Source organism: Thiothrix sp. (genome assembly GCF_028714775.1).
Classification (GTDB): Bacteria; Pseudomonadota; Gammaproteobacteria; order Thiotrichales; family Thiotrichaceae; genus Thiothrix.
The window spans coordinates 114691-172080 of sequence record NZ_JAQTLS010000005.1 but is presented as its reverse complement, the minus strand read 5'-3'; the positions used below and the strand labels follow the sequence as shown (position 1 = coordinate 172080).

Sequence of the window (57390 nt, the reverse complement as noted above, 5' to 3'; positions counted from 1 at the left end):
TGCCACTGGTGGAAAATGCCTTGCGGGTGTTGTGGGAACAACGGCAGGGCAATCGCCTCAGCGGTGAGTTGTACATCAGCAAGGGCGGTATTGCTGGTTTGCTGGAAGAACAGGCTGATGCGTTGTTGGCACGCTTGGAAAGTGATCTGCCCAAAGGCAAAGCCGATGCGCTGGAATTGCTGTTGGCGCTGACCCGCATCAATGACGAAGGCCGTCATACCCGCCGTCGTTTGCCCTTGGGTGAAGCGCGGCTGGCAGCGGGGGGCAAAAAGGTTGACCCTAAACGTGGGCAACAGGTGATTGATTACCTGACGGGCAGGCCAACGCCGGACGGTGGCAACCGCAAAGCTAATGGTAGCCTGCGCCTGCTGGTGACGGTTGGCGATAATGAGCACGACCAATCCATTGACCTCATCCACGAAACCCTGATCCGCGCCAAAGGTAAGGATGAAACCAGCGGCAAGCTGGTCGGCTACTGGAAAACCCTCTACGACTACATCGACAAAAACCGCGAGCGTGGGTTCTACCGTGACCAACTCACCCGACAAGCGAAGGAATGGCAGGGTAAAAAGGGCTTGGGGCGTTGGTTCAATCTGGCAAGCTGGAGTGAATTACGTGCTTACCGCAAGCTGCGCCCGGAGCAGGGCAGTGTGGATGAATGTTTCCTGCGCCGTAGCCGTCGGGTTGGATGGGGGCAAGGCGTCATGCTGTTGCTGTTGCTGGCCTTCGTCGGGCAATCTTACTTGTGGACGCTGGATAACAGCTTGCCGCCATCCTACATGCTGACCTTGCAAAAATTCCGTCTAATGAGTTGGGGTTGGTTGCCGGAGCCTTTGCCTGAACTGGTGGAAAAAGAAATTCAGCCACCGACTGGTGAATTCCGGGTAGGGGAATACGACAAGGATTTCGGGGAGATGGCGAATAAATCATTGAACGATCAGGGAGTATATGGTCAGCAAAATTTTGGTTATCCTGCTACCAATGCCACAATTTCGCAGCCCTTTTTCATCGGTAAATACGAAGTGACGTATGAGCAGTACGATTACTACGTTTGGCAACAGCAAGGAACACAAAAAGACCTGAAATACCCGAATGGTGAACCCAGCAAAAACGAGCGTGGGCGGCGTGCTGTGACCTATGTGTCGTGGAATGATGCCAATGCTTATCTGCAATGGTTGAGTATCAAAACGGAAGGCAACTACCAATACCGTCTGCCGACTGAAGCTGAGTGGGAATATGTGGCACGTGCCGGAACTGATACGCCTTACTGGTGGGGTGATCAAGATGCTGCAAAAGGTAAAGCGAATTGTGATGGTTGTGATGACCAATGGGGTGGAAAGTATGTAGCGCCAATAGGCAGTTTTTCTCCTAATGCTTTCGGGTTGTATGATACGGCGGGCAATGTTTGGGAATGGACATGCTCTGAGTGGAAAGCAGACTTTGATGGCAGTGAAGGTCGTTGTATGGAGCCTAAAAATGAGTCAGGTGTGCGGGTGTTGCGTGGTGGTTCGTGGAACGACAAACCTGAGTGGTTGCGTTCCTCCGCGCGTCTCTGGACCAACACTGTCAACCGAAGCTACGGTGTGGGATTTCGAGTCTTGCGAGCCGCCAGGACTAATTAGCCCTTTATCCTTTATCGTCGGGGAGATGGCCTATACTTTTCTGAGGTCGCTGCCGGGAATGGTGGTGGTTGGGTTGGTGTTACCGCGCATCGCGCGGTCGATTTTTTTTGAGGCAACCTAATGAATAAAAAAGAGTCTGCCCCGTCCGTTCCACGAGCCGTTCAGGATTGCCGGGAATTGTTGCTATGGATGATCCCGCACCTCGATAAGCTGCCCCGTAACCGACGTTTCACTTTGGGCGAAAAGCTCGAAAATCGGCTGCTGATTATCCTCGAATCGCTGGTGACGGCGGCTTATGCGCCCAACAAGCGTACCTTCCTATTTCTCGCCAACCGTGACCTTGAAGTTTGCCGCCACCTGTGGCGCTTGTGTTACGACTTCCGTGCCATCCCGCTCAACAGCTACCAGCATGGCGGTAAGCTAACGTCCCGCCTGTTTTTCCTGTAGGAGCCAGCCATGCTGGCGATCGCTTGCAGGGCAAGCTCCTACAACAGTCCGTTTTATCACCGGATTTTCAGACGCAAGGAGGGCTTGCTTAATGGCTAAGAAATTTTCCGAGTTAACAGCTAAAATGTCGCTTGACGCACAGGCTCAAGCTAAAGCGAAACTGCACATCATGCTGGCAGAAATGCCGCTGTATGAGTTGCGTTGCGCCCATGGTTTGTCACAAAAAGCCTTACTGGAACGGCGCACGGATATGGATATGCAGGAGGAGGCTATTGCCGAGCCGCAGGTCGGGTATTACCAAACAACTTCTTAATCCCCACCACCAAATCATCCACCAACGTAAACACCACCGGCACAACCAGCAAGCTGAGGAAGGTGGACGCCACCAGCCCACCGATCAGCACCACCGCCATCGGTGCACGGAAGCTAGGGTCAGCACCCAACCCCAGCGCAGTCGGTAACATCCCCGCGCCCATCGCAATTGAGGTCATGACAATTGGTCGTGCCCGTTTGTGGCAAGCGTCAATCAGCGCATCGAAGCGTTGCAGTCCATGTTCATGTAGCCCGAGCATGGCGTAATCGACCAGCAAGATCGAGTTTTTGGTCACGATCCCCATCAGCATCAGCAAGCCGATGACCGAGGGCATGGAAATGCTGTTGTGGGTGACAAGCAAGGCCATCAACGCGCCGCCCAGCGACAGCGGCAACGCCGCCAGAATCGTGATGGGTTGCAGGAAATCGTGCAGCAGCAACACCAGCACGATGTAAATGCACAGGACGCCGATCAGCATCGCCGTGCCGAAACTGCCAAACAGTTCCGCCATCGTTTCCGCGTCGCCAATATTCTGGCGCTTGACCCCGGCAGGCAGGGTTTGCAGGGCGGGCAGTTTATCCGCTTCCGCAATCACTTCGCCCAAGCTGCGCCCGTTGAGTTCCACGTCCAGCGTGACGTTTTGCTTGCGGTCGAAACGGTCAACTTGTGCCGGGCCGCTGCCCATGCGCACTTCGGCGACATTGGTGAGGTTGACCATGCCGTGGCTGCCGGGAATTTTCATTTGGCGGATTTGCGCTAAATCCTTACGGAAGGCTTTGTCCAAACGCACCCGGATCGGCACTTGGCGTTGCGGCAGGTTTAGTTTGGGTAATTGCGCGGCAAAGTCGCCGTTGGTTGCCATCTGGATGGTGCTGGATAAGGATTGCGCTGTTACCCCCGCATTCGCCGCCCGCCCGTAGTCGGGGATGATCTGGATTTCCGGGCGTTGCAGGCTGGCGCTGGAAGAAATATTGCCAAGTCCTTTGAGGGTGCGCAAGTCGCGGGTGACGGCGGTGGCAGCGATTTGCAGGGCTTTATTGTCGTCGCTTGCCAGTACGATTTGCATTTTTTCGCCACCCAAACCGACCGTAACCCGCGCTCCTGGCAAGGCTTGCAGGCGCTGGCGTATCTCGATTTCGACTTCGCTTTGGGTGCGGTTACGTTCGTGGCGTTTTTTCAGCAAGATATTGAGTGTCGCCTTGCGCACGTCAGCACTTGCCCCCATCGCAAACGGCCCGCCATCACCGCTGAATGCGCCGACCATCGTGAATACGCGGGTAATTTCGGGGATGTCCGCGAGCAACTGGCGTGCCTGTTCGGCGGAGGCGCGGGTTTCATCAAGGGTACTGCCCGGTTGCAATTCCAGCTTGGCGGCGGTTTGCATGGTGTCGCCCGCCGGGATAAAGCCCGTGGGTAACAACGGAATAATCGCCAGCGACGCCACGAACAGCGTAATGGCAGCGGCAACCGTGATGAGGCGGTGACGCAAACACCAGCGGGCCAACCGCAGGTAATGGCTCATAACCCGCCCGTCTCGGCTATCCGTCTGCGGGTGCGCTTTCATGATGTAAGCCGCCATCATCGGCGTGAGTAACCGCGCTACCACCAGCGAGAAGAAAATTGCCACCGCCGCCGTAATCCCAAACGGCTCGAAGAACTTCCCCGGAATGCCGCCCATAAACGCCGTGGGCAAGAATACCGCTATCAGGGTAAAGGTGGTGGCAATGACCGCAAGGCCGATTTCGTCCGCCGCTTCCATCGCCGCTTGGTAGGGTGTTTTGCCCATGCGTAAATGGCGCTCGATGTTTTCCACTTCCACAATCGCGTCATCGACTAGCACCCCGACTACCAGCGCCATTGCCAGTAAGGTCAACAGGTTGAGCGAATAGCCAAAGTAGTGCATGACCGCAAAGGTGGGGATGATTGCCAGTGGCAAAGCCGCCGCTGATACCAGCGTTGCCCGCCAGTCACGCAGGAAAATCAGCACCACCAGAATTGCCAGTGCCGCACCTTCGTACAGCAACATCATGGAGCCGTCGTAGTTTTCTTGGATCGGCTCTACGGTGTCGAAGGCTTCCTCGAAATGTACTTGCGGGTAAGTGGCTTGCAGTTTTTCAATGGTGGCGCGGGCTGCTGCTGCGACGCTGACTTCGCTGGCTCCCTTGGTGCGGGTGATTTGGAAGCCGATCACGGGTTTGCCATCCAGCAAGGCGTAGCTGGCGCGTTCCGCTGCGGTGTCGCTGATGTGGGCAATCTGGTCGAGGCGCACTTGCCTGCCGTCGGGCAGGGGAATATCCAATGCAGCAATATCCGCCGCAGTTTGCACAGCAGCGAGGGTGCGGATGGATTGCACACCACCGCCGACATCACCGCGCCCGCCGGAAGCATCTTGCTGCACACGCCCCAACTGGGTGGAAATGTCACTGCTGGTCACACCAAGCCCGCCCATTAGTGCCGGGTCAAGGTTGACCTGCACTTCGCGGTTGACCCCGCCGACCCGCGAGACTAGCCCTACGCCTTTGGTGGCAAGCAGTTCTTTGGAAACCTCGTTGTCGACAAACCACGACAAGCCTTGCTCATCCAATTTGTCGGACGTCACGGTGACGGTCAGGATCGGGCTACCCGCCGTGCTGAGTTTGGATACCACAGGGTCGGTCATGGCAGCGGGGAGGCTGGCGCGGATGCTGTCGACGGCATTACGCACTTCGTTTTGCGCGACTTCGCTGTCCTTGTCGATGGTGAATTCCACGCTGATCAACGCAGCGCCATCGGTCAGGTTGGCGTAAATGTGTTTGACGCCGCTCAAGCTGGCAACGGCGTTTTCGACCTTGCGGGCAATTTCGGTTTCCAGTTGTGCGGGCGATGCGCCTTCCAAACCGATGCTCACGGTGACGATGGGCAGTTCCACTTCGGGGAATTGTTGGATGCCGAGCGCTTTAAAGCCGCCAATGCCGATAAAAGTCAGCAATGCGAACAGCAGGATAGCCGGAACCGGGTTGCGGATTGACCACGCGGATACGTTCATGAGGGTAATGACTGCCAGTCAGTTGTTTTGCAGGGAGCTTAGATGACCAAGGGTCAGTTGTCCAGTTTGACCCAGAAAAGCAGGGTTGGTTTAGTCGGGGTGCTTATTTTGTTGCGGTTTATTTGTGGGCAATCCGGCAAGGGGGGAATCCATCCGCATTGATGATCTGTTAAACTTTCAAGCGTTTGTGTTATTTCCTATTGGAGGCTTGCGATGGAAAACCCTACCCCGTGGATTGAACATCTGAAACACCCGCTGGTGTTGTTCGGTTTTGTGCTGCTGGTGCTGGCGACTTTGCTGAAAACATTCAATACCGATAAGCTCACCGCCAAGGATACCGGGCGGGTGATGGATAAGGGCTTGCTGTATACCTTTGCAGTGGCGGTGCTGATTATTGTGCTGGGTTTTGTGTCGAGTGTGGTGCAGCATTTGCCGCAAACAACGGTGCAACAGGAAAGTGCGGGCTTGCAGAGCGGCAATAAGGCGGGTAATGTCCCGGCTGGTGCTGATGTCGGGCAGAAAAGTAGCGGGACGCAAAGCCCGAATACGGTGGACTTCGCCAAGTAACCCCTTTTTCGAAAGAAACCCCTCCCGGCCTCCCCTTATCAGGGGAGGTGAAGGATGCGTGCCTGAGGTTCGTTATGCGCCGTTTGTTATTTGCCAGTGTGTTGTTGCTCGCAGCCTGTGGCGACAAGCAGGAAGTCAGCCAAAGCAGCAAGGGTGATTATTCGCCGAATGTGGTGGCGGGGGGAAATGTTAGCGTCCAGCAAACCAACATCCAGAATGCCACGATCAATATGCCACCTGAGTTGGTGGAAAAACTGGCGCAGGCATTAAAAGCGCAAGGCACTCCGGCAGACCAACTCAACGCCCAGTTGGAAGAACTCAAACGCAAATACGCCGACTTGCAGCAAAAACTGGGTGAATATGCCAAAACCGACGAACTCGCCCAACAAGCCCGCAAAGAACTCGACACTGGTAACCTCGAACAAGCTGAAACCCTGCTGCAACAGGCTTACGACAAAGACCTGCAATTCTCCAAACAGCACCTCGCCCAACGCGCCCTTGATCTCGCCGAAGTCGCCGAACTACGCCTTGACCACGACAAGGCTCTCGCCCGCTACCGCGAAGTCACCCAACTCCAGCCAGATAACCTGATAGCATGGAAAAATGTTTACGACATTGCCCAAAAGGTTGGGAATAACAATTTGGCATTGGAAGCCGCTCAGGGTCTACAAAAAAATCTTAGACCAGAAGATGAAGATTGGTTGTATATGGCCTTGGCTGATGAAGGAACTGCTCTTGAAAAATTGGGTGATACTGCGAAAGCAATGGAAAAATACCTTGTAGTCTTAGAATTTGATAAAAAACGCACAGTGAAATTTCCAGAGGATGCCGCGCGACAGCACAATCTGTCGGTGAGCTACAACAAGGTAGGCAGCCTGTACAAAGCAAACGGCGCCGCGCTTGCCGCGATGAAGTCGTATCAGAACTCGCTGTCGATAGCCCAAAAGCTCGTAGACCTAGACCCGAAGCAGGCAGATTGGCAACACGATCTATCGGTGAGTTACCAAGCTATTGGTGATCTGCAAGTAGTTAACGGTGATAAAGCCGCTGCTTTAAAGTCTTACCAATACTCGCTGTCGATCAGAAAAAAGCTGGTAATTCTCGACCCTAAGCGGGCGGATTGGCAACACGACCTGTCGGTGAGTTATGAGAGACTCGGAGATATGTATCAAGCGAACGGCGACACACCCGCCGCGCTGAAGTCGTATCAGGACTCGCTGTCGGTCAGGAAAAAGCTGGTAATTCTCGACCCTAAGCGGGCGGATTGGCAATACGCCCTGTCGGTGAGTTATGAGAGACTCGGAGATATGTATCAAGCGAACGGCGACACGCCCGCCGCGCTGAAGTCGTATCAGGACTCGCTGTCGGTCATAAAAAGGCTGGTAGACCTCAACCCTAAGCGGGCGGATTGGCAATACGCCCTGTCGGTGAGTTATGAGAGACTCGGAGATATGTATCAAGCGAACGGCGACACGCCCGCCGCGCTGAAGTCGTATCAGGACTCGCTGTCGATCATAAAAAGGCTGGTAGACCTCAACCCTAAGCAGACGGATTGGCAACGCGCCCTATCGGTGAAATACCACAATCTAGGTGGCATTTACAGAGCGAATGGCGATGCGCCCGCCGTGCTGAAGTCGTATCAGGATTCATTGGCAATCAGTAAAAAGCTGGCAGAACTTGATCCTGAGGTGGTGCAATGGCAGGTTGATTTGGCATGGTCATACTATAGACTTGCTCAAGTTCAAGAAGGTAACCGTAAGAATTTATTGAAAAGCGCTCTCAACATTCTGAAAAAACTTGATAACGAAAGTCGCTTAGTAGCAACGCAGCAAATCTATGATGAAATACTTTTTTCTGGCATTACTCAACTTGATAATTCTGCATCCATAAATGAAACACAGCCAAACGTTCGTATTCCAGTGTTGCGTCCAACTAAAAAGTGATCAGGTTTCTTCTCAGTCTTTTTTCTGTACATTAGGATGGAGCGCTTTTTAAGCATGATGTAACTTCCCGCGCACTTTCCTGAAAATCACCAAAATATCATCAATAAACGTAAACACCGCCGGAACCACCAGCAAGCTCAAGAACGTCGAAGCAATCAACCCGCCGATCACCACAATCGCCATCGGTTGGCGGAAACTGGGGTCAGCCGCCAGCCCTAACGCGGTCGGCATCATCCCCGCGCCCATCGCAATTGTGGTCATGACAATCGGTCGCGCCCGTTTGTGGCAAGCGTCAATCAGCGCCGGGATGCGACCGGACTGGTCACGTTCCCGCGCCATCACCGCGTAATCGACCAGCAGGATCGAGTTTTTGGTCACAATCCCCATCAGCATCAGCAAGCCAATGACCGCAGGCATCGAAAAACTCATCCCCGTCACCAGCAGCGCGAGGAATGCCCCGCCCACCGACAGCGGCAACGCGGTCAAAATCGTGATCGGCTGCAAGAAGTCGTGGAACAACAGCACCAGCACAATGTAAATCAGCAACACACCGATCAGCATGGCTCCGCCGAAGCCGCCAAACAGTTCAGCCATGCGTTCGGCATCGCCGGATGATTGCCGGTAAACACCGGGTGGCAGTGTTTGCAGCGACGGCAATTTATCCGCCTGTGCGATGACTTGCCCGACAGGCAGGCCGTTCAGCTCCACATCAATGCTGACATTACGCATCCGGTCGAAACGGGCAATTTGCGCTGGGCCACTGCCCAATTGCACATCGGCTACAGCGGAAAGCGGCACGGAACCATTACGCCCCGGAATGCGCAGTTGGCGGATGGTATCCAGATTTTCGCGTACCGACAGGTCAAGTTGCACCCGGATTGGGATTTGCCGTTGCGGTAAGTTGAGCTTGGGCAAACGGGTGGAAAAGTCGCCGCTGGTGGCTACCCGTACTACCGCACCCAAGGCTTCGGTGCTGACGCCGAGTTCCGCCGCCCGCGCAAAATCCGGGGTGATGTGGATTTCAGGGCGTTGCAAGCTTGCGCCGGAAACCACGTTGCCGATGCCTTGCAGGGTACGCAGGTCGCGTTCTACCCCTTGCGCGGCGGCGATCAATACCTCGCCGTCATCGCTTGCCAGCACTACTTGCATTTTGTCGCCAGCACCGCCGGAACCAACCGTGAAGCGCACTCCCGGCAACGGTTTGAGGCGCGTGCGGATTTCGTTTTCCACTTCCGTTTGCTTGCGCGAACGTTCTTCGCGGGTGGTGAGTTGCAGGGTCAGGGTGGCTTTGCGTACATCCGCCGCGCTACTTTCCTGCATCGGGCCGGAGCTGACGCCGCTACTGCCGCCCGCCAGTGTGAAGACCCTTTTTACATCACCCATTGGCGCGAGCAATTGGCGGGCTTTTTCAGCGGTGGCAAGGGATTCTTCCAGCGTGCTGCCCGGTTGCAATTCCAAAGCGACCGAAGTCAACGCGGTGTCAGCGGGCGGGACGAAACCTTTCGGCAGCAATTTCGCCAGCATTACCGAGCCAATGAACAGGGCAATGGCGATTGCTAGCGTGATGGCGCGGTATTTCAAGCACCAATTGACGGCTTTGAGGTAGGTCAGCATGATCCAGCCGTCTTGCGTTGCCTTTTCTGGGTGTGGCTTGAGCATGTACGCAGCCATCATCGGGGTGAGCAACCGCGCTACCATCAGTGAGAACACCACAGATACTGCCGCCGTGATGCCGAAGGATTCAAAGAATTTACCCGGTACGCCGCCCATGAATGCGGTGGGCAGGAATACCGCGACCAGTGTGAAAGTGGTGGCAATGACCGCGAGGCCGATTTCATCCGCCGCTTCCATCGCTGCTTGATAGGGCGTTTTACCCATGCGCAGGTGGCGTTCGATATTTTCCACTTCGACGATGGCATCGTCCACCAGCACCCCGACGACCAAGGCGAGTGCCAGTAAGGTGAGGATATTGAGTGAAAAGCCGAAATATTGCATCGCCATGAAAGTGGGGATGATCGCCAGTGGCAACGCGGCGGCAGAAACAAAGGTTGCCCGCCAGTCGCGCAAGAACAGGAAGACCACCAGAATTGCCAGTGCTGCGCCTTCGTACAGCAGGTGCATGGAACCAGTGTAGTTGGCTTGAATACGTTCGACCGCGTTGTAGGCTTCTTCGATTTTGACTTGCGGGTGGGCAAGGGCAAAGGTTTTGAGGGTCGCCCGCACGCCATCCACTACCGCAATTTCGCTTGCGCCACGGGTACGGGTGATCTGGAAACCGACCACTTCCTTGCCGTCCAACAGCGCGTGGGTGGAACGTTCAGCAATGCTGTCTTGGATGCTGGCAATTTGGTCGAGCCGTACATGCCGCCCGTTGGCGAGGGGGATTTCAATCGCAGCCAGTTCCGCTGCGGTTTTAACCCGCCCTAAGGTGCGTACCGATTGTGTGCTGCCGCCTACGTCACCGCGTCCGCCGGGGGCGTCTTGCTGCATTTGCCCTAAGCGGCTGGAAACGTCAGCGGAAGTTACACCCATGCCCGCCATCAGCGCGGGGTTAAGTTCAATGCGCACTTCGCGGTTGACGCCGCCGACCCGTGAGACTTTGCCCACGCCTTTGACGGACATGAGGGCGCGGGTAATGTCATTGTCCACGAACCACGACAGCGCTTCCTCGTCCATATTGGCGGATGCTACGGTAAACGTGACCAATGCACCGCCTGCGGTGGTGACTTTGGACACAACTGGATCATTCATCTGTGCGGGCAAGTTGGCACGGATGGTATCCACCGCATTGCGCACGTCGTTGAGTGCTGATTCGGTGTCTTTGTCGATGTCGAATTCGGTGGCAATGCTTGCTGAACTGTCGGTCAAGGTCGTGCGGATGTGCTTAACGCCGGGCAGGGTGGCAAGCTGGTTTTCGATCTTACGGGCAACTTCGCTTTCAAGCTGCTCCGGGTCTGCGCCTTCCAGTGAGGCATTGACCGTGATGGTAGGTAGGTCAATGTCGGGGAAATTCTGGATGCCTAGGGCGCGGAAACCTTTAACCCCAAGGAAGGTCAGCAGCGCGAACAGCAGGATAGCGGGAACCGGGTTACGGATCGACCAAGCAGATACATTCATTATTTTTCAACCACCTGAACGGTATCGCCGTCATTGAGGAAGGCTCCGCCAGTAGCCACGACGCGGGCAGTGGCTGCCAGCCCATCGGTGATTTCTACGCGCCCTTCTGAGCGCCGCCCAACCTTGACTTGCCGTTGGATGACACGGTTTTCCGCACCCAGTTCAAACGCATAGTTATTGCCGTCGCGCAGGATCACGGCAGTCTGCGGCAAACTCAAAGCATTGGCAGAGCCGGTGAGGATTTCACCTTCCGCGAACATACCTGCCTTGGCGGGGCTGTCGGTAGGCAGGCTGATATACACGGTGGCATTGCGGGTATTGGGATCGAGCGTGGGGGAAACCACCCGCACTTCGCCGGTGACGCTTTCCCCAGTAGGCAGGGTCAGGTGGGCTTTTTGCCCCGCGTTGATCTGGGCAACATCGCGCCCCGCGACTTCGGCACGCCATTCGATTTTGTTTTGGCGCACCATGCGGAACAGTTCCGTGCCGGGTTGCACTACCGCGCCGAGGGTGGCGCTGCGGGCAGAAATTACGCCGTTGTCTGCTGCCACGATGCGTGTTTGGCTGAGGCGGATTTGCTGGGCCTCCAAGGCGGCTTGGGCAACCGTTTCGCTGGTCAGGTATTGGTCGATCTGTTGGGCAGGCAATGCACCGCTGGCTTTCAGGCTGCGGGCGCGGTTGGCATTGGTGCGGGCTTCGTCGAGCTTGGCTTGGGCTTGCGCCACATCCGCTTTGACCGCCGCTTGCGACAATTTCACCAATTCTTGGCCTTTTTTGACTTGATCGCCTACGTCCACCAATACATCGGTAATGCGCAGGCCGCTGATTTCAGAAGCAATGATGGCTTCTTGCCAAGCGTTGAGTGCGCCGCTGGCAGTGATGCCGCTGTTCCAGTTGGCTTGAGTTGGGGTGGTAACGGTGACGGCGAGCGCGGCTTTGACCGGAGCTGCGGGTGCATCTGCCGCCCAAGCGGGCAGGCTAGGCAACGCCACAAGCGAGGTACTCAGGCACAGGGTAAGCAGCAAACGGGATGCAAGCGCGGAAGTATTTTTCATGTTGATGACAGCCAGTCAATAAGTTGCGGGAATCTTAAGTGACCACGAGTCAGTTGTCGAGTTTCATTATAGTTAGGGAAATTTTCCTTTGGCTTTGCAGATGAATAGGATGTGCTAAACTGCACCGCAACATTTTCACCCTTTCCCGGAGCCAAGCCATGAGCGCCACACCAGCCCCCCGCGTGACCGTCACCACCCTGCGCAAGATGAAGCGCGAAGGGGAAAAGATCGTCATGCTGACCGCCTATGACGCCAGTTTCGCCAAAGTGCTGGATGCGCAAGGTGTGGACGTGATCCTTGTCGGCGATTCGCTTGGTATGGTCATCCAAGGCCATGACACCACCGTACCCGTGACGATGGATGAAATGGTCTACCACACCCGCGCTGTGACCCGTACAGCCGCACACGCGCTGGTCATTGGCGATTTGCCATTCATGAGCTACACCTCGCTGGACATGGCTTTGCGTAACAGCGCCCGTTTGATGCAGGAAGGCCGTGCGCAAATGGTCAAACTCGAAGGTGGTGCACCGCAAGTGGCAACCGTTTCCCAACTCGCCCACCACGGCGTCCCGGTATGCGCCCACCTTGGCCTGCAACCGCAATCTGTGCATAAACTCGGTGGCTACCGCGTACAAGGCCGTGATGAAGCCGTTGCCAAACAAATGCTGGATGATGCGAAAGCCTTGCAGGATGCCGGAGCCGATTTATTGGTGCTGGAGTGCGTCCCGGTCAGTCTGGCGGAACAAATTACCCAAGCGCTGGAAATTCCGGTCATTGGCATTGGAGCAGGGCGTGGTTGCGATGGGCAAGTACTGGTATTGCACGACATGCTCGGCATTTCCCCGCGTGCCCCGAAATTTTCCCAGGATTTTATTGGCACGGGTGCAACCATTCCGCAAGCGGTCGCGTCCTATGTGCAAGCGGTTAAAGCGGGAACCTTTCCGCAAGACCAACACTGTTTCTTTTAAGGTAGCAGCATGATCATTACCGAACAGGTCGACGTACTCCGCGAGCAAATCAAAGCATGGCGTAACGCGGGTGAAACCATCGCATTTGTCCCGACGATGGGCAACCTACACGCAGGTCATCTGGCGCTGGTCAAACGGGCACAAGCCTTGGGCAGCAAAGTGGTGGTTTCCATTTTCGTCAACCCCACCCAGTTTGACCGTAAGGAAGACCTCGCCGCTTATCCGCGTACCCTAGCGGAAGATTGCGCCCACCTGCAAACTTGCGGCACGGATATGGTGTTCACCCCCACGCCTGCGCTGATGTATCCCACGGGCGGTTTGGCAACCAAAGTCGAAGTGCCGGGCATTAGCCAGCTATTGGAAGGTGCGTCCCGCCCCGGTCATTTCACGGGTGTTTCCACTGTGGTGTGCAAGCTGTTCAATCTGGTCGTGCCGGATGTGGCAGTGTTTGGCGAAAAGGATTTCCAGCAACTCATGCTGATCCGTCAGATGGTGCGTGATCTGGATATGGACATCCGTATCGAAGGTTTACCGACGGTGCGTGAAGCCGATGGTTTGGCCATGAGTTCGCGGAATGGCTACCTGTCAGCGGAAGAACGTAAAATTGCGCCCGCATTCAACAGGATTTTGCGTGAAGTGGTTGACGCGCTGCACAAAGGTGGGCAGGATTACGCCTCCTTGCAGGCAAATGCCATGAAGTCACTGGAATTACAGGGATTTCGCCCCGATTATGTGGAAATCCGGCGTGCCGTTGACTTGTTGCCCGCAGCAGCAGGGGACGCACCCTTGGTTGTGTTGGGGTCAGCGTGGCTGGGAAAAGCGCGGTTGATTGATAATATCCCGCTTTAAGATTGAAAAACTTAACAGAAACATCATAATAGTATTGCCCTGCAAAATACTTCACGAAAGAGATGGTTACGGAGGAATCGCGATGGAGCTGACGCTTCTCAAATCCAAACTGCACCGTGTTACAGTCACTCACGCTGAGTTGGACTATGAAGGCTCTTGTGCGATTGATGATGACTTTTTGCGTACTGGCAATATCCGCGAGTATGAGCAATTGCACATCTATAACATCACCAACGGCGAGCGCTTTTCGACCTATGCAATCCGCGCAGAAGCGGGTAGTGGGATTATTTCCATTAATGGGGCTGCGGCGCACAAGGCGCGTACTGGCGATTTACTGATTATTTGTACTTATGCGAATTTCAGTGAGGCGGAAGTGGATAGCCACAAGCCGCAGTTAGTGTATTTCGACAAGGCCAACCGCATCACGCATACCTCCAAACAGATTGCTGTACAGGCGGCGTGAGCGAATTTAGTGCATTTTGTCGGAAAAATCATGTAAATCCGAGCCGTTCTTGTTATAGTTGTCGCTCGGGTTACATGTTGAAAAGCCTGTTATTTTTATTATTAACATCTGTCTTAGGTCTGCTCACCTAGAGAATTGTCAACCCCTTAACAATTCACAGCAGATGGTTGTTCCGTAAAATCCGGCTCGGCGTTGTCACACGTTCGAGCCGGGTGCTTTCCGCTCTAGATCCATCCCTCAGGGCTTGTTGTTGTTATCGTTTGCCCTGTTTCCATGTGGTGTATCTTACGGGTTTGGCCTGAATCAATACTTAATTAATAGAATTTATTATTGGCGCTATTTGATTGATTTTGCAGTCTTTCGGGCTTCATCTCCAGTTCAGTTTAACCAAGGTCATCAAAGCCAGCCAGCTTGTACAAGCGTTTGGCCTCTTCCATATCTTGCGGGACACCATTGCCTTGTTGGTACATGAGCGCGAGGGTGGTCAGTGAACCTTGCAAGCCTTGCTCACCCGCGAGACGGAACCACTTGGCTGCTTCTTCGCCATTTTTCGGGGCGCATTCACCTTCCAGATACATGAAGCCAAGGCCGTGTTGGGCAAGGCCATAACCTTGCTCGGCGGAAGCCCGCATCAGTTTGTAGGCCATCAGGTCATTGCGTACAACGCCAAGGCCGTTTTGGTGCATAATGGCGCAAAGGTGTTGTGCCACTTTGTCGCCTTCCCCCGCGAAGGGTGAGAGCATTTGGATGGCGCGGGAAAAGTGCTTGGCTTCAAACGCAGCCATGCCGCTGGCAAAATCCATGGATTCATTATCGGATCGTGACATGGGAAACTCCTTAATCTTAAAATCAGCGCCAATCTTAGCGCACCCGGACAAGCTTGGCGAAATAGCCCGCCCGGTTGTCCGTGTTACCCCCATAGGGATATTCCTCAAACCGGGATGCCCTTCTTAAACTTCCGCGATATGGAAAATGCCACGATGACTGATTTGAATACCGATTTGAACCTCAAACTGCACATGCGCCAGTGCATCCAGAAAGTAGCGACAGGGCCTGAATACAGTAAGGACTTGAACTACACGGATGCCTATCATGCGATGCGCCACATTTTGTCGGGCGAAGCTGACCCTGTGCAAGTGGCGGTGTTCTTTATCGGCTTGCGCATGAAGCGTGAGACGGAGGAGGAAAACCGGGGCATTTTACAGGCGATCATTGATAGCGCTGTGATCCAGACCGCCAATGTGGATGAAGTGCTGGACATCTCCGACCCGTATGACGGTTACGCACGCGGAGTGCCTGCCTCAAGCTTCATGCCTGCGGTGTTGGCAACGATGGGCGTTCCTGCGGTATTGCACGGTTTGGAACAGGTGGGGCCGAAATTCGGTGCGACCCACCACAAAGTATTGAAAGCCGCCGGGCTGAATGTGAATTTGACTCCGGCTGAGGCGCTGGCGCAATTGGAAAAGATTGGTTGGACGTACATTGACCAGAGCCAATTTGCCCCGCGCTTGCATGACCTGATCCCGATCCGTCAGCGCATGATCAAGCGCCAAGTGCTGACCACGGTGGAAACCTTGGTAGGGCCGATCCGGGGCAAGCGTGCGACGCATTGCATCGGTGGTTACGTGCATAAGGCTTACCCAGCAATTTATGCAGCGTTGGCTAGGCAGTCTGGGTTTGACAGCGCGATGTTCGTGCGCGGTATGGAAGGTGGTATCATCCCTTCCCTGCAACAGAGCGGCAAGTTGTTCTATTACTACGAAAAAGGTGAAGAACAGCAACGTGATTTATCGCCAGAAGATATTGGGGTAACGGCTGAGGTGCGCTCAATCCCGTTACCGGAAGACCTGCCACCCGCACCGATGATTGGCGATGAAATTGCCACATTGGTGGATAGTGATGCTTTGGCGGCTGCGGCTGCGAAAATGGGCATTGCCGCTTTGGGTGGCGAAAAAGGTTTGATGTACAACAGTTTGGTATACTCCGCCTCCATCGCGCTGGCACATCTGGGGCGTTATGGTTCGGTTCAGGAAGCCGCTGATGCGGTACGTGCCACACTGGATAGTGGTAAGGCACTGGAAACACTGCGTGCTGCCGTCTAAAAAGCACCACGTTTATTTTTGTTTTGATTAGAGAGGACATGGCACATGAATATGCAGTACTACAACGCGGTAGTGGAAATGGAAAAAGCAGGCGTTGACCCTGAGTTCCTGCAAGGCTGGCAAGGTGGCTACCTGCTGAACCCTATGCGTGAAGAACAGCGCGTGAACGAAGCCTATGAAGCAGGCTACGCAGCTGGTCAAGAAAAAGACATGGAAGCTTACAAAGAATGGGTTAAAGGTTAATCTAACCATTTCCCTTGTAAGTGAAAAAGCGGGCTATCAGCCCGCTTTTTTTTGGTCACTTGTTGCCGCACACCCATTCAAGGTCGCCTAAGCCGTTGGCCTTGCCAAATGCCCAGTAATCCTTGCTGTTGTAGGCTTCGACCCGGCGCTGGCTGTTGCCTTGCTGGTTGCCATACCATTCGACGCCGCCGGAATAGTAGTCAAACGGGTTCATTGCGGTGGTAACGATTTCACCGTGGTTAGGCAATTGCAGTAATGCGCCCATAGCAGTTTGATGATGCCCGCGATTGCTGCCGCCCGCCCCCGTGCCGCCAGCACCTTGGTCGTTCCAATAGTATTCGCCACCTTGGGGGCCTTGGCGGTTGCCTTGCCCGACAGTGCGTTGCCCGCCGCAACTGCCATTGCTTTCCAACGTCCAACTTGAGCCGCTAGCACAAGCCCGTAGGATGTCGCCTGCGCCATTGCCTTGCTGGATACCCATTGTGCCTGCTTTGCAGGCTTGTGTTGGGTTGGGGACTTTGGGGTTTTCACTTTCGTCCGGTGAGCCTTTGCAATAGCCGGTACGGTCGCCGTTCAAATCACGCAGGCCGAGCAGCATGTCCGCGCCGTCGAATTCCACGTCACTCAGCCACGGTTGCGGGTATTCCAAGTTGAAGTTGGTTTGTTGGGCATTGCCGGGGGCTACACGCCCGTAAATGACTTGCCAGTCAGGTTGCCACGGACGCCAGTCAGCATTGAAACAGTCAGCACTGGCAGGAGCCATGATGTCGTCGGAATAGACGCAACCGCGCGGGTAATTGAGCGAAGTGGCGAAAGCAGGGGAGCCTTCAAACTGCTGGGATTGCGGGTTGAAACGGTAAACCGCTGCCTTCAACTGGTTAACATCACCGATTGAGCCACTTCTCACGGTGGATTGGGCGGTACAAGTCACACCGACGTAAACCATGCCTTCGTGCGTGCCAATACCCATCGGGCGGGCGTCAGCCGGGTTGCTACAGGCATTGAGCGGAATGGGAGTGGGCGCGGCCTTGAACTGGGAAACAGGCAAGCCGCCTTTGCCTCCCAGTACACTGGCATCCAGTTGGTATAGCTTGCGGTCGCCAAGGCTAACTACGTACAAGGTTTGCTGGTCTTCCGACAAGTCGATGTCTCCCAGCCCCACAAAGCCCGCGCTGTCAAAGGCGCTGGCATCATGGAACCAGTCAGTATTGCCCCCGCGTGGGTCATTTCCCGCGACAGCCGCGCCTGCAATGCGGTTGATGTCGGCAAACAAGGTGGTTTGGCCTGTACGGCGGTTGGTGGCGTAAATTGCACCCGTGCCGTGTGGCCCCAGTGCCGCGAAACGTTTCAGGAATGCGCCGGAAAGCAGTGTGTCGCTGGCAGCGTGGTAAGCCAAACCGTAAACCGAGCCAGTTTCCGGTAAGGTTGCTTCGCCCCGGAATGGATGCGCGTGGTGCGGGCTATTGTAGGGCGCACTGATAATGGATGCTTGGTTGGCGCTGGCTAAATCGGCTTGCACCAGTGAAGTGGTGACTACCCCAACTTGCGCGGCTGGGCAGTCAGCGGCAGCTTGTGTGTTGGCGTGTGTAACAGCGATGGGGAGGCTGGCGAGTAATGCGCTGCTGATAATGATTCGGCAACGCCGCAACGAGAATGGGTATTTTGACACGGATGGTTCCCTCCTGTGGAATAGTTGTCCATACGGCTTAAGTGTAGACAACTATTCCACGGGTGGAGGGTCATTCTTCGGCTAGATTGCCCGTTTATCGCTTAATGTTTTTGAGGAACTTAAACATATCGCTGTCAGTGGATAACACTACCGTCGAGTCTGCCGAGACGATGGATTTGTAAGCCTCCAAGGTGCGGGTGAACTCATAGAATTGCGCGGTATCGGGGCTTTGGTTGTAAGCGCTGGAGTAAATCTCCGCCGCTTTCGCATCGCCTTCCCCGCGTGTTTCTTCCACTTTACGGTAAGCCTCGGACTGTATCCGGTTCAAATCGCGGGTCATGTTACCCCGGATACGCGCCGCTTCACCGTTACCTTCGGAGCGGAAACGTTCGGCAATCTGGCGGCGTTCGCTGATCATGCGGTCATAGATTTTGGGTTCGACACTGGCATTGTAATTGATGCGTTTGAAACGGATGTCGAGCAATTCGATGCCGAAGACTTTCACCTTATCGGCAGCAGCTTTGAAAATGGCTTGTTCGATCTGTTCGCGCCCTTTGTGGATGGGGACAAGTGTACCAACGGCATTGTTGGTGTCAGTGCCACCGACATCACCTGCATTGGTCAAGGTTGGGTCTTTAAGCGGTACACGGTTCTTGGTGGTGCGGATGATTTCGATCAGCTCGTGTTTGGCAACGGCATTGCGGGTTTCGCTGCCGAGGATGTCGTCCAGCCGTGACAAGGCGCTGCGTTCGTCACGCAAGCGCAGGAAATACGGCAGAGGGTCAACGATACGCCAGCGGGCAAACAGGTCAACCGAGATGTAGAGCTTGTCTTTGGTGGGCATGTCGGAAGGGCTGCCATCCCATTCCAAAATGCGCTTGTCGATGCGGTTTACGTCTTGGATGAACGGTGTTTTCAGTTTCAAACCGGCTTCGGTAACGGGTTCGCCCACGGGTTTGCCGAATTGGGTGAGGATGACTTGCTGGGCTTCACCCACGGTATAGAAGGCGTTGTACAGCACAAAAGCGCCAAGGCCAGCGAGGATCATGAATAAACGTTTCATTGTTCGGCCTCCACTGGTGTTACTTGTTGTGTTGGGGCGGCTTGCTTGTTGAGGTTCAGTAACGGCAGGACATTTTTCATGCTGTCATCCACGATCACTTTGTTTTGGACGGCGGGCATGACTTCCTGCATGGTTTCCAGATACAAGCGGCGGCGGGTGACATCCGGGGCTTTTTGGTATTGGGCGAACACGGCGTTGAAACGCGACACGTCACCTTCAGCCTCGTTGATGCGTTTGAGGCGATAGCCTTCGGCTTCACGGATACGCTGATCCTTTTCACCTTCTGCCAGTGGCACGGTCTTGTTGTAATCACGGCGGGCTTCGTTGATCAGCTTTTCCTTTTCCTGTTGGGCTTGGTTGACCTCATTGAAGGATTCTTGCACCGGAGCGGGCGGGTTGATGTTTTTCAATTGCACTTGGTCGATGCTCACGCCCATTGAATAACGGGTGGCGAGTTGTTGCAGCTTGAGCAAGGCTTCGGTTTCGATTTCCTGCCGCCCGATGGTGAGGACTTCATCCACGGTGCGGTCGCCGACCACTTCGCGCATCACCGATTCGGAAGCATCGCGTAAGGTCGCACCCGGTTCACGCACGGCAAACAGGTATTTGGTGGGTTCGGCGATGCGGTATTGCACCACCCATTCGACCACCCCGACGTTCAGGTCGCCCGTGACCATTGGGGACTCTTCTTCGGGGGCATCGGAATATTGGTCAGGATTGCTCGCGCCTTCGGTGTAAAAACCGAACTCCTGCTTTAACTGGCGTTTGACTGGCAGGATAGTGGCGGTATCAACCCCCAGCGGGATTTTGAAATGCAACCCCGGCGGGACTTCCGCTTGGTATTTTCCGAAGCGTTGCAAGATGGCAACCGAGTCACTGGGTACTGTATACCACGATGACCAAACGGTGATGACCAGCAGCACCACGACGACAGGCACAAGGCCAAGCGATGGCAATTGCGGCAGTTTAAACGACGGCAATGAAGCAGGTAACGTTGGCGGTTTCACGAAGTCTCCCTCCGGTAATAATCATTATTATGCGGATAACTGTACGCTGGAACCGCCGCCGTATCAACCCACGCTGGCGGAACCTTTTTGCCCGAGCATTTCCGGCGTGACCAGCGTAATGCCATTGGGGGTAACGCGGAAACGTTTCGTGTCAGCCGTGCGGTCTTCGCCGATGATCGTGCCTTCCGGTAGTTTGCAGCCCCGGTCAATCACTGCGCGGGTGATGCGGCAATGCCGCCCAACTTGCACTTCCGGCAGCAACACGGATTCTTTCACGGTGCTGTAGGAATGCACTTTGACGTTGGAAAACAGCAGCGAGTTGATCACCGCCGCGCCAGAGATCACGCAGCCTGCCGATACCACCGAATCCAGCGCCTTGCCTTCGCGCCCTGCGTCTTGAAACACGAATTTGGCGGAGGGCAATTGGCGGTGATAGGTCAGGATCGGCCAGGTTTCGTCATACAAGTTCAACTCTGGTTCGACTGCCACCAATTCCATATTGGCTTCCCAGAAGGCGTCGATGGTTCCCACATCACGCCAGTAGGGTTGCTTGCCCGTGACGGGATCGCGGAAGGGGTAGGCATACACGGCGTGGTCAGCGATGATGGAAGGGATGATGTCCTTACCGAAATCGCGGCTGGATTCCGGGTTGGCAGCATCCTTGTGCAATTGTTCAAACAGGAAATCGGTGTTGAAAATGTAATTGCCCATTGACGCCAGCGCGGTATCGCTTGACCCCGGCATCGGTTGCGGGTTGGCGGGCTTTTCATCGAATGCCCTTACCCGATGGCTATCATCCACGGTCATGACGCCGAAACCTTTGGCATCTTCCAGTGGCACGCCGACGCAGGCTACGGTCATCTCTGCGCCTTTTTCGACGTGGTAAGCGAGCATTTCACCGTAGTCCATCTTATAAATGTGGTCGCCAGATAGCACCAACACGTATTTGGGGTGCAAGGCTTCCACAATGTCGAGATTTTGGTAAATCGCATCGGCTGTCCCCGCGTACCAGTTGCCCGTCGTGCGCTGTGAAGCGGGCAGCACTTCCACGAATTCGCCCAGTTCGGTGCGGAAATTCGACCAGCCATGCACCAGATGGCGGATCAGCGAATGTGCTTTGTATTGCGTCAGCACCCCAATGCGGCGGATGCCAGAATTGACGCAATTGGATAACGGAAAGTCGATAATGCGAAATTTACCGCCAAAGAATACGGCGGGTTTTGCCCTTGTGTCGGTCAGTTCGTACAGGCGTGAACCTCGCCCCCCGGCGAGTACCAAAGCTAGGGTTTCACGGGTCAGTAAGCTGATGAAACGTGGGTTATTGGTTGTCATAATTGTTGGACTCCATGTGCTAATTCCCAGCGCTGACTGTAAGCGGGTTAGGGGTATTTGGCGAGGAAAATTCCCGTTGGGCTTGTCTTATGTCAAAGGAGTGTGTAAGTATATACAATATTAAATATTCTATACATGAGGGGCAGCATGGCTTTAAGTATCCGTAGCGAACAGGCTGAGCACTTGGCTCGTGAACTTGCCCAATTGACGGGGCGTAATATGACGGCTGCTATCATTATGGCGTTGGAAGAAACATTGCAACGTATCAAGCGTTTTCGCCAGCCAGATAATTCATTGGATGAAATTATGGCGATTTCCCGTCGTTGCAGCACCTTACCTGACCTTGATGTACGGACGGCGGATGACATCCTTGGCTATGACGAACACGGGGTAAATGCACCGTGGTAATTGATACGTCGGCTATTATTGCCATTTTATTGGCTGAGCCTGAAGCAAAAGCCTTGGCACAAGCCATATTGGGTGATTCCAAACGGCTGATGAGCGCATTTTCATTGCTTGAATGCAGCATCGTGATTGAAAGCAAGAAAGGTGAAGCGGGTGGCATGGCATTGGATGCCTTGCTACAGCGTTTACAGGTGGAAATTGTAGCGATGGATGTCGATCAAAGCCAACTTGCCCGCGAAGCATGGCGGCGGTTTGGTAAGGGGCGACACCCCGCCGCGTTGAATATCGGTGATTGTTGTTCCTATGCGTTAGCGAAGTATTCGGAGGAATTGCTGCTGTTCAAGGGCGATGATTTTAACCATTCGGATATTCCTTGCGTGGCGTGGTAAGTGTGGAAGTGTTTTGGGTTAATGGTGGGGGAGGGCGTTCTTTAACGAAAAGTGTTCGTGGAAGGGTGTGAAATCACCATCAGATTGTAGCAGGGGCAGGTTTTTCTCGATGCAGAAGGTGGCGATCAGCACATCAATGGTTTTACGCACGGTGATGCCACGCTTGCGCAAAGCCCGAAAATTGTCGGCACTTTTCAAGGCAATGGATTGGTCGAGCATGGTGAAATAATCCAGTGTCAACAGCAGTTCTTTGGCTTGGGCGTATTCCTTGTCCTGTTTGAAACCTTGCAGCACTTCGGTTAAGACAAGTTCCCCGGTTGCAACGGGTTGTGTGCCGAGCAAGTAGTCGAGCCAGTCACTTTGCGGGGTTGATTTGCCGTTGAAATAATCAATCCAAACGCTGGAATCGACGAAGATCATGCTTTATCTACGCGCATTTCATCCAAATTGCCTTCCCAGTGCAGTTTTCCGCGAAATTCACGGATGCGGGCTTGCCGCGCAAGGCGCAACAGCAATTGCAGGCCACGTTCCACAGCTTCGCGTTTGGTTTGCAGCCCCGTTGCTTGGAGGACATCACGCATCAGCGTTTCATCAATGACGATATTGGTTCGCATGGTTCGGTGTGTATGGTTGTTTATGATGATACACATTCTATTGAAGTCGGAGGAGGAGGTAAACGGTTTTTTTAGGGTTTCAGTCCCGCTGAAATTCTGCTATTAATCCATCAGCTTATCGCTGGAGTTTGCTTGTGTCCCGAAAATCGCTGATTTTTTTGTTATTGCTGCTGGCGTTGGCTGTTGCGGTTGGCGTGTGGGCGTTTTGGCCTCAATTACTGTGGGTTTTTAACGGTTTCCAAACGCTGGATAAAGACCAGTTGGAATTGTGGGAAAAACGTCGTGATTTGGTTTGGCCTGTTTTCGCGGCGGTGGGTTTAGGTATTTGGGGGATAGTGCGTCTTATCTGGTCGAAAGCATCAACCGATGAGAAAACAGCCACCACGCAACGGGTTGCCGAGCTTGCCTACCTGAAAAATCTGCGGCGCGAATATGAGTTGCCAGAGGTTGAAGAAGCCTATACCCCGCAAGAAGGTGATATTCAACAACATGAACATCTTCCTGAACGCTGGTTCAAAGCGCAGTTGCGTTATGACCGACACAAGGCAGCAGATAACCCGCACGAAGCCAACACTCCGGCGGAACACCACGACGATTTGCTCAGGGCATTTGCTAAACACCAATGGTTGGTGCTGTTGGGTGAACCGGGCATGGGCAAAACGTTTTCACTGTGGCGGATCGCGGCAGAATACGCTGATCATGCAGTGAAGGATGCGCGTAAGCCGCTTCCGGTCATCATTCCCTTGAATGAATGGATTGACAAAGACCAGACGCTGGAAGCCTTTGTGTTGCAACAGATGCAGGGGCTTGCGCCGTTTTATACCCCATTGCGCGACAATATGCGTCTGTTGCCGCTGCTGGATGCTTTGAACGAAATCCCGTTTGATCAGCGCGACACAAAGTTGGAACAGGTCAAGGAATGGGTCAGGAAAAAGCATGACTACCCCGGTTTGCTGCTGACTTGCCGTCTGCGTGACTATACCCTTGAACTGGTGCAAGACCTTGACCGGCTGACCATTGAACCGTTGACCCCGCCGCGTATCCACGACTTTCTGCACAACTATTTCCGTCATGTGTTCAGGAAAGGCCAAGAGGCTGGCAAAACAGCAGACAGCCTATTTTGGCAACTGACGGGTGGGGAGGTAATGCAACAGATATGGCAACGCTGGCAATCTCATAAACCCGCTTGGAAAATCCGTTTGCGCCACTGGTTTGAGCGGGATTATACCCAACCGACTTGGGAAAATTTCTGGAAACCGGAACAGCCGCAGGGGTGGTATTGGGAACACGGTTATTATTGGGATGGAGGCAGGCTTGAACACCTCAACAACCCGCGCAGCTTGTTGAAACTGGCAGAGAACCCTTATCTGCTGACGATGATGGCAAAAATTTTCCATCAGGAAGGCCAATTGCCTGACAGCAAGCGCAGCCTGTTTGAGCATTTCGTTGGGGTACTGCTGGATCGTGAACAGCGAGATAAAAACCGTAAGCCGGAAGACATCCCGCCGCGTCCACAATTGGAAGATAAGCTGAAAGCGTTAGCATGGGAACTGCAATACCAAGGCAGCGGTATGGATGAAGCCCGCACCACCTTGTTGCGTAGCGAAGCGGAACAGGTTGTACCCGCCGCATGGCTCAAGTTTTCTCATGCCGCCAACTTATTGGAAATCACGGGTGACAAGGTGCGTTTCAGTCACCAGTTATTGCAGGAGTTTTTCACTGCACAAAGTTTCAAGGAACGCCGTGAACAGGGTTGGAAAGCCAGTCAGATTTGGCCTGAAAGCGGGTGGAAAGCCAACGGGTGGGAGGTGGCTACCGAACTGGCATTGGAATATGAGCCTGACCTGAAACCTTTTCTGATCTGGTTAGCGGAAGGCAATCCCAAACTGGCAGCAAAAATTGCCCGTGAACAAAAGGTGCTGGATGACATGCTGTTTGCCGAGTTCCGCACCCAATGGCAAAACGCTATCACCGATATTGAACATTATCCTAACCCACACGAACGTCATGCTATCAGCACCGTATTGGCGTGGCTGAATTGGGATAACCGCCCCGGTCTTGGCATTGATGACATCGACTGGGTAGAAATTCCCGCTGGTGAATTCACTTATCAGGATGGCGAATGTCTGTCTTTGCCAGCCTACAAAATGAGTCGCTACCCCGTCACGAATGCCCAATTTGAGGTGTTCATCACGGATGGTGGCTACGAAAATGATAAGTGGTGGGAAGGGCTGCAAAAACCTGAGGCTATTCATGAATCTCGGTGGAAAGAAAGTAACCGTCCGGTAGAGCAGGTGGATTGGTATGAATCCATCGCTTTCTGTCGTTGGCTATCTGCCAAAACAGGCCAAGAAATCCGTTTGCCCACAGAACAGGAATGGGAAAAAGCGGCACGGGGTACGGATGGTCGGGAATACCCGTGGGGTAAAGGCTACAAAACTGGCTATGCGAATATCAACGAAACTTGGGATCATGACAAAGTAGGTGAATATAACTTGCAGGAAACCTCTGCTGTCGGTATTTACCCTCAAGGCCAGTCGCCCTACGGTCTGATGGATATGTCCGGCAATGTCTGGGAATGGTGTCTTAATAAGTATGAAGAACCCCAGATAACTACTGCTGATGTTTCTGGCGGTGTTCGTGTGGTTCGGGGCGGCGCGTGGTTCTACTATTCGGAGCTTTGCCGCGCCTCTTTTCGCGTCAACCATCATCCGCTCCTTCGTGACCACTATCTGGGTTTTCGGTTGTTGTGTTGTTTCCCCCATTGACTTTATTGATCACTGATCTACTGGCCACTGAACCCCTGTCAGCCGCGTAGCGGCTGAAGATTTTTTTTCACCATCTGAATGGGCGTAAGATGTGCTTTCTCAAGCCCCATGAATCGGCATAACGGGACGTGATTTATCCAGCCCTGCACACTGGCATCGAATTCGGCAAAGCTGATTTTGCCTTGCCGCCAATCAGTAAACCGTTCTCCCAGCCGTCTTGTTGCTTCAACCACTTTACGGGATTTCAAATGCCGATGCGTTGGGTACACCACAAACCCCAGCCACGGAATACCCGCATCGCACGGCATCACCTGCGCCGATTCTTCATGTACCCGTGATTACCTAGAAGCGCGAGCAAAACAGGTGAGTAAAGCACGGTTTCTGGCGGCATTGGCAAAAGTGCCGGATGTTGAGTCGGAGGAAGTAGACCGTTTGCCGGGTGTCTGAACTGGGATTTTTAGGATTTAAGGATTAGCAGGATGGGGAGCGGCTTCGGACAACGGAGGGAGGTGGTTCTTCAATCCTGCTAATCCTTTCATCTTGTGAATCTTGGTTCAGACAATCACTGAAGTGCGAAAAAAACCCAACACTTTTACTTAAAATCACTAATAATTATGAACGATTAAGGTCATAAACATCATAAGAAGGTAGGCATGGACACCACAAACATCGGTTTGATCGGCTTAGGGGTCATGGGCGCAAATCTGGCGCTGAACCTGAGCGACAAGGGTTTCTCTTTAAGCGTTTACAACCGCACGTATTCCCTCACCCAACAATTCATGCAGGAACACGCGCAAGGCAGGGCAATCCGTTCTGCCGAAACCTTGCCCGAATTCGTCAGCCAGCTTGGCAATCCGCGCGTCATTTTGCTGATGATTACCGCAGGCAAAGCGGTGGATGCAGTCATTGCGCAACTGCTGCCGCTGCTGAACCCCGGTGACATCATTATTGATGGCGGCAATTCCCATTACCCCGATACCACGCGCCGTTGGCAGGAACTCAGTGCCAAGGGTATCTGTTTCGTCGGGATGGGTGTTTCCGGCGGGGAAGAAGGCGCACGTCATGGCCCGTCATTAATGCCCGGTGGCGATGCGACGGCGTGGCCTGTGATCCGCGAAATGTTCCAGAAAGTGGCGGCGCAAGTCGATGGCGCGGCCTGTTGCCAATGGCTCGGCGAAGGCGGGGCGGGGCATTACGTCAAGATGGTGCATAACGGCATCGAATACGGCGACATGCAATTGATCGCGGAAGCCTGCCACCTGATGCGCCACGCGCTGGGGATGGATTACGACGCAATGGCGGATACCTTCGCGGCATGGAATACCGGCAAGCTGGAATCCTACCTGATCGAAATTACCAGCCAACTGCTGCGTCAAAAAGACGCGGATGGTAGCCCGCTGGTGGACAAAATCCTCGACCGTGCGGGGCAAAAAGGTACAGGTTTGTGGACGGCGCAAGACGCGCTGGAACACGCCGTTCCGCTGACGCTGATTTCGGAAGCTGTCCATGCGCGGATGCTTTCTGCCCGCAAGGATGAGCGCGTGGCAGCAGCGGAGTTACTGGGTGGAATGCAAGCGCCCGTGCCGGAAAACGAACGGCAGGCGTACCTTGATGCCATCCACGACGCGCTCTACGCCGCCAAGCTGGTGTCTTACGCGCAAGGTTTCATGCTGATGCAAACCGCCGCGCAAGAATACGGTTGGAACCTGCCTTACGGTGACATTGCCTTGCTGTGGCGTGCCGGGTGCATTATCCGCAGCCGTTTCTTGGGCGATATTAAAGCCAGTTTTGCCCGCGAACCTGTGCCACAAAGCCTGTTGCAAGACCCGTTTTTTGCTAGCGAATTGCAGCGGGCGGCAAGCGGTTGGCGCAAGGCGGTGATGTTGGCAGTGGCGCAAGGTGTGCCTGCCCCGGCACTGTGTTCGGCGCTGGCGTTTTACGATGGCTACCGTTGTGCGAACGGTTCGGCAAACATTTTGCAGGCGCAACGTGATTTCTTCGGGGCGCACGGTTATCAGCGGGTAGACCGTGATTCGGCGTTGCATTTCCATACGCACTGGAGTGGCGATGGTTCAGAGGAGCAACTGCCATGAGTTGCGGGGGTGTTTCACACGCTTACGTCATTTTTGGCGCAACCGGCAATCTTGCCACTGCTAAGCTGTTGCCCGCACTGTTCCAATTGCATGGCATGGGGCATCTGGCGGCGGATGTGGAAATCCTCGGCTGCGGGCGTACCCCCTTCACCCGCGATAGCTGGCGGGCGGAAGTGCGCAAGCTGTTCGTGGATAGCGGGGTGGCGGAAGATACGCTGCTGGACAGTTTCATCCAACGTCTTGATTACTTGTCCGGTAGCTTGAAAGAAGCGGTGTTTTATGAGGCATTGCACTCGTGGGTGCGCGATAACGGTTGTGAAAATAACGTGATTTTCTACCTGTCGGTCAGCCCGGATTTATACGTGGAAGTGACCGAAGGGCTAGCTGCGGCGGGGCTGCTACAGGAAGAAAGTGGCTGGCGGCGCATGGTGATCGAGAAACCGTTCGGGCATGACCTGCAATCGGCGCGTGATTTGCAACACAGTCTCGAAGCGCACCTCAAGGAAGAGCAGATTTACCGCATCGACCATTACGTCGGCAAAGAGGCGGTGCAAAACCTGCTGGTGCTGCGTTTCGCCAACCTGATCCTCGAACCGCTGTGGAACCGCCATTACATTGACCACGTACAAATTACCCATGCTGAAACCGTGGGCGTGGATGGGCGTGCCAGTTACTACGACAACAGCGGCGGGGCGATGCGCGACATGATCCAAAGCCACTTGCTGCAAGTGTTGGCACTGTTGGCGATGGAGCCGCCGGTTTCGCTGGAAGCCGAAGCCTTGCGTGATGAAAAGGTCAAAGTGCTGAAATCCATCCGCCCGGTTGACCTGTCGCAGCTTTCCTCGCAGGCAATCCGTGCCCAATACGCAGGCTACCAACAGGAAAAAGGCGTGGCGGCGGGTAGCCATACCGAAACCTACACTGCGCTGAAATTGTACGTGGATAACTGGCGTTGGCGCGGCGTGCCATTTTACTTGCGCACGGGCAAATGCTTGAAGGAGCGGCGTTCGATGGTGGCGGTGTGTTTCAAGGAAGCCCCGGTGCAATTGTTCCAAGAGCGCACTGCCGGGACGCACCCGAACTGGTTGCTGATCGGTATCCAGCCGGAAGACGCGGTGCGGCTGGAAATTTCCGCCAAGATTCCGGGCTTGGAAATGCGTACCCGCCAGATCGTGATGGATGCCTCGGTCGGTAGCCCCGGCGAACGCAAGGCCGAAGCCTACGAGGAATTGCTGTTGGACGTGATCCAAGGCGACCGTTCGCTGTTCCTGCGTTACGACGAGGTGAAGGCGGCGTGGAGCGTGGTCGACCCGGTGATGCAAGGTTGGGCAAACGACGAACAACCGCCCTTGCAATATCCACAAGGCAGTTGGGGGCCAAAGGCAGCGGAAAAGATTTTCGGGGAAACCGCCCGCGAATGGCGGCATACCTTGCGCTGCAATGGGGAGGGCGGCTGATGTTGCCGAGCCATACGCAAGTGCTGGAGAGTGCGGAAGCTGTGGCGCTCGAAGCCTGCCGCTTGATTGCAAACGCCGCGCAAGACGCGATCCGCGAACGCAGTGTATTCCGCTTGGTGTTGGCGGGCGGCACAACCCCCGCTCGTGCTTACCACTTGCTGGCACAAACGCCGCAGGATTTGGATCGGTGGGAAATATTTTGGGGCGATGAACGCTGTTTGCCCGTTGACGATCCGCAGCGCAATTCCCGCATGAGCTTACCTGCGAAACATTGTTACCCGATTCCGGCGGAGTTGGGGGCGGAACAGGCAGCAGTGGCGTATGCGCAAACGATTGCCGACAAGCTGCCGTTTGATCTGGTGCTGTTGGGGATGGGGGAAGATGGGCATACGGCGAGTTTGTTTCCAAACCCCTCACCCCCAGCCCCTCTCCCTCAAGGGGCGAGGGGAGCAAGAGAACCTCTCACTGTTGCCGTATTTAACGCCCCCAAACCGCCGCCGGAACGGGTGAGTTTGAGTGTGGAAGCGTTACAGGCGTGCCGTCAGCAGTTGGTGCTGGTGACAGGCGCGGGTAAGGCGCAAGCACTGGCAGCGTGGCAAGCGGGTGCGGATTTACCGATTGCGCGGGCGGTGCGGGCGGATGCTTGCTTACTGACGGAGCGTGCTACACTTACCTTAAGCACTTAGTGAGGCTTTCGGTATGCAAACTGATTCCGGTTCCAATTCCCGCCTTTTGCCGCTATTCAGTCGGTACATTCGGATTCTGTTTGCTTGGGTTTTGTTGCTTCTGGTGACATCGGAATTGCATCCAGTCAACGATCGGTTTTTCTATGACGCGATGGAAATGCTGGGTTTTAATGACCACACTGCCTTCGTAGCACATAGCACTACGCCGCTTCCCCTGATTCAAAACTGCCCGACAGATACGGCAACGGATAATGGCAGCACGCCCGTTGCTATTGAAAAGCAGGACATCCGGCTTGACTTTAAAGGGGATAAGATTTCGCTGGAGACACAAGCTGTTTTTGCCCGTTGCAGCAAGGAATTCGCCACTTTACGTCAGGTCATACAGGCAACAGTGGATGCCCAAAATAATATCGGCTATCTGGGTACATCTGGCTTGATGCCGCGCGTGGCTTTTGGTCGGGCAACCATGACGGCTTCTTTACCAGAAATGGGCATTGGGGATGATGCTGAGTTTGTGACGGTTATTTCCCGTGGTGAATTAAGTACCGATGAGGTGCTGAAAGCTAATGAGGGGAGTTCGCGGGTATTGCTGGTTATTGGCAAAGGGATGTGGTTTGCCAAAGAAACCCACGTATCCATTACTAAGGATGCCCAAACCACGCTTTGGTCGATGAACGAAATGCCCACAACGCAAACAGCCAGTGGGCTGACATTTTCTGGGCTGGCGGACAACTGGGGTAAGCTTGAGTTGCTGGTGTCATTACCCACGCAAGGGCAAGCGCCTGCCGCTGATAACCGCGAACCTGACAATCAGGCATCGGCGAATAATCCCTTACCCGAGCTTGTCCGCGCCGCTTTTGGGCAAATCGAATGGCTGCAAAACTTGTGGCGGGGGTTGAGTTACGGTTTGCCTTTGCTGCTTGCTTTGTTGTGGGCGCGTAGGGTCGGGATGTCTGCGGATGCTACTGTGCCTGAAAATTTAACCCATTTCGCCACGCTTGGGCTGCTGTTGGTGTCTGGCCTGACCCTGATGGTTCTTGGGGAAAATATTATCACGGGAATGGAGGGATGGTCGGTAATACATGCACGGGTTTCTTTGATACAGGTGGGAGTGTGGTACGGGGTTTTCCTTGCCCTGCTCTGGCCTCTCATGATGAAAATGGATTTGCGCGGCGGTATGGCGCGTCCCCCATTGTTTATTGTGGTGATGTTGGGCATGTTTGCGGTGCTGTTTTTTGTAGCGGCCGAATGGTGGATACGCACTAAATTGGGCGTGAATGCTTATAAGTTAACAGGCTTAAACATCCGTAATTGGCAATACAGTGATTTTGAGGGGCTACCAGCGTTAATCCTGCTCTTTGCGGCGGCGTTTATGGCAATACTGTGGTTGGCGGTGGAAATGGTCGGGACTGCCAGTGCTTTCCGTGCCGTGCGGGTGATGCTGGTGGGCTGGCTGCTTATTTCCGGGGTAAGTTTCTTGCTGGATCGCGGGCACTTATATGCATGGTTGGCGCTGTTGGTCATCCCGTTTGCGTGGGGGTATGCCAAAGTCAGCCTGCTGTGGATTAGGAGCGTATGGACGGGGGCAGAGGCTTGGCCTGCTTGGTTGATACAGTGTCTCGGGGTAACGCTGGCTGTTGTGCTGATTATGCCGCCGCCGAATCTCACTAATCCTCCGCCACTGTGGTTGCTGACCTCGGCGGTGTGGACGCTGTTGGGTTTGTGGCAGTTTTTGGTGCTTGCCAGTGTGTTGGCTTGGTTGAAAGGGCAGGCGGCGGAAGCAGATGCACGGCAGTTTGCCGGTCATATTTACGGGGCTGCCACGGTTTTCATGGTCATTATGTTTTATTGGCCTGCCCGCCAATCGTGGGTTCCATTGCTGACGACGTTTGGGGTGGGGCTGGCGATGCTGAAATACTGGCTGTTTGCCTCGCGCCCATTGCGTATCCCCACTGACAAGACCACGCCGCTGCTTAGCCGGGCGATTACTGAAATCGGTTTCCTCAATGACCTGCTGTCGCTGCGGATCAAGCTGCGTAAAAACCTGTTGGAAAAAACCAGCAAAGGGGAAAGCAGTGTGCAGGATTTCCTCGCCAAACGCGAAGAACTGGAACAGGTAATCAAAATCCACGAAGTTGCCGGTATCCGTGCACGCGGCAATGCGGCGTTGGCGTTGAACCGGGGTTCCGCTGAGAATGCGTGGGTGCGGGGACGGCAGGGGGCGATCATGGCGACGATCATCTCCATCCCGTGGATCATCAGTTACTTCTGGGGTTTGTCTGGTGATATTGCCTCGATGAATGCCTATGTGCTGTCCCAATTGACCAGCGTGTTATTGGGGGTTGGGCGCTGGCCTGCGTTGGGGTTCTTTTTCCTGTTCTTTTACCCGCACATCCGGGGCTATAACGGCATCCAAAAAGGCTTGGTACTGACCCTTGCCTTGATTGCACCACTGATGGCGGGAACTATTTTGTGGAATGTCCATTCGACGGATGCTTGGTTGAGCCTGCTGTTTTGGTCGCTGCAAGCCTTTGTGTGCTGCATGACCTTGGGCGTGGTGCTGGGTGATATTGGTGCATTGCGGCGGGCTGGCAAAGGGACGATGCATCTGGTTGAAATTTACAATGTCAGCACCTTGGTAGCGTGGTCTTCTTCAGTAGTGATCGCGGTGGGTGCTGCCGTTACCACAGTGTTGGCAACGCAGGTCGGGTCACTGTTTACGACCGGGCTTAAACTGCTGTTGCCGGATATGCCGATTCCCGGAAAATGAGGTGTGGGGCGTATTACCCCAACATCTCCTGCGCCAGCGCCCGCGTCGCTGCGGTAATTTCCATCCCGCCAATCATCCGCGCAATCTCTTCCACCCGCTGCTCTGGTGTCAGGTGGTCAATGCCGGTGCTGGTGTGTTCTTTGCCCTTGATCTTGGTGACTTTGTAATGCTGGTGCGCTTGCGAGGCGACTTGCGGCAAATGCGTTACGCATAGCACTTGTCGGTTCGTGCCCAAGGCACGTAGCTGTTTGCCGACCACTTCCGCAATGCCACCGCCGATGCCGGTATCCACTTCGTCGAAAATCAGTGCGGGCAGGGTAACTTTCTGCGCGGCAATCATTTGGATGGCAAGGCTGATGCGCGACAATTCGCCGCCGGAAGCCACTTTGACCAGCGGTTTCAGCGGTTGTCCGGGGTTGGCGCTGACGGTGAATTCGATGCCGTCCATCCCCACTGCTTGGAAGTTAGCGTTGGGGTCTTGGTTGACGGCGATGACAAACTTGCCGCCTTGCATCCCCAATTGCTGCATGGCTTGGGTAACGCCTGCGGAAAGTTGTTGCGCAGCACTGCTACGGGCTTTGCTCAAGGTGCTGGCTTGTTGGCGGTAGGCAGTGGCGGCTTCTTGTAACTGTTTTTCCAGCGTTTCGAGGTCGTAATCGTCACCGCCGAGTTGTGCCAATTCAGCTTGGATACTCAGCAGACGGGCAGGCAGTTCGTGCGGGTCGATGCGGTATTTGCGGGCAAGGCTGCGGATGTCGGCGATGCGGTTTTCCACCCATTGCAAACGCGCCGGGTCAATGTCGAGGGTTTCGGCGTAATCGCGTAATTGTACGGACGCTTCCTGCACTTGGATTTGGGCGCTGGTGAGCAATTCCAGTGGCGATCCGAGTTGCGCATCAACCCGCACTTGCTGTTCAAGGTCGTGGATCAGCCGCCCAAGGCTGGAATACAGCGACGGTTCGTTGTCGTACAACTGTGCGTAACCCTGTGCGGTGGTGGCGCGTAACTGTTCGGCATTGGCGAGGCGGTTGAGTTCTTCGTCGAGTTGTTCCGGTTCCGCCGCTTGCAGGGCAAGGGCTTCGAGTTCCTGTGCTTGGAAGCGCAACAAGTCAACCCGTTCTTGATGCTGCTGGTTTTGGCTGGAAAGTAAGGTGACGCGCTCGTGCAACTTTTTCCACGTTTGCCATGCGCTGCGGGTGCTGTCCAGTAACGCATCGTTTCCAGCGAAAGCGTCCAGCATCTGGCGTTGTGCATCCTTTTTCATCAGCGATTGGTGTTCGTGCTGACCGTGGATGTCGACCAATTGTTCGCCGAGTTCGCGTAATTGGGTAAGGTTGGCAGGGGAGCCGTTGATCCAAGCACGGGATTTACCTTGCGCGGAAATTACGCGGCGCAGGATGCAGGTGTCATCCTCGTGTTCCATGCCCTGCGTTTCCAGCCATGCGCGGGCGGAAGGGGTTTGGGTAATGTCGACGCTCAAGGTCAAATCGGTTTTGTCAGCGCCGTGGCGCACCGTGCCACTGTCGGCTTTGTCGCCCAGCACTAGCCCAATCGCGTCGAGCAGGATGGATTTGCCCGCGCCGGTTTCGCCAGTCAGGGCGGTCATGCCGGGGTGCAGTTCGAGGTCAAGGGCTTCGATAATGGCGAAGTCGCGGATATGGATATGTGTCAGCATGGCTTAAAGCTGGACTCCCCAATGCAGTTTTTCACGCAGGATGTGGTAGTAATCATAGCTTTGTGGGTGCAACAAACGCACTTTTTCTGGACGGGCGTGGACGCGGATACGGTCGCCGGATTCCAGTGCGATATTATTATGCCCGTCGAAGGACACGCGGGCGGGAATGTCGCGTTCCGGGCAAAGCTCAATTTCCACCTTGCTTTGGCTATTCAGGACTAGCGGGCGGTCGCTGAGGGTGTGCGGGCAAACCGGCACGAGCGCAATCGCCTGTAAGGATGGGTGTAGGATCGGCCCGCCACTGGACAGTGCGTAAGCCGTGGAACCCGTTGGGGTGGTGATGATCATGCCGTCAGCGCGTTGGGTATTGACGAAATGCCCGTCAACCCACGTGGTGAATTCAATCATGCGGATTTCGTTACGCACATGCAGCACCACGTCGTTGATGGCATCACCGCTGCCGATGATTTCATCTTCCCGCACTGCTTCGGCGTGCAGCACAAGGCGCTGCTCTTCCCGCGAGTGCCCGTTGAGGATTTCATCCAATTGCGCTTCCATTTCTGCGGGGGAAACATCGACCAAAAAGCCCACACGCCCAAGGTTGATTCCGACAATCGGTACTTCAAACGGGGCAAGTAAGCGCCCCGCAGTCAACAATGTGCCATCGCCACCGACTACAATTGCCAGATCAATTTGCCGTGCCAATACCTCTGCCGTCAGCGATGCCTGCCCTAAAATGACGCCTGCACTGAAGTCGCAGTAAACGTGCAAACCGCGCTGCAACAGGAATTCATGCAACTGCTGCAAGGTTTTATCCACGCGGGTGTCGTTAGGCTTGGTGAATATACCGATGTGCGAAAACAGGCTCATACTCGTATCCGTTATTGTAACCGTTGTTATTTACACGTATATATTATCACATGGCAACACATGATCATCCTGAACTGAACAATCGCGCCCGGCACGTCCTGAAAGTGCTGGTCGAAAGCTATATTCAGGACGGGCAGCCCGTTGGCTCGCGCAACCTTGCCCGCAGCAGTGGTTTGGATTTGAGCGCCGCCACCATCCGCAACGTGATGTCGGATTTGGAGGAAATGGGCTACATCCGTGCGCCGCACACCTCCGCTGGTCGGATTCCCACCTCGCAGGGCTACCGCCTGTTCGTCGATACGATGGTTACGGTCAAGCCTTTGGAAGTGCAAGCCATCCACATCCTGCAAGGGCAATTGAAAGCGGAACGTGACCCCGCCGCGCTGATCCATTCCGCCTCCAGCCTGCTCTCCGGTATCACCCAACTGACTGGGATTGTCGCTTTGCCCCGGCGCAACCCATCGTCCATCCGCCAAATCGAATTCCTGCACCTTTCCAGTCGCCAAGTGCTGGCGATTTTGGTGATGAACCGCAATGAAGTGCAAAACCGCATCATCCAACTCGACGAGGATGTAACTTCCTCCGAATTGCAGCAAGCCGCCAATTTCCTCAACGAACGCTTGATCGGCAAAGATTTGCAGCAAGCCCGCGCCGCCTTGTTGGAAGAAATGCACCAGCACCGCGAAGACATGAACCGCATGATGCTTGCCGCGATTGAGCTGGGCGAAAAGGCAGTCGCCGAAGCCAGTGACGCTTCCGGCGAAGGTTGCGTGATTGCGGGCGAAACCAATTTGATGGGTTACGACGACTTATCCGACATCCACAAACTGCGCGAACTGTTCGCTGCTTTTACCCGTAAACGCGACATTTTGGGCTTGCTCGACAAGTGCTTGCAGGCGGATGGGGTGCAAATTTTCATCGGGCGCGAATCCGGGCAATCCGCGTTCGAGGCGTGCAGCGTCGTGACCGCCCCTTACGAAGTCGATGGCGAACAGCTTGGGGTGCTGGGTGTGATCGGCCCCAAGCGCATGGCGTATGAGAAGGTGATCCCGGTCGTGGATATTACCGCGAAATTGCTGAGCATTGCCTTGAAATCCCGATCCTAACCCCCACTCTTCATGGCGAAATAGATTAATCGCCGTGGAGCAACACAATGACCGACCCCAAAGACACCAACGCACCCGAAATGGACGATGCAGCAGCCGTTGATGCTGCTGCCAGCGAAGAAACCAGTGAACTGGCGCAACTGCAAGCCGAACTGGAAAAAGCCAAAGCCGAAGCCGCTGACAATTACGAGCAATTCCTCCGTGCGCAAGCCGAGCTTGCCAACCAACGCCGCCGTTCCGACAAGCAAGTGGAAGACGCACACAAATACGCTGCACAGAAATTTGTCGAAGCCCTGATTCCCGTGATTGACTCGCTGGAAATGGGCGCAGTGGCGGAAGGTGACGTTGGGCAAATCCGTGAAGGGATCGTGTTGACCCTCAAGCAGTTTGAGTCCGTGATGGAAAAATTCAACATCGAAGCGGTCGGCAAACCCGGCGACGCTTTCAACCCCGAACATCACCAAGCGATCTCTTTGCAGCCGCATCCTGAGTTCGACAACAACACCTTGTCGCTGGTCATGCAAAAGGGCTACCTGCTGAACGGTCGTGTGGTACGCCCCGCGATGGTGATGGTCTGCAAAAAATGACATTTCGATAAAACTTATCGTTCAGCGGCTCTTGAAAACGGGCAGATAACCCCACATTAACAATCCCATTGCAAAGCCAAACAAAGAATTCTGGAGATAGACATTATGGGTAAAATTATTGGTATCGACCTCGGCACAACCAACTCTTGCGTTGCCATCATGGACGGCGACAAGCCACGGGTCATCGAAAACGCTGAAGGCGACCGCACCACGCCTTCCATTATTGCCTTCATGGACGAAGAAGTGCTGGTAGGCCAGACCGCGAAACGTCAGGCCGTCACTAACCCGGAAAACACCCTGTACGCCATCAAGCGCTTGATCGGTCGCCGCTTTGAAGAAGATGCGGTACAAAAAGACATCAAACTGGTTCCGTACAAAATCGTCAAAGCCGACAACGGCGATGCGTGGGTAGACGTGCGTGGCAAGAAAATGGCACCGCCAGAAATTTCCGCCCGTGTGCTGATGAAAATGAAGAAAACCGCCGAAGACTACCTCGGTGAACCTGTCACTGAAGCGGTCATCACCGTTCCGGCTTACTTCAATGATTCCCAGCGCCAAGCGACCAAAGACGCAGGCAAAATCGCCGGTCTGGAAGTGAAACGTATCATCAACGAACCAACCGCAGCGGCACTCGCTTACGGTATGGACAAGTCCAAAGGCGACAGCAAAATCGCGGTCTATGACTTGGGCGGTGGTACATTCGACGTTTCCATCATCGAAATCGCTGACGTAGACGGCGAAATGCAGTTTGAAGTGCTGTCCACCAACGGCGACACGTTCTTGGGTGGTGAAGACTTCGATATGCGCATGATTGACTATCTGGCAGACGAATTCCGTAAAACCAGCGGCATCGACCTGAAAGGCGATTCACTGGCAATGCAACGTCTGAAAGACGCGGCAGAAAAAGCCAAGATTGAACTGTCCACCAGCCAACAATCTGACGTGAACCTGCCGTACATCACGGCTGATGCGACTGGCCCGAAACACTTGAACATCAAAGTGACCCGCGCCAAGTTGGAATCACTGGTTGATGACCTGATCAGCCGTACCATTGAGCCATGCAAAATCGCGTTGAAAGACGCTGGCATGTCCGCTTCCCAAATCAATGACGTGATTTTGGTCGGCGGTCAAACCCGTATGCCGAAAGTGCAAGAAGCGGTGAAAAACTTCTTCGGCAAAGAGCCACGCAAAGACGTGAACCCTGACGAAGCGGTTGCTGTCGGTGCTGCGATCCAAGGTGGCGTATTGAGCGGTGGTGTAACTGACATCCTGTTGTTGGACGTTACCCCGTTGTCACTGGGTATCGAAACCATGGGCGGCGTGTCCACTAAGCTGATCACTAAAAACACCACGATCCCAACCAAGGCATCGCAAGTGTTCTCGACAGCGGAAGACAGCCAAACTGCCGTTACCGTACACGTGCTGCAAGGCGAACGTGAAATGGCGCGTGACAACAAGTCATTGGGTCGTTTCGACCTGCAAGACATTCCGCCAGCACCACGCGGTATGCCGCAAATCGAAGTCTCTTTCGACATCGACGCCAACGGTATTTTGAACGTTACCGCAAAAGATAAATCGACTGGCAAACAGCAAAACATCATCATCAAGGCTTCTTCTGGCTTGTCTGATGCTGAAGTTGAGCAAATGGTGAAAGACGCTGAAGCCCACGCGGAAGAAGACAAAAAGCAGCGCGAACTGGTCGATGCCCGCAACCAAGCGGACAACATGATCCACGCCACTGAAAAATCGCTGAAAGAATACGGCGATAAAGTCAGTGGTACAGACCGTGCCAACATCGAATCATTGGTCAGCGAACTGAAAGACGCGATCAAAGGCGACAATAAGGACGTGATTAGCCGCAAATCCGAAGCGCTGATGGAAGCTTCTGGTAAACTGATGCAAGCAATGGCAGGCCAAGAAGGCGGCGGTTGTGGCCCTGATGGCTGCGCCGATGGCTGCGCCGATGGCTCTTGTGGTTCCCAAGGCGGCAAGCCGGGCGACGACATTGTTGATGCCGAGTTTGAAGAAGTTAAGAAGTAAGCAACTTCTTTCCCTTCCATGCACAGGCGCAGTGGGTTTACCCTGCTGTGCCTGATTTTGTATAAGCAGGAACCGAATTATGTCCAAACAGGATTACTACGAAATCCTTGGGGTGCAAAAAAACGTCAGCGAAGATGACCTGAAAAAGGCATTCCGGCGTTCAGCGATGAAATACCACCCTGACCGCAATCCCGATAACGCCGAAGCCGAAGCCAAGTTCAAGGATGCGAAAGAGGCTTACGAAATCCTCAGCGACCCGCAAAAACGTGCCGCATACGACCAGTTTGGTCATGCTGGGGTCGACCCGTCAGCAGGTGGTAGGCCGGGTGGCGGTGGACAAGGTGGCTTCGGCGACATCTTTGAAGACATTTTCGGCGACATTTTTGGCGGCGGCGGTGGACGCGGCGGCAGGGGCGGTGGCGGCAGCAACCGTGCTTATCGCGGCAACGACCTGCAATACAACCTCGAATTGTCCTTGGAAGAAGCGGTTTTCGGCACAACCACCGACATCCGCGTACCTTCCCTGCAAACCTGTGAAACCTGTAATGGCAGCGGCGCGAAACCGGGCACTCACCCGCAGACTTGCCCGACCTGTCATGGCAATGGGCAAGTGCGCATCCAGCAAGGTTTCTTTGCGGTACAGCAAACCTGTCCGCACTGCCGGGGTTCCGGCAAGATCATTTCTGACCCTTGCCCCGATTGCTACGGGCAAGGCCGCAAGGAAAAACAAAAAACCCTTTCCGTGCGCATTCCGGCTGGCGTCGATAATGGCGACCGGGTACGGCTGGCAGGCGAGGGCGAAGGTGGCGTTAACGGTGGCCCAGCCGGTGATTTGTATGTGCAAGTCTTCGTCAAGGCGCACCCACTCTTCCAACGCGAAGGCGACAACCTGCACTGTGAAATGCCGATCCGTTTCACCACCGCTGCTTTGGGTGGGGAAATCGAAGTGCCGACCCTCGGCGGTAAAATTAGCCTCAAGATTCCGGCTGAAACCCAAACGGGCAAGCAGTTCCGTCTGCGCGGCAAAGGTGTAAAATCGGTGCGCAGTTCCGCCACAGGTGATTTGATTTGCCGCGTGGTGGTGGAAACGCCGATCAACCTGACCAAACGCCAGCGCGAATTGTTGGCTGAGTTAGATACTTCCATGCACGAAGGCGGCAAAAAACACAGCCCGCAGGAACACGGTTGGACGGACAAAGCCAAGAGCTTCTTTAAAGACCTGTTTGAAGGTGAGAAAAAATGACCAAAATCGCAGTGGTAGGCGCAGGCGGGCGCATGGGTAAAGCCTTGATTGAGGCATGTGCGCAAACTGACGGCTTGGAACTCACGGTTGCCACCGAACACCCGTCCAGTTCCTTGATTGGTGCGGATGCAGGCGAAGTGGCTGGCATCGGTAAAAACGGTGTTGCCATCGCTGCGATGCTGGATGAAGCGGCGAATGATTTCGACGTGCTGATCGACTTTACCCGCCCCGAACCTTGCCTGATGCACCTGAATTGGTGTGTGGCGCATGGTAAAAAGATGGTCATTGGCACAACTGGCTTTGATGCGGATGGTAAGGCCGCGATTGCCAAGGCTGCCGAGCAAATTGCCGTGGTGTTTGCACCTAACATGAGCGTAGGTGTTAACCTGTGCCTGAAACTGCTGGATATGGCAGCGCGGGTATTGGGCGACACGGTGGATATTGAAATCGTCGAAGCGCATCACCGCCACAAGGTCGATGCACCTTCCGGCACGGCTTTGCGCATGGGCGAAGTGGTTGCCAATGCTTTGGGGCGTGACCTGAAAGAATGCGCGGTCTACGGGCGCGAAGGCGTGACTGGCGAACGTGACCGCCAGACTATCGGTTTTGCCACCGTGCGGGCGGGCGATGTGGTCGGCGACCATACCGTGATGTTTGCCGATGTCGGCGAACGGGTGGAAATCACCCACAAGGCATCCAGTCGTATGACCTTCGCCAAAGGTGCGGTGCGGGCTGCCGGGTGGCTGCAAGACAAGCAATCCGGCCTGTTTGATATGCAAGATGTATTGGGGCTGAAGTGATGGATACGACACCTGTCCGGCTGTGGGATTTGCCGACCCGCGCGTTCCACTGGGCGTTAGTGGCTGGCATTGGGTTTTCGTGGTTCAGCGCCGAAATGGGTGGCAACTGGATGGAATGGCACGGACGCGCTGGAACCTTCCTGCTAGCACTGGTGCTGTTCCGCATTATGTGGGGCTTCATTGGCAGCGATACGGCGCGGTTTACCCAGTTCGTTACATCACCCGTGCAAGCCGTGCAACATTGGCGCGAAATGAAAACCCATCAGGGCACGGCGTTCCATGCGGGGCATAATCCGTTGGGCGCGTGGATGGTGTTGGGATTGCTGGCGGTGGTGTTGCTTCAGGCCAGTACCGGGCTGTTTGCCTCGGATGACATTGATACCGAAGGGCCATTGTTAGGGCTGGTGTCGGGTGGTGTTGCTGATGTACTGAATATTATCCACCACTTGAATTTCAACCTGATCCTGTTGTTTGTGGCGGTGCATATTGCGGCAGTGCTGTTTTACCGCTTCCGCAGGCAGACCAATCTGGTTAAGGCGATGGTGCTGGGTGAAGCCGATTGGCCAGTAGCACAGGCTGTGCCGCAAGGTTTGCGTTTCCAGTCTGCATGGCAGGGGGCAATGACGTTCGTGGCGTGTTATGCGCTGGTATATTTCGGGATTCAGTGGCTAGCAGCTTAAGCTGATACGTTACCTCCGTCTCCTCCCCTGATAAGGGGAGGTCGGGAGGGGTTTCCTCTTAGTTTTCTTTGTAATCTTCGTGGCAAGCCTTGCAAGATTCACCGACTTTGCCGAACTGTGGCTTGATTGCAGCCATATCGCCGCCTTTGGCAACTTCAGCTAAAGATGTGGCTTCTACTTGGAACGTTTCCATTTTCTTTTTGAAATCGTCCATTTTTGTCCAGATTTCAGCTTTAGCTTCGGTATCAGCACCTTTGTCGCTGCCTTCTGGGAAGCCGTGGATAGGGAATTTGCTCAGTGCCGCAACGGCTTCTGCATTTTTGGCGAATTCATCTTTGTTGAAATCCATTTTGCCTTTGACCATTGCACCCATTGGCGCGAAATGGAACTTGATCATGCTGAAAGCCGCTTGGCGGTATTCAATAGCCATCTTTTCTGGGGATGCTTTTTCGTGTTCTTCCTCTGCCATAACGCTAGATACGACAGCAACGCTGGCTACAGCAATGGCAATAGCCAAAGTTTTTTTGAACAGGTTCATGCAGTTAGCTCCTTTTATTAGTGAATATGTTGTAAAAATTTATGCTTAGGCCACCAATTGTCGCAGTTTGTTCCGTAGTTTTTCAATAAGCGCGTAACCGGGCGAATAGTAATTGTAGGTTTGGGCAAGTGTGCCGTTAAAGGTGCGCTTGAAACGGTTGATGCCTTGCATGACCGGATCATCCGTTTCCAGCACGTAACCGCACCAGTCGTAAGTATGGAAACCTAGCCCCTTAAGGTGGCGCATTCCTTGCCAGTGCAGGGAGCGGTTGGCATGACCAATGGCTTGGCGCATTTCCGGGTTGCCGTTGTATTGCGGGTCACTGACTGAAATCAGGATACTGGCGGTCTTGGTCTGGTGGGACAGCAGGTAGAAATGGGCAATAACGGGCTCGCCTTCCCGATCCATCGTGAGCAGGCAATAGTTGCCTTCCCCGATGTAGTGCAAGTCTTTGTCGGTAAACAGTGAAAGCTTACGCAGTGTGGCAAAGCGGTTGAAAATGGTGAGGAACTGCCGCATATCGCCAGCAAGGTTTAGGGCGAAAGCCCCGGACTGTTCGCTGCGCCGAATCTGGCTACGGGTGTCCTTGGGGAAGTTCTGGAAGATCGCTTCCTCGCTGGCGGTTAGGTCGGTCAGCAGGGTATGGCGCTGTTCGACACTGAAAAAACGCGGCTTCTGCGCTGACTGGCAATCCAAGTAAGCGGTAGGTAACAGCAGGTCGTACCAACCCGATTGTTCCGGGCTGGCAAAGTAGTGTTTGCGGATCGGGATGCCATAATTTCTTTGTGCGACCAGCATGGCGTGTCCTAGAACAAGGTGTAAATGAACGGGGCAACCGCTGAGCCTTGCGCAAATACCAGCAATGCGCCCAGTAGCAGCAACACAAGGATGATCGGGGCAAGCCAGAATTTTTTACGCTCCAGCATGAATTGCCACAGCTCTTTGAGTAAATCTAACATTAGAACAGCCTCTCAAAATGGTTATGGGTGCGGGCATGGCTGGCTTGGCGCAGTGATTCGCCTTCCGCCCGTTCGATGTCACGGATGCGGCCTTTACCCAACAGGCGTAACACCAAACCCATTGGCATGAGCAACAGGTAAAACACCGCGCCCAAAATAATGCGTGAGTTAATCCAGCCGAGTGCATCGCCGAACTTGATCCAAGCGCGGTAAAGCGGCAGCAGGGCTGGTTTGAGCGTATTAGTCCAAAACGAATTCATCGCGCCAGTTCTCCTTATCCTGCCATGCAGGTTGTTGTTTTTTGTCTAGCAGGAAATTTTCCAGCACCAAATAATCCATTTCGGTGCGCATGAAGCAGCGGTAAGCGTCTTCCGGGCTGCATACAATCGGTTCGCCGCGCACATTGAACGAGGTGTTCACCAATACCGGGCAACCCGTGCGCTGTTCAAACGCATCCAGCAGTTTGTAAAAACGCGGGTTGGTTTCGGGGTGGATCGTTTGCAAACGGGCAGAATAATCCACGTGCGTCACCGCTGGGATTTGTGAACGCGGCACATTCAGTTTGTCGATACCAAAAAGTTGCTGCTGTTCAGCCGTCATGGGAATGCGCTTGTCTTCTTGCACATCGGCGACCAGCAACATGTAGGGGCTGCTGCCTTCGTGTTCAAACCACGCGCTTACCTTGTCGTATTTCACTACCGGGGCAAACGGGCGGAACGATTCGCGGTATTTGATCTTTAGGTTCATCACCGACTGCATGGCGCGGTTGCGGGCATCGCCAATGATGGAGCGGGCGCACAGGGCGCGGGGGCCAAATTCCATGCGTCCTTGGAACCAGCCGACCACATTGCCGCCGTCGAGTATGGCGCTGCACGTTTCCAATAGGGCAGTCTCAGGCAATTCCTGATAGGGGAGTTGTTGTTGGTCAAGCCATTGGCGGATGCTGTCGGTGCTGAATGCCGGGCCGAGGTATGCGCCTTGCATACTGTCCCTGCCATTGGTGGTGCGCGGCTTGTCGAGGTATTGATGCCAGGTTGCCAGTGCCGCCCCCAATGCCCCGCCAGCGTCGCCTGCTGCCGGTTGTATCCAGATGTCTTTGAATATACCTGAGCGTAGTAAATGCCCGTTGGAAACGCAGTTCAGTGCTACCCCACCTGCCAAGCACAGGTAATCATTGCCAGTTTCGCGCTGCACGGTACGCGCCAGCCGTAGCACGATGTCTTCTGTCACCGCTTGGATGGAGGCGGCAATGTCCATTTCCTTTTGCGTCAAGGGGCTTTCCGGCAAGCGGGCAGGGGAACCGAACAGTTCCGCAAAGCGCTGGTTGGTCATGGTCAAGCCCGTGGCGTAATCGAAATAGGCCATGTTGAGGCGAAATGTGCCGTCTTCGCGTAATTCCAGCAGTTTTTCATGGATTAAATCGGCGTATTTCGGCTCACCGTAGGGCGCAAGCCCCATCAGTTTGTATTCCCCGGAATTCACCTTGAAGCCCGTGTAATACGTGAAGGCGGAATACAGCAGCCCCAGTGAATGCGGAAAGTCGATTTCCCACAACGGCTCTAAACGGTTGCCGTCACCTTGCCAAACGGAAGTGGTTGCCCATTCGCCAACGCCATCCAAGCAGATCACGGCAGCTTTTTGGAAAGGGCTGGGGAAAAATGCGGAAGCCGCGTGGGATTGGTGATGTTCGGTAAACAGCAGCGGCGGTACAGTTTTTTCCTTAGTCTCTGCGAGTGTCGCCAGCTCTTTTTTCAGGGTGGTTTTCAGGAACAGTTTTTCCTTTAACCAAACGGGCATGGCAGTAAGGAACGAGCGGAAGCCCTTGGGCGCATAATGCAAATAGGTTTCCAGCAAGCGCTCAAATTTCAGTAAGGGCTTGTCGTAAAACACCACATGGCTTACATCCGATAGGCTGATGCCTGCTTGTTCCAAGCAATAGCAGACGGCATTCGCGGGAAAGCCGGGATCGTGTTTTTTACGGGTAAAGCGTTCTTCTTGCGCGGCAGCGACAATCAAGCCGTCATGCACCAGCGCGGCGGCACTGTCATGGTAATAAGCTGAAATCCCTAAAATGTAGGTTCCCATGCATTATCCTGATTTTTATAATTTATTGGCTAAACGTCTGCTGGTAAACACGGGTTTGTTTAACGGCATCTGCCACCAGTCTATGCCCAACGCTGTTCCAATGCCAGTCTTGGGGGACGAAATCGACTTTTTTTCCGGCTTGCTGCGCTTGGTAGAACGTAGGGTGCATATCCACTACTTCGTAACCGCGCTGGCGGGCAGCCTGCATGAAGTACTCCCGCATTTGCCCGAAATAGCTTTGTTGCGCGGCCTTCCAGTCGGTTTCGTTGTTGACTTCGCGGATGCCATCAACCACAAACAGGATTTTTTCGGTGGGTAATCCGGTTTTTTTCGGTAAATGTTGGAAGAACAGCTCTACTGCGCGTTTAGAATTCGTCAGCCGTTTGGCATCTGTTGCCGCCCCAATCCCGCCGAAATGTACAGGTGGGGTATCTGGGTGGTCAAACCACGCTTTGATTTGTTTCGGGTTCAGGCCGACGTTGGCATACAAGTACCGCACCAAAGCTGCGTTTTTCAGGAAACCGCGCAAGCCGCTGCGGTAGCTGCCCGGATAATCCAGCAGTTCTAAACGCGCTTGCTCGCTGGTGTCGGAAAACAGGTACATGCCACTGAGGATGTCCTTGCCATATTCCATCAGACTTTGGTCGAAATCATTGGCAATGATGGTGAACGTCATTGCCTTGGGCTGGTATTCGCGCCGCGCATGGTCGGCAAAGATCAGGTATTGGCTGAGCGGGGAACCTTGGATACCGAAACCATAAACGCGCCCTTCGCCCCTCAGCCCCGCGTTCAATAATGCCTGCACGGTATCTTTATTGGGGATTTGTTCGGCTTCAATGAAACTGTCGCCGATCACCGCCATCAAGGGTTTGGTGGTTTGTACATAATCGTAATCGCTGTAAAAACCGTCGTTATTGGCCTGTTTTTGCTGGGCAATGGCAAAGTTCCAGCCGCTGCTGTATTGGTGGGTGGAATAGGGTGGGTAACGCATCAAGGGGTTGGTCGCATTGACGGGCAACGCGGTATAGACGCCGCTGACGGGCAGGAAACGCAACACGATTTCCAGCCCACCGAGCACGATGCTCAGGCCGAACAAGAAAGAAATGGCACGGAACAGCCATTCTTTGCGGCGGGAAAGAGGTTTGCGCATATCCATATCTGCCATGATTTTTACCCACCGATTATAGGGTCAGCCTCCCACAAACAGGGATACCCGACTAGACAAAAGGTAGCAAACAACGGGTGGCGTTTTAGAATTGCTCTAACTCGACCTCGCGGTAGACGAAATCCACGTTCTTTTTATGGTTCAACTCGTACAGCCTGACTTTGCTCCAATCTTCGTAGCGGCTTGAGTCCACGGCGGTTTGCAAGTCAGTGCCATCGTCCACCGCTTTTGCCATGTCTTTGCGCAAGCGCTGCATGTAATTGCGGGTCTTTGTCACCATCGGGAAGGGTGGTGACTGCACGCTGCCATGACCAGGAATCATGAATTTCGCATCCTTAAAGGTGTCCAGCAGCCACGTCTGCGCGTCGATGGATTTCTGTGAGCTGCCATCCGCCATGAAGGTCACGCGGTTGTTGAAAGCAAGGTCGGAAATCCACACGATATTGTCTTCTTTCTGGTGCACGATCAGGTCGCCAAACGAATGGTGCGGGCCGGTATTGTAAATGTCGAAGGTTTTCCCGCCCGTGCTGATGGTGTTTTTGGAATACAGTTCGCCGCCAATCAAGATGTCGGGCGTGACGGGTTTGAAACCAGCCATGTCCGGCTTGATGAATGTTTCACGGTAGCTCACGGAATGCCCGATGCGTTCGGAATTGATGTATTCCAGTGTGCCTTCATGCCCGATGACCGTGACATTGCCTAAGTCCTTGATGGCAATCGCGCCATACGCATGGTCAGGGTGATTGTGTGTCAGGATCAGGTATTTGATGGGCTTGTCGGTCACTTGCTTAACCGTGCTAATGATGCGTTGTCCCAAGCGCGGGCTACCCAGCGAGTCGATCACCACCACACTGTCGTTGGTCACGACGAAGCCTGCATTACCGTTGAATCCCCGGTTATTTTCATCCACTTCCGCGATATTGCCGTAGAGGAAATACGTGCCGGGGATGACTTCGTAAGTTTTCAGTGGTTCGCTGCTGCTGGTTTCAGCATTAAAGGCTACGCTGGGTGCATCATCGGTATCGACGGCTTTCGTTGGGTTATAGACTTTGCCCGGTGTCGTGCCGAAAGCATGGTCAACTTCGGCGCGGGTATAGGTTTCCGTGGTGGGCTTTTCGTTGTCGGCGGCGGCAATGCTTAAGCTTACCCCCAGTACGCTTGCCAATAGGTATCGGTTCATTGCTCCATCCTCCCCGTTATTTGCGGAATATCAATAATACGCCAAACCTTCCATACGGAAAAAGAAACCTTTGCCGATTGCTTTGGCCTAAACTTGGATGCATTCACTACCCAAAGGAGAAATACCCATGCGTCGTCTAATGTTTGCCCTTATTGCCTTGATGCTGGCGGTTAATGTCCATGCCAAAGAAAAACAGCACGTCATCGACTTGACCGCAGAGGCTTGCACCGACAAGAACCCTTCCACCTCCGGCATGGTGGAGTGTTACACCCGTGCCGAGCAGGAATGGGATAACGAACTCAACCGCGTGTACAAAGCACTGCAAGGCCAGCTCAAGCCGAAAGGCCAAGATGCCTTGAAACAGGCGCAACGCGAGTGGATAGCGCAGCGCGACAAGGAATTTGACCTGATCAATGCGATCCACGCGCAACTGGATGGCACAATGTGGATTCCGGTGATGATCGCCAAACGGGTGGATGTGGTGAAAGCGCGGGCGCTGGAATTGCAGTCTTACGTGGATTTGCTGAAGGATGCTGAGTAGCTGTCGTAGGCGCAATCAATACGGTGCTTTCAAACCCGGAAACATTGGGAAGTGTTTGATATTGCACGTTATGACTTCCAGTCCATGCACCTGCGCGGTCGCAGCGATGATGCCATCGACCAAATCTGTGCCGTGGCTTTTCATGTATTGGTTGAGAAAATGCCCGCCGACCGTGGCAATTTCAGCGCTGACCGGGAAAATTTCCCACAAACCAAACAAGTTGTCGAACAGGGATTGCTCACGTTTATTGCGCACGCCCGCCAGAATTTCCGTGACTGTCAGTGCAGATAGGCAAGGCGCAACTTCTAGCGATTCCATGAAGGTCTGCGCTTGGGGATTGCCGCGTGAAAAGTCGATGAGGATGCAAGTATCCAGCAATTTATTCATGCGCGAACCTGTCCAACCGTGCATTTAAGGACTGGCGGATGTGTTGGTGGGTGGTTTCTAGATCGTTGCGGTCTTCCCAAATGCCGTAAAGCTGACGGGTTGCCTGTTTCCAGTCGGTTTGTGCTTGTTGCTGTTTTCTCAGAAATAATTCAACGCCTTGACGAATCAGGTCGCTTTTGGCGACGCCCGATAGTTTGGCGAGTCTGCCGAGGGCTTCACATTGGTCATTACGCAAAAAAACTTGTACACGTTGCATTAGGTGCTCTCCTACATACGTTATGTGTGTAGCGTAGCATATTTTCACCGTGGCTAGCGTACCCAATGTTACTGTAATAATTGTTACAGTAACCCACGACTTGGCCTACAGCCGGATAAAATACGGTGTAGCGCTTAACAAGCTGCCGATCACAACCAGTAACAGGTTGCTGGTCATGAAGTACGGGAAAATCATTAAGCTCAAACCACACAGTAGTGGCACGGCGCTGGATTGTTTCTTGCCGTAGAGGAAATAGCCGAAGCCGATGGAACTGAATAGCAGTCCCCACAGTAATGACGCAGTATCCATGATCAAATCTTTCGGGTATTTGTCCCACCCTCCCCAATCAGGGAAGGGCGGGGCGATTGGTTTATAAACGGATGAAACTGGATGCTTTCAGCGTATTTTCATCGCCAACCACACTGCTGCTTGGGTCGACGAAAATACTGGTAGGGTAGCCCAACGTTAGGTCATAGCTGGCCTTGATGCTGGCGGCTTTGGCATTGATGGCACTGTTTACTGTCGAGAACAGTTGTTCAATGGTTTTGCCTTTGGTTTTCAAGTCCGTATACGACAGTGTTTTGCCGGTACTCAGGTTCACCCCGGAATACAAGATGCCGGAACGGATGACCAGTTGCAGTCGCACTGGGGTTGCCGTACCGCCAGTGGTTTGTTCCAGTATGTAGCTGTAATTGCGGATTTTCTTGTTAGTCCAGAGTGTGCTGTTGGCGGTTAGTGCGGTGCGGATCGCAGCATAAGGGTCAACGGCGGGCGGTGGGGTGCTGATGGCGGCTTGTACCGCCGCATTGGCATCCACCAAGCCTGTGCCGCAGCCAGTGCAAGGGGCAGGGAAAGCGCGGGCAGACGATTTGAGCAGGCTTTCCACTTGATCCGGCGTCAGTGCTGGGTTGGCGGCTAACATCAGTGCAGCAACGCCAGCAATGTGCGGGGTTGCCATGCTGGTTCCTTGATAGTAGGCATAGGTGTCAGCAACGGCTTGTTGCTTGCCAGTATTCAAGGTGGAAAGGATGCCGTCAGCACTGCCCGTATTCATTGAACCACCCGGTGCGGCAATGTCAACGATGCTACCGTAGTTGGAGTAATACGCTTTGCCGCCATTGCGCCCAGTTGCCGCGACGGTAATGACACCGGGGCAGTTGGCTGGGGAAGAAGTGCTGGCGTCGGTATTGCTGTTACCCGCTGCGACCACCACCACTGCTTTTTTGCTGCGGGCGGTATTGATGGCGTTTTGCATGGTAATGCCGCAAGTGGATGTGCCGCCCAAGCTCATGTTGATAACGCGGGCAGGGGTTGGGTTAACGGGTGCGCCCGTGACCGCGCCACCGACCGCCCATGTGATGGCGTCAGCAATGTCAGAGGTATAACCGCCGCATTTGCCCAATGCCCGTAGCGGCATGACTTTTGCGCCAAAGGCTACCCCCGCAACGCCAGTGGCATTGTTGCCCACGGCGGCAATCGTGCCTGCAACGTGCGTGCCGTGCCAACTGCTGCTGATCGCGCTGGCGCTGCCGCATTCGCCCGCCAGCACGTAGTCGCCGGGGTCGGTAGGGTCTGCATCACGCCCATTGCCGTCGTTGGCAACCAGCGTGTCATTAATCATGTCGTAACCGGGCAGTAAGTTCGGCTTCAAATCCGCGTGTGGCAATATGCCAGTATCAATCACCGCCACCACGCTGCCGCTTCCGGTGGTGTAACCCCACGCTTGATCCGCGCGTATACCGCTGATCGCATCCAGCAAAGGCCATTGGTAACTGAGGTAAGGGTCATTAGGTGTGTAAGCAGGGGGAACGGTCGGTGTCACCATTTTCGTCAGGATGTAGTCTGGCTCGACGTATTCGACTTCCGGTTGAGCTTTCAGCCAAGTTGAGAGCGTGTCCCACTCGGCCTTGCCCTTACGTTTGTCGAAGCGGAATACATCGGACTTTTGAAAGGTACTTTTGGTGTAGCGGAAACTTTGTTTCTTTTCGGTGCGCATTTTGCCCAAGACTTTATCAGCCGCAGCAGTGCTGGTAGTGTCGCGGAAACGCACGATGAGCTGGTCAGTATCCGGTTGGGTACTCGGGACTTTGGGGGTAATGTCTGGCTTGACGGGCATATTGGCAAGGGCAGACGGTGAGTTCAGGGCTGCGCCAACAGCGAGGGTGAAGGCACATAAACGTAAAAGCCGGGGGTAAGGCATGGTAATTCCCTTTGTTGTTATCGACACCCTATTCGTTACATGTTTTTTTATTATTGAAATTAGTTTGGCATATATCCGACTGGAAGCAATGACCGTCCGACGGATGGCTTTGCGCCTCGCTATTGTGGAACAAGCCAGCATTGCAGTTTCTGGCGTAAGCCATCCATCGAGATAGGCTTGGTCATGTAATCATCCATCCCCGCTTGCAGGCAAGTTTCCCGGTCGCCCTGCATGGCGTTGGCGGTCATGGCAACCACCGGGGTACGGGGATGATGACGTTCCAGTTCCATCTGGCGGAAACAACGGGTGGCTTCGTAGCCATCCATGCCGGGAAGCTGGCAGTCCATCAGCACGAGGTCGTAATGGTTTTTTGCCAGCAGGTCGACGGCCTCATGCCCATCCATCGCAATGTCAAAGCTGAACCCCATTTTGGTCAGCATGACGTGAGCCACCTTGATATTCACCAGATTGTCTTCAACCAACAGTAAGTGCCCCCCGAGTGGCGCGTGTTCCTTGATGTAAGCCAGTGGGGAGGGGAGTGCCGATTGTGCTTGGGCGGTAATGGTGTATTTGTTAAAGGTGAGGTCGAAATAAAACGTGCTGCCTTGTCCGGGGGTTGATTTGACGCGGATGTTGCCGCCCATGAGGTGTACCAGCTCTTGCGCGATGGTCAGCCCTAAGCCAGTGCCACCGTAGAGGCGGGTAGTGGATTCATCGGCTTGGCTGAAGGCATTGAAAAGGGCTTCGAGATGTTCGGGGCTGATACCGGAGCCGGTATCGGTGATTAGCAGGCGGATGCGGGAAGTAGTGGGCGTATCTTCCAGCCGTTCGGCTTTAACGCCGATACTGCCGCGCTGGGTGAATTTGATGGCGTTGCCCAGCAAATTGCCGAGTATCTGTTTGAGACGGATGGGGTCGCCGTAATACCAAGCGTGCTGCCCTGCTGGCAGGGTTTTGTAAAGTTGCAGGTGTTTCTTGGTGGCGGAACCGCTGAACAGCATTGTCATGTCGTCCAGCAAATTGAATAGGTCGAAGGGGATGTGTTCCAGCACCAGTTTGCCTGCCTCAATCTTGGACAGGTCGAGTACTGAGTTGATCACTTCCAGCAGTATTTCTGAGGAACTGTAAGCGGTGCGCAGGTATTCACGCTGCTGTGGGCTGAGTTCGGTTTGTCCCAAAATATCCAGCATCCCCAGTACGCCATTCATCGGGGTACGGATTTCATGGCTCATGTTGGCAAGGAAGCGCGATTTTTCCTGCGACTTTTGCAAGGCGCGGATTTTTTCCTGTGATTCCTGCTGGAGGGTTGCATTCATCGCCAACATTTCCCGCGAGGAAACTTCCAATGCCTGTTCGAGCAAGTAGTGGTTTTGCCTATTGTCGCGGTAGCCCCGGTTCATGCGCTCCAGAAAATCGCGCCAAGCGGCGGCGTCTGGCGGGCTGTCTGGTGTGAGTCCGGCGGAACGCAATTGCCGCACGAGGGGACGCTCATAATCAGGCTGGACAGCGGCGATGTGGGAAATGGTTTCCATGACCAATGAATCCTGTTGGTTTGCTGATTATTTTTGTTTATTGATAATGATCATGGCACACAGGTCAGTGCAGTGCCAGTAAATTTTGTTACGGTGTGGCTATGGTAATCACGTAAGTTGACGCGCTGGTCGTGCCGTTTCCGGGTGTGTACACTCGCGCTTTACCTTGATCCCGGAAACCCTACGGAATGTCAGAAGAACAAAAGCGTTTGCTGGAACAGCAACTGTGGAATATTGCCAATACTTTGCGCGGCAAGATGAATGCGGATGAGTTCCGGGACTACATCCTTGGCTTTATTTTCTACAAATACTTGTCGGAAAAGATGCATTTGTACGCCAATACCTTGCTGGATGAGGATGGCGGCGGGTTGGATTACACCGAACTGAATGAAGCCAGTGCCGAAGACCAAGAAATCATCGCGGCGATTGCCGAGGAAGCGGTTCCCAAGTTGGGTTTCATGCTCAAACCTGCCGAACTGTTCAGTGCCGTGGCGCAACGCGGGCAGGACAATAGCTTCATCCTCGATGACCTTACCCGCATCCTCAGCAATATTGAGCGCTCGACGATGGGCACGGAAAGTGAGGACGATTTCAACCAGTTGTTTGAAGACCTCGACCTGACTTCCAGTAAGTTGGGCAAGACTGAAAAGCAGAAAAACGAGCTGGTGGTCAAGGTGCTGAACCATCTGGATAAGATTGATTTCCGGCTGGAGGATAGCCACGCGGATGTGCTGGGTGATGCCTATGAATACCTGATCGGGCAGTTTGCCAGCGGTGCGGGCAAGAAAGCGGGGGAGTTTTACACGCCGCAAACGGTTTCCTCGATCTTGGCGCGGCTGGTGACGGCAGACAAACAGGTGCTGAAATCGGTGTATGACCCGACCTGTGGTTCCGGTTCGCTGTTGTTGCGGGTCGCCAAGGAAGTGCGCGATGTGGGGCATTTTTACGGGCAGGAACTCAACCGCACCACCTATAACCTTGCCCGCATGAACATGATTTTGCACAACGTCAACTACCGCAAGTTCGACATTGTGCAGGAAGATTCGCTGGAACATCCGCAGCATATTAACGAGCGTTTTGAGGCGATTGTCGCTAATCCGCCGTTTTCAGCGCACTGGAGCGCCAACCCGCTGTTCCAAAGTGATGACCGTTTTTCGCAATACGGCAAGCTCGCGCCGCAAACCAAGGCGGACTTTGCGTTTGTGCTGCACATGATCCATCACCTTGCTGATAACGGGAATATGGCGGTGGTGTTGCCGCATGGGGTGTTGTTCCGGGGCGCGGCGGAAGGGCACATCCGCCAGCATTTGATTGCCGAGCGTAATTTGCTGGATGCGGTGATTGGTTTGCCTGCCAATATCTTTTACGGCACGAGCATCCCGACTTGTATTCTGGTGTTCAAGAAATGCCGCACGCATCCGCACGACATCCTGTTCATTGACGCCAGTCAGGGGTTTGAAAAGGCCAAGAACCAGAACAATTTGCGCCCGGAAGACCTCGACAAGATTATCAGCACGTACAAAGCGCGGTCTGCCGAAGCCAAATACAGCGCGGTTGTGCCATTGGCGGAGATTGCCGAAAACGATTACAACCTCAATATTCCGCGTTACGTCGATACGTTTGAGGAAGATGCGGCGGTTGACCTTGCTGCGGTCACTGCCGAACTCAAGGCGCTCGAAAGCGGGATGGCGGCGACCGACAAAACCATTGCCGACTTCTGCCAACAACTCGGCATAGCGAGTCCATTCTGATGGCTGATATAATTAATCTTCCTGCATTGAGATTTGATAGTTCGTTTGGTTGGTCTAAACGCCGCCTTGGTGACGTGGTTGACCAAATGCAGAGTGGCGTATCCAGATTATTGAGTGATCAAGATATTGGTTATCCAGTACTTCGTTCTACAAACTTGATTGATGGTCAACTTGATTTTTCAGATTTGAAATATTGGTATAAAGTTGATGACAAAGGGGTGAATTTAAAAAACTTTATTTTGAAAGATGGCGATTTATTGGTTAATTTTATTAATAGTCTCGCTCAAATTGGTAAGGTTGCTGAATACAGAAATATTCTTGGTCGAGATTTTATCTATACAACCAATATTATGCGATTGACTTTTAAAGCGAATGTGTCTTTAAGGTATATGTATTACCTGTTTCATACGTCTAGGTATGAAAAGCACATAGCGCTAATAACAAAGCCTGCTGTAAATCAGGCTAGTTTTACAACAAAAGATTTTAAGGATTTTGATTTCTTTATTCCTTCGTTTAAAGAGCAAAAAAAAATCGCTGACTTCCTGACGGCTGTCGATACTAAAATTCAGCAGCTCAAACGCGAGCGCGAACTCATGCAACAGTACAAAAAAGGTGTGATGCAGCAGTTGTTCAGCCAGCAGGTGCGGTTCCAGGATGATGACGGGCGCGATTACCCGAATTGGGAGGAAGACGAGTTCGGTAAGTTTGTCACAAATAAATCAAGCAAGTATGATCCTAATAAAGAAATTGTGGATTTTATTTGCGTTGAGCTTGACAGTCTAGGCCAGGAAACTGGTGTGTTACGACAAACATATTCTTCGAGAGAGCAAGCTAGTATTAAGAGCAAGTTCAAGAAAGGAAATGTTTTATTTGGGAAGTTACGTCCTTACCTGAAAAAGTACTGGATGGCGTCGTTTGATGGTGTGTGTTCAACAGAAATTTGGGTTTTAGATGGTAAGAAAATACAGAATGACTTCCTCTTTTATCTGATTCAAACTCATGAGTTTCAAGAAATTGCGAATGTTTCATTTGGTTCCAAAATGCCTCGCTCAGATTGGAGTTTTGTTTCAAGCCATCTAATGGCTTACCCTTGTTTTGAGGAGCAGGGGAAGATTGCGGGATTTTTGGTGGCGATTGATGCCAAGATTCAGCAGGTGAGTGCGCAAGTTGCGCAGGCGGAGACGTTCAAGAAGGGACTGCTTCAGCAGATGTTTGTTTAATCAAAAGGAATTTACCATGCAAATCGAGCTTAACAACCAACGCAAAATCCGCCTCACCCGCCTGCACCAGTATTACACCTACGGCGGCTTGTTGCTGGGTCAGCCAAACGCTGAAACCAATCAGCGGAATATTGAGCAAAGCTGCGAATACGCCCCAAAGCTGCTGAACTGCGACAAGATACACCTGATCGAGCCAGTCAGCACTTGGACAACCAGCAACTTCCTCGGCAACATCCATTTCATCGAAGACCCGCTGCAACATGCAAAGGAATGCCATTCGGACACTCCGCAGCAAGGCAGGCGCGGCACAGTGCTGGAACGGTTGCCATTGATAACCTGCTTCGGCACATTTTTTTCCCAACCCCTGTTGAATGACACCGAGGAATCCAACGGCTCACAACTAACACTGGCTTGGTATCAGGACGAACTCGCCATGCCACTGGATAATCACGTAATTGAGCAAATCAAGGCGCTGGACTGGGAACAGCTTGCTGAACCATTTTGGCATTAAGGGAGTTAAGAGGGCTGTTGGCGAGGGGATGGGAGTCTTCAAGAACGTTGATGCGCATTCACATAAGCCGTCAGTACAGCAGCCATGCGGGCGGTATAGCCTTTCGGGTTTTCCGCTTTGAAGAACTCCAACACTTCACGAGGAAGACGTAAGCTGATCGTCGGTTTAACCTGCGGTGCGACGACCTGTGCATTTTGCCAAAAGGCTTCGTCCAGTTCCGGGATGTCACTTGTATGGGTTCGCCGGGTATTCGGGAAACGCCGAAGCGTTGCGGTTATGCAGGCACGTTTCTTGCCCCTTCACCCATTGCGGGGGAAGGGCTGGGGATGGGGGGGATGTTCTGCGTGATAGCCTTCAAGAAATTCTTCATAAAATTTGATAATGATCAGCATTGATACGTTACACTAATGTAACCATTGCCGACGTTGCCTGCACTGAGGGATGGCGGCACTGGCGATGAGTTAGCAGCACAGGCGTATGCTGCAAACTCGACAATTCCCAAACAACTCAATGTTAAAAAAAATGGAGATTCATTTATGGCTAAGTTACGTCCTGTATTAGCGGCATCGTTGGTGATGCTAGCTTCCTTGGGATTCACCGCCAGTGCGGAAGCCGGATCATGCCCCGGCATTGCTATCCCAGCGTATTTCTACCCCGGCACAACCTGGACTACCTCCACCAATTCAGCCCCCCGCGTTAACGTGATGATCATGAACCCCAACAGCGGGCCGGGATTGTCCCAAGACCCCCAATACGTGCAGTCCGTAAAGGCCGCGCAAGCAGCAGGCATCAAAGTGCTGGGGTATGTGGCTTCCGCGTATGGCGACCAAACCATCCGCCCGCTGCAAATGATGCAGAGCGAAATTGACAGCTACAAAAACTGGTACGGTGTTGACGGCATTTTTGTGGATGAAGTCGCCAGCAGTGCTGCCTTTGTGCCCCAATACCAGCAGATTGCAAACTACATCCGCAGTGCTAAGGGCGGTTTCGTCATGCTGAACCCCGGTGTTGTGCCTGCGGCGAGCTACGTCAATATGGCGGATACCACCGTGGTGTTTGAAGACAGCTACGCCAATTACCTGAACTGGGTCATGCCT

At 53.9% G+C, this 57390-nt stretch carries 54 protein-coding genes (2 of these 54 cut by a window edge); 28 read left to right on the top strand and 26 right to left on the bottom strand.

Annotation, left to right across the window (positions count from 1 at the left end; genetic code table 11):
- The 3 genes from PHE17_RS06205 to PHE17_RS06195 all read left to right on the top strand — a co-directional run.
- Positions 1 to 1622, top strand: partial view of an SUMF1/EgtB/PvdO family nonheme iron enzyme gene (locus tag PHE17_RS06205; RefSeq protein WP_301014953.1) — the 3' portion only. 1237 nt of this gene lie to the left of the window's left edge; only the last 1622 of its 2859 coding nucleotides appear in the window; its start codon lies off the left edge, out of view; it ends in the stop codon at positions 1620 to 1622.
- Positions 1623 to 1742: 120 nt separating this feature from the next.
- Positions 1743 to 2069, top strand: a complete 327-nt coding sequence (locus PHE17_RS06200; RefSeq protein WP_301014952.1) for a four helix bundle protein — start codon at positions 1743 to 1745, stop codon at positions 2067 to 2069.
- A 91-nt stretch (positions 2070 to 2160) separates the two neighbouring features.
- Positions 2161 to 2382 carry a hypothetical protein gene (locus PHE17_RS06195; RefSeq protein WP_301014951.1) on the top strand — a complete coding sequence of 74 codons (222 nt, stop codon included), beginning with the start codon at positions 2161 to 2163 and terminating at the stop codon, positions 2380 to 2382.
- Here PHE17_RS06195 and PHE17_RS06190 read toward each other — a convergent pair.
- On the bottom strand, positions 2339 to 5407 hold the full coding sequence (locus tag PHE17_RS06190; protein ID WP_301014950.1) for an efflux RND transporter permease subunit: 3069 nt from the start codon (positions 5405 to 5407) through the stop codon (positions 2339 to 2341). The two genes, PHE17_RS06195 and PHE17_RS06190, sit on opposite strands and share 44 nt — an antisense overlap.
- A gap of 213 nt (positions 5408 to 5620) precedes the next feature.
- On the opposite strand from PHE17_RS06190, the gene PHE17_RS06185 reads away from it, so the two are divergent.
- Positions 5621 to 5974 (top strand): hypothetical protein, encoded by a 354-nt coding sequence (locus tag PHE17_RS06185; RefSeq protein WP_301014949.1) that lies wholly within the window; start codon positions 5621 to 5623, stop codon positions 5972 to 5974.
- Positions 5975 to 6048: 74 nt separating this feature from the next.
- Positions 6049 to 7917 (top strand): tetratricopeptide repeat protein, encoded by a 1869-nt coding sequence (locus PHE17_RS06180; RefSeq protein ID WP_301014948.1) that lies wholly within the window; start codon positions 6049 to 6051, stop codon positions 7915 to 7917.
- Positions 7918 to 7965: 48 nt separating this feature from the next.
- On the opposite strand, the gene PHE17_RS06175 is transcribed toward PHE17_RS06180, so the two are convergent.
- A complete protein-coding gene (locus PHE17_RS06175; RefSeq protein ID WP_301014947.1) occupies positions 7966 to 11034 on the bottom strand; it encodes an efflux RND transporter permease subunit in 3069 nt (1022 codons plus the stop codon).
- Positions 11034 to 12089: an efflux RND transporter periplasmic adaptor subunit gene (locus tag PHE17_RS06170; RefSeq protein ID WP_301014946.1), complete on the bottom strand. Its 1056-nt coding sequence runs from the start codon at positions 12087 to 12089 to the stop codon at positions 11034 to 11036. The genes PHE17_RS06175 and PHE17_RS06170 overlap by 1 nt, the downstream gene beginning before the upstream one ends.
- Before the next feature lie 158 nt (positions 12090 to 12247).
- Between PHE17_RS06170 and panB the strand changes: the two genes are divergently transcribed.
- From panB to panD, 3 genes are all read left to right on the top strand, one after another.
- Positions 12248 to 13057 (top strand): 3-methyl-2-oxobutanoate hydroxymethyltransferase, encoded by an 810-nt coding sequence (gene panB / locus PHE17_RS06165; protein ID WP_301014945.1) that lies wholly within the window; start codon positions 12248 to 12250, stop codon positions 13055 to 13057.
- 9 nt (positions 13058 to 13066) lie between these two features.
- Positions 13067 to 13906, top strand: a complete 840-nt coding sequence (gene panC / locus PHE17_RS06160) for a pantoate--beta-alanine ligase (protein ID WP_301014944.1) — start codon at positions 13067 to 13069, stop codon at positions 13904 to 13906.
- Positions 13907 to 13988: 82 nt separating this feature from the next.
- A complete protein-coding gene (panD, locus tag PHE17_RS06155; RefSeq protein ID WP_301014943.1) occupies positions 13989 to 14369 on the top strand; it encodes an aspartate 1-decarboxylase in 381 nt (126 codons plus the stop codon).
- A gap of 383 nt (positions 14370 to 14752) precedes the next feature.
- Here the strand turns inward: panD and PHE17_RS06150 are convergent, their stop codons facing one another.
- Entirely contained in the window at positions 14753 to 15196 is a 444-nt protein-coding gene (locus PHE17_RS06150) for a tetratricopeptide repeat protein (protein WP_301014942.1), read from the bottom strand.
- Between the two features lie 153 nt (positions 15197 to 15349).
- On the opposite strand from PHE17_RS06150, the gene PHE17_RS06145 reads away from it, so the two are divergent.
- Together PHE17_RS06145 and PHE17_RS06140 are read left to right on the top strand one after the other, a co-directional pair.
- Positions 15350 to 16471, top strand: a complete 1122-nt coding sequence (locus tag PHE17_RS06145; protein WP_301014941.1) for an anthranilate phosphoribosyltransferase — start codon at positions 15350 to 15352, stop codon at positions 16469 to 16471.
- A gap of 45 nt (positions 16472 to 16516) precedes the next feature.
- Positions 16517 to 16714: a hypothetical protein gene (locus PHE17_RS06140; RefSeq protein ID WP_301014940.1), complete on the top strand. Its 198-nt coding sequence runs from the start codon at positions 16517 to 16519 to the stop codon at positions 16712 to 16714.
- A 55-nt stretch (positions 16715 to 16769) separates the two neighbouring features.
- Here PHE17_RS06140 and PHE17_RS06135 read toward each other — a convergent pair whose 3' ends face one another.
- From PHE17_RS06135 to glgC, 4 genes are all read right to left on the bottom strand, one after another.
- A complete protein-coding gene (locus PHE17_RS06135; RefSeq protein ID WP_301014939.1) occupies positions 16770 to 18383 on the bottom strand; it encodes a hypothetical protein in 1614 nt (537 codons plus the stop codon).
- 94 nt (positions 18384 to 18477) lie between these two features.
- Positions 18478 to 19446 (bottom strand): protease modulator HflC, encoded by a 969-nt coding sequence (hflC, locus tag PHE17_RS06130; RefSeq protein WP_301014938.1) that lies wholly within the window; start codon positions 19444 to 19446, stop codon positions 18478 to 18480.
- A complete protein-coding gene (hflK, locus tag PHE17_RS06125) occupies positions 19443 to 20453 on the bottom strand; it encodes an FtsH protease activity modulator HflK (protein WP_301014937.1) in 1011 nt (336 codons plus the stop codon). The genes hflC and hflK overlap by 4 nt, the downstream gene beginning before the upstream one ends.
- A gap of 63 nt (positions 20454 to 20516) precedes the next feature.
- Positions 20517 to 21785, bottom strand: a complete 1269-nt coding sequence (gene glgC, locus PHE17_RS06120; protein ID WP_301014936.1) for a glucose-1-phosphate adenylyltransferase — start codon at positions 21783 to 21785, stop codon at positions 20517 to 20519.
- A gap of 147 nt (positions 21786 to 21932) precedes the next feature.
- Between glgC and PHE17_RS06115 the strand changes: the two genes are divergently transcribed.
- Together PHE17_RS06115 and PHE17_RS06110 are read left to right on the top strand one after the other, a co-directional pair.
- Complete coding sequence (locus PHE17_RS06115) at positions 21933 to 22193, top strand: type II toxin-antitoxin system VapB family antitoxin (protein ID WP_301014935.1); 261 nt, start codon at positions 21933 to 21935, stop codon at positions 22191 to 22193.
- Complete coding sequence (locus PHE17_RS06110; protein WP_301014934.1) at positions 22187 to 22579, top strand: type II toxin-antitoxin system VapC family toxin; 393 nt, start codon at positions 22187 to 22189, stop codon at positions 22577 to 22579. Before PHE17_RS06115 ends, PHE17_RS06110 begins: the two co-directional genes overlap by 7 nt.
- A gap of 18 nt (positions 22580 to 22597) precedes the next feature.
- On the opposite strand, the gene PHE17_RS06105 is transcribed toward PHE17_RS06110, so the two are convergent.
- Positions 22598 to 22999, bottom strand: a complete 402-nt coding sequence (locus tag PHE17_RS06105; protein ID WP_301014933.1) for a PIN domain nuclease — start codon at positions 22997 to 22999, stop codon at positions 22598 to 22600.
- Complete coding sequence (locus PHE17_RS06100; protein ID WP_301014932.1) at positions 22996 to 23193, bottom strand: type II toxin-antitoxin system VapB family antitoxin; 198 nt, start codon at positions 23191 to 23193, stop codon at positions 22996 to 22998. Before PHE17_RS06100 ends, PHE17_RS06105 begins: the two co-directional genes overlap by 4 nt.
- 134 nt (positions 23194 to 23327) lie before the next feature.
- Between PHE17_RS06100 and PHE17_RS06095 the strand changes: the two genes are divergently transcribed.
- Entirely contained in the window at positions 23328 to 25961 is a 2634-nt protein-coding gene (locus PHE17_RS06095) for an SUMF1/EgtB/PvdO family nonheme iron enzyme (RefSeq protein WP_301014931.1), read from the top strand.
- 38 nt (positions 25962 to 25999) lie between these two features.
- Here PHE17_RS06095 and PHE17_RS06090 read toward each other — a convergent pair whose 3' ends face one another.
- Entirely contained in the window at positions 26000 to 26272 is a 273-nt protein-coding gene (locus PHE17_RS06090) for a hypothetical protein (RefSeq protein ID WP_301014930.1), read from the bottom strand.
- Positions 26273 to 26614: 342 nt separating this feature from the next.
- Between PHE17_RS06090 and gnd the strand changes: the two genes are divergently transcribed.
- Genes gnd through PHE17_RS06070 form a run of 4 tightly spaced genes read left to right on the top strand, consistent with a single transcriptional unit; the run spans position 26615 to position 32967 of the window.
- Entirely contained in the window at positions 26615 to 28054 is a 1440-nt protein-coding gene (gnd, locus tag PHE17_RS06085) for a decarboxylating NADP(+)-dependent phosphogluconate dehydrogenase (protein WP_301014929.1), read from the top strand.
- A complete protein-coding gene (gene zwf, locus PHE17_RS06080; RefSeq protein WP_301014928.1) occupies positions 28051 to 29511 on the top strand; it encodes a glucose-6-phosphate dehydrogenase in 1461 nt (486 codons plus the stop codon). The genes gnd and zwf overlap by 4 nt, the downstream gene beginning before the upstream one ends.
- Positions 29472 to 30197 carry a 6-phosphogluconolactonase gene (pgl, locus tag PHE17_RS06075; protein WP_301014927.1) on the top strand — a complete coding sequence of 242 codons (726 nt, stop codon included), beginning with the start codon at positions 29472 to 29474 and terminating at the stop codon, positions 30195 to 30197. The genes zwf and pgl overlap by 40 nt, the downstream gene beginning before the upstream one ends.
- 13 nt (positions 30198 to 30210) lie before the next feature.
- Positions 30211 to 32967 carry a hypothetical protein gene (locus tag PHE17_RS06070; RefSeq protein WP_301014926.1) on the top strand — a complete coding sequence of 919 codons (2757 nt, stop codon included), beginning with the start codon at positions 30211 to 30213 and terminating at the stop codon, positions 32965 to 32967.
- Positions 32968 to 32980: 13 nt separating this feature from the next.
- On the opposite strand, the gene recN is transcribed toward PHE17_RS06070, so the two are convergent.
- Together recN and PHE17_RS06060 are read right to left on the bottom strand one after the other, a co-directional pair.
- Positions 32981 to 34642, bottom strand: coding sequence for a DNA repair protein RecN (gene recN, locus PHE17_RS06065; protein WP_301014925.1), 1662 nt, complete (start codon positions 34640 to 34642; stop codon positions 32981 to 32983).
- A gap of 3 nt (positions 34643 to 34645) precedes the next feature.
- The gene (locus tag PHE17_RS06060) at positions 34646 to 35512 is read right to left on the bottom strand and encodes an NAD(+) kinase (protein ID WP_301014924.1); all 867 of its coding nucleotides are present in this window, start codon (positions 35510 to 35512) and stop codon (positions 34646 to 34648) included.
- A 50-nt stretch (positions 35513 to 35562) separates the two neighbouring features.
- Between PHE17_RS06060 and hrcA the strand changes: the two genes are divergently transcribed.
- The 6 genes from hrcA to PHE17_RS06030 all read left to right on the top strand — a co-directional run bounded on the left by hrcA (position 35563) and on the right by PHE17_RS06030 (position 41968).
- Positions 35563 to 36618 carry a heat-inducible transcriptional repressor HrcA gene (gene hrcA, locus PHE17_RS06055; protein ID WP_301014923.1) on the top strand — a complete coding sequence of 352 codons (1056 nt, stop codon included), beginning with the start codon at positions 35563 to 35565 and terminating at the stop codon, positions 36616 to 36618.
- Between the two features lie 47 nt (positions 36619 to 36665).
- Entirely contained in the window at positions 36666 to 37205 is a 540-nt protein-coding gene (gene grpE, locus PHE17_RS06050) for a nucleotide exchange factor GrpE (RefSeq protein WP_301014922.1), read from the top strand.
- A gap of 105 nt (positions 37206 to 37310) precedes the next feature.
- Positions 37311 to 39245, top strand: a complete 1935-nt coding sequence (gene dnaK / locus PHE17_RS06045) for a molecular chaperone DnaK (RefSeq protein ID WP_301014921.1) — start codon at positions 37311 to 37313, stop codon at positions 39243 to 39245.
- A gap of 79 nt (positions 39246 to 39324) precedes the next feature.
- A complete protein-coding gene (gene dnaJ / locus PHE17_RS06040; RefSeq protein ID WP_301014920.1) occupies positions 39325 to 40488 on the top strand; it encodes a molecular chaperone DnaJ in 1164 nt (387 codons plus the stop codon).
- Positions 40485 to 41288, top strand: coding sequence for a 4-hydroxy-tetrahydrodipicolinate reductase (gene dapB, locus PHE17_RS06035; RefSeq protein WP_301014919.1), 804 nt, complete (start codon positions 40485 to 40487; stop codon positions 41286 to 41288). Before dnaJ ends, dapB begins: the two co-directional genes overlap by 4 nt.
- Complete coding sequence (locus tag PHE17_RS06030) at positions 41288 to 41968, top strand: cytochrome b/b6 domain-containing protein (RefSeq protein WP_301014918.1); 681 nt, start codon at positions 41288 to 41290, stop codon at positions 41966 to 41968. Before dapB ends, PHE17_RS06030 begins: the two co-directional genes overlap by 1 nt.
- A 58-nt stretch (positions 41969 to 42026) precedes the next feature.
- On the opposite strand, the gene PHE17_RS06025 is transcribed toward PHE17_RS06030, so the two are convergent.
- The 7 genes from PHE17_RS06025 to PHE17_RS05995 form a co-directional block, all read right to left on the bottom strand.
- Entirely contained in the window at positions 42027 to 42506 is a 480-nt protein-coding gene (locus tag PHE17_RS06025) for a cytochrome c (protein ID WP_301014917.1), read from the bottom strand.
- 45 nt (positions 42507 to 42551) lie between these two features.
- On the bottom strand, positions 42552 to 43304 hold the full coding sequence (locus tag PHE17_RS06020) for a GNAT family N-acetyltransferase (protein ID WP_301014916.1): 753 nt from the start codon (positions 43302 to 43304) through the stop codon (positions 42552 to 42554).
- A gap of 8 nt (positions 43305 to 43312) precedes the next feature.
- Entirely contained in the window at positions 43313 to 43465 is a 153-nt protein-coding gene (locus PHE17_RS06015; RefSeq protein WP_301014915.1) for a DUF5989 family protein, read from the bottom strand.
- Positions 43465 to 43725 carry an SxtJ family membrane protein gene (locus PHE17_RS06010; RefSeq protein WP_301014914.1) on the bottom strand — a complete coding sequence of 87 codons (261 nt, stop codon included), beginning with the start codon at positions 43723 to 43725 and terminating at the stop codon, positions 43465 to 43467. The genes PHE17_RS06015 and PHE17_RS06010 overlap by 1 nt, the downstream gene beginning before the upstream one ends.
- A complete protein-coding gene (locus tag PHE17_RS06005) occupies positions 43706 to 45550 on the bottom strand; it encodes a carbamoyltransferase (protein WP_301014913.1) in 1845 nt (614 codons plus the stop codon). The genes PHE17_RS06010 and PHE17_RS06005 overlap by 20 nt, the downstream gene beginning before the upstream one ends.
- 22 nt (positions 45551 to 45572) lie before the next feature.
- Entirely contained in the window at positions 45573 to 46715 is a 1143-nt protein-coding gene (locus PHE17_RS06000; RefSeq protein WP_301014912.1) for an SGNH/GDSL hydrolase family protein, read from the bottom strand.
- Positions 46716 to 46800: 85 nt separating this feature from the next.
- The gene (locus PHE17_RS05995) at positions 46801 to 47895 is read right to left on the bottom strand and encodes an MBL fold metallo-hydrolase (RefSeq protein WP_301014911.1); all 1095 of its coding nucleotides are present in this window, start codon (positions 47893 to 47895) and stop codon (positions 46801 to 46803) included.
- A gap of 127 nt (positions 47896 to 48022) precedes the next feature.
- Here PHE17_RS05995 and PHE17_RS05990 point away from each other — a divergent pair, with 127 nt between their 5' ends.
- Entirely contained in the window at positions 48023 to 48436 is a 414-nt protein-coding gene (locus PHE17_RS05990; RefSeq protein WP_301014910.1) for a lysozyme inhibitor LprI family protein, read from the top strand.
- A gap of 15 nt (positions 48437 to 48451) precedes the next feature.
- Here the strand turns inward: PHE17_RS05990 and PHE17_RS05985 are convergent, their stop codons facing one another.
- The 5 genes from PHE17_RS05985 to PHE17_RS05965 form a co-directional block, all read right to left on the bottom strand.
- Positions 48452 to 48823 (bottom strand): type II toxin-antitoxin system VapC family toxin, encoded by a 372-nt coding sequence (locus PHE17_RS05985; RefSeq protein WP_301014909.1) that lies wholly within the window; start codon positions 48821 to 48823, stop codon positions 48452 to 48454.
- Positions 48816 to 49079 carry a ribbon-helix-helix domain-containing protein gene (locus PHE17_RS05980; RefSeq protein ID WP_301014908.1) on the bottom strand — a complete coding sequence of 88 codons (264 nt, stop codon included), beginning with the start codon at positions 49077 to 49079 and terminating at the stop codon, positions 48816 to 48818. The genes PHE17_RS05985 and PHE17_RS05980 overlap by 8 nt, the downstream gene beginning before the upstream one ends.
- Positions 49080 to 49184: 105 nt before the next feature.
- Positions 49185 to 49388, bottom strand: coding sequence for a hypothetical protein (locus PHE17_RS05975; RefSeq protein WP_301014907.1), 204 nt, complete (start codon positions 49386 to 49388; stop codon positions 49185 to 49187).
- 61 nt (positions 49389 to 49449) lie between these two features.
- Complete coding sequence (locus tag PHE17_RS05970; RefSeq protein ID WP_301014906.1) at positions 49450 to 51279, bottom strand: S8 family serine peptidase; 1830 nt, start codon at positions 51277 to 51279, stop codon at positions 49450 to 49452.
- A 119-nt stretch (positions 51280 to 51398) separates the two neighbouring features.
- Positions 51399 to 52811 (bottom strand): ATP-binding protein, encoded by a 1413-nt coding sequence (locus PHE17_RS05965; RefSeq protein ID WP_301014905.1) that lies wholly within the window; start codon positions 52809 to 52811, stop codon positions 51399 to 51401.
- A 188-nt stretch (positions 52812 to 52999) separates the two neighbouring features.
- Here PHE17_RS05965 and PHE17_RS05960 point away from each other — a divergent pair, with 188 nt between their 5' ends.
- The 3 genes from PHE17_RS05960 to PHE17_RS05950 are packed head-to-tail and all read left to right on the top strand — an operon-like array spanning position 53000 to position 56293.
- The gene (locus tag PHE17_RS05960; protein ID WP_301014904.1) at positions 53000 to 54562 is read left to right on the top strand and encodes a type I restriction-modification system subunit M; all 1563 of its coding nucleotides are present in this window, start codon (positions 53000 to 53002) and stop codon (positions 54560 to 54562) included.
- Positions 54562 to 55782: a restriction endonuclease subunit S gene (locus tag PHE17_RS05955; RefSeq protein WP_301014903.1), complete on the top strand. Its 1221-nt coding sequence runs from the start codon at positions 54562 to 54564 to the stop codon at positions 55780 to 55782. Before PHE17_RS05960 ends, PHE17_RS05955 begins: the two co-directional genes overlap by 1 nt.
- 16 nt (positions 55783 to 55798) lie before the next feature.
- On the top strand, positions 55799 to 56293 hold the full coding sequence (locus PHE17_RS05950; protein ID WP_301014902.1) for a hypothetical protein: 495 nt from the start codon (positions 55799 to 55801) through the stop codon (positions 56291 to 56293).
- Positions 56294 to 56331: 38 nt separating this feature from the next.
- Here PHE17_RS05950 and PHE17_RS05945 read toward each other — a convergent pair whose 3' ends face one another.
- Positions 56332 to 56508: a BrnA antitoxin family protein gene (locus PHE17_RS05945; protein ID WP_301015004.1), complete on the bottom strand. Its 177-nt coding sequence runs from the start codon at positions 56506 to 56508 to the stop codon at positions 56332 to 56334.
- 321 nt (positions 56509 to 56829) lie between these two features.
- Between PHE17_RS05945 and PHE17_RS05940 the strand changes: the two genes are divergently transcribed.
- Positions 56830 to 57390, top strand: the 5' portion of a protein-coding gene (locus tag PHE17_RS05940) for a spherulation-specific family 4 protein (RefSeq protein ID WP_301014901.1). The gene runs 207 nt beyond the window's last position; 561 of the gene's 768 nt are visible here — the first part of the coding sequence; the start codon lies at positions 56830 to 56832; its stop codon lies beyond the right edge, outside the window.

Coding starts and splice junctions, on each gene's coding strand:
- PHE17_RS06200 (WP_301014952.1), top strand. CDS start 1,743: ATGAATAAAAAAGAGTCTGCCCCGTCCGTTCCACGAGCCGTTCAGGAT.
- PHE17_RS06195 (WP_301014951.1), top strand. CDS start 2,161: ATGGCTAAGAAATTTTCCGAGTTAACAGCTAAAATGTCGCTTGACGCA.
- PHE17_RS06190 (WP_301014950.1), bottom strand. CDS start 5,407: ATGAACGTATCCGCGTGGTCAATCCGCAACCCGGTTCCGGCTATCCTG.
- PHE17_RS06185 (WP_301014949.1), top strand. CDS start 5,621: ATGGAAAACCCTACCCCGTGGATTGAACATCTGAAACACCCGCTGGTG.
- PHE17_RS06180 (WP_301014948.1), top strand. CDS start 6,049: ATGCGCCGTTTGTTATTTGCCAGTGTGTTGTTGCTCGCAGCCTGTGGC.
- PHE17_RS06175 (WP_301014947.1), bottom strand. CDS start 11,034: ATGAATGTATCTGCTTGGTCGATCCGTAACCCGGTTCCCGCTATCCTG.
- PHE17_RS06170 (WP_301014946.1), bottom strand. CDS start 12,089: ATGAAAAATACTTCCGCGCTTGCATCCCGTTTGCTGCTTACCCTGTGC.
- panB (WP_301014945.1), top strand. CDS start 12,248: ATGAGCGCCACACCAGCCCCCCGCGTGACCGTCACCACCCTGCGCAAG.
- panC (WP_301014944.1), top strand. CDS start 13,067: ATGATCATTACCGAACAGGTCGACGTACTCCGCGAGCAAATCAAAGCA.
- panD (WP_301014943.1), top strand. CDS start 13,989: ATGGAGCTGACGCTTCTCAAATCCAAACTGCACCGTGTTACAGTCACT.
- PHE17_RS06150 (WP_301014942.1), bottom strand. CDS start 15,196: ATGTCACGATCCGATAATGAATCCATGGATTTTGCCAGCGGCATGGCT.
- PHE17_RS06145 (WP_301014941.1), top strand. CDS start 15,350: ATGACTGATTTGAATACCGATTTGAACCTCAAACTGCACATGCGCCAG.
- PHE17_RS06140 (WP_301014940.1), top strand. CDS start 16,517: ATGAATATGCAGTACTACAACGCGGTAGTGGAAATGGAAAAAGCAGGC.
- hflC (WP_301014938.1), bottom strand. CDS start 19,446: ATGAAACGTTTATTCATGATCCTCGCTGGCCTTGGCGCTTTTGTGCTG.
- glgC (WP_301014936.1), bottom strand. CDS start 21,785: ATGACAACCAATAACCCACGTTTCATCAGCTTACTGACCCGTGAAACC.
- PHE17_RS06115 (WP_301014935.1), top strand. CDS start 21,933: ATGGCTTTAAGTATCCGTAGCGAACAGGCTGAGCACTTGGCTCGTGAA.
- PHE17_RS06105 (WP_301014933.1), bottom strand. CDS start 22,999: ATGATCTTCGTCGATTCCAGCGTTTGGATTGATTATTTCAACGGCAAA.
- PHE17_RS06100 (WP_301014932.1), bottom strand. CDS start 23,193: ATGCGAACCAATATCGTCATTGATGAAACGCTGATGCGTGATGTCCTC.
- gnd (WP_301014929.1), top strand. CDS start 26,615: ATGGACACCACAAACATCGGTTTGATCGGCTTAGGGGTCATGGGCGCA.
- zwf (WP_301014928.1), top strand. CDS start 28,051: ATGAGTTGCGGGGGTGTTTCACACGCTTACGTCATTTTTGGCGCAACC.
- pgl (WP_301014927.1), top strand. CDS start 29,472: ATGGCGGCATACCTTGCGCTGCAATGGGGAGGGCGGCTGATGTTGCCG.
- PHE17_RS06070 (WP_301014926.1), top strand. CDS start 30,211: ATGCAAACTGATTCCGGTTCCAATTCCCGCCTTTTGCCGCTATTCAGT.
- recN (WP_301014925.1), bottom strand. CDS start 34,642: ATGCTGACACATATCCATATCCGCGACTTCGCCATTATCGAAGCCCTT.
- PHE17_RS06060 (WP_301014924.1), bottom strand. CDS start 35,512: ATGAGCCTGTTTTCGCACATCGGTATATTCACCAAGCCTAACGACACC.
- hrcA (WP_301014923.1), top strand. CDS start 35,563: ATGGCAACACATGATCATCCTGAACTGAACAATCGCGCCCGGCACGTC.
- grpE (WP_301014922.1), top strand. CDS start 36,666: ATGACCGACCCCAAAGACACCAACGCACCCGAAATGGACGATGCAGCA.
- dnaK (WP_301014921.1), top strand. CDS start 37,311: ATGGGTAAAATTATTGGTATCGACCTCGGCACAACCAACTCTTGCGTT.
- dnaJ (WP_301014920.1), top strand. CDS start 39,325: ATGTCCAAACAGGATTACTACGAAATCCTTGGGGTGCAAAAAAACGTC.
- dapB (WP_301014919.1), top strand. CDS start 40,485: ATGACCAAAATCGCAGTGGTAGGCGCAGGCGGGCGCATGGGTAAAGCC.
- PHE17_RS06030 (WP_301014918.1), top strand. CDS start 41,288: ATGGATACGACACCTGTCCGGCTGTGGGATTTGCCGACCCGCGCGTTC.
- PHE17_RS06025 (WP_301014917.1), bottom strand. CDS start 42,506: ATGAACCTGTTCAAAAAAACTTTGGCTATTGCCATTGCTGTAGCCAGC.
- PHE17_RS06020 (WP_301014916.1), bottom strand. CDS start 43,304: ATGCTGGTCGCACAAAGAAATTATGGCATCCCGATCCGCAAACACTAC.
- PHE17_RS06015 (WP_301014915.1), bottom strand. CDS start 43,465: ATGTTAGATTTACTCAAAGAGCTGTGGCAATTCATGCTGGAGCGTAAA.
- PHE17_RS06010 (WP_301014914.1), bottom strand. CDS start 43,725: ATGAATTCGTTTTGGACTAATACGCTCAAACCAGCCCTGCTGCCGCTT.
- PHE17_RS06005 (WP_301014913.1), bottom strand. CDS start 45,550: ATGGGAACCTACATTTTAGGGATTTCAGCTTATTACCATGACAGTGCC.
- PHE17_RS06000 (WP_301014912.1), bottom strand. CDS start 46,715: ATGGCAGATATGGATATGCGCAAACCTCTTTCCCGCCGCAAAGAATGG.
- PHE17_RS05995 (WP_301014911.1), bottom strand. CDS start 47,895: ATGAACCGATACCTATTGGCAAGCGTACTGGGGGTAAGCTTAAGCATT.
- PHE17_RS05990 (WP_301014910.1), top strand. CDS start 48,023: ATGCGTCGTCTAATGTTTGCCCTTATTGCCTTGATGCTGGCGGTTAAT.
- PHE17_RS05985 (WP_301014909.1), bottom strand. CDS start 48,823: ATGAATAAATTGCTGGATACTTGCATCCTCATCGACTTTTCACGCGGC.
- PHE17_RS05980 (WP_301014908.1), bottom strand. CDS start 49,079: ATGCAACGTGTACAAGTTTTTTTGCGTAATGACCAATGTGAAGCCCTC.
- PHE17_RS05975 (WP_301014907.1), bottom strand. CDS start 49,388: ATGGATACTGCGTCATTACTGTGGGGACTGCTATTCAGTTCCATCGGC.
- PHE17_RS05970 (WP_301014906.1), bottom strand. CDS start 51,279: ATGCCTTACCCCCGGCTTTTACGTTTATGTGCCTTCACCCTCGCTGTT.
- PHE17_RS05965 (WP_301014905.1), bottom strand. CDS start 52,811: ATGGAAACCATTTCCCACATCGCCGCTGTCCAGCCTGATTATGAGCGT.
- PHE17_RS05960 (WP_301014904.1), top strand. CDS start 53,000: ATGTCAGAAGAACAAAAGCGTTTGCTGGAACAGCAACTGTGGAATATT.
- PHE17_RS05955 (WP_301014903.1), top strand. CDS start 54,562: ATGGCTGATATAATTAATCTTCCTGCATTGAGATTTGATAGTTCGTTT.
- PHE17_RS05950 (WP_301014902.1), top strand. CDS start 55,799: ATGCAAATCGAGCTTAACAACCAACGCAAAATCCGCCTCACCCGCCTG.